The 54750-nt window shown below is 67.7% G+C and carries 58 protein-coding genes (1 of these 58 only partly in view); 25 read left to right on the top strand and 33 right to left on the bottom strand.

Translation table 11 applies throughout. The annotated features are described in order from the left end of the window. A protein-coding gene (locus tag AC5Y4S_RS27490) for an NAD(P)H-dependent flavin oxidoreductase (protein ID WP_500035720.1) crosses the window boundary here: on the top strand, window positions 1–625 show its 3' portion. 395 nt of this gene lie to the left of the window's left edge; the window shows 625 of its 1020 coding nt (coding positions 396–1020); its start codon lies beyond the left edge, outside the window; the stop codon is at window positions 623–625. 25 nt (window positions 626–650) lie between these two features. Here the strand turns inward: AC5Y4S_RS27490 and AC5Y4S_RS27485 are convergent, their stop codons facing one another. From AC5Y4S_RS27485 to AC5Y4S_RS27475, 3 genes are all read right to left on the bottom strand, one after another. Continuing rightward, window positions 651–875: a hypothetical protein gene (locus AC5Y4S_RS27485; RefSeq protein ID WP_068110900.1), complete on the bottom strand. Its 225-nt coding sequence runs from the start codon at window positions 873–875 to the stop codon at window positions 651–653. 141 nt (window positions 876–1016) lie between these two features. Then, complete coding sequence (locus AC5Y4S_RS27480) at window positions 1017–2012, bottom strand: alpha/beta fold hydrolase (RefSeq protein WP_500035719.1); 996 nt, start codon at window positions 2010–2012, stop codon at window positions 1017–1019. 154 nt (window positions 2013–2166) lie between these two features. Then, on the bottom strand, window positions 2167–3324 hold the full coding sequence (locus tag AC5Y4S_RS27475; protein WP_500035718.1) for a serine/threonine-protein kinase: 1158 nt from the start codon (window positions 3322–3324) through the stop codon (window positions 2167–2169). A gap of 245 nt (window positions 3325–3569) precedes the next feature. Here AC5Y4S_RS27475 and AC5Y4S_RS27470 point away from each other — a divergent pair, with 245 nt between their 5' ends. Further along, complete coding sequence (locus tag AC5Y4S_RS27470) at window positions 3570–3866, top strand: hypothetical protein (RefSeq protein WP_500035717.1); 297 nt, start codon at window positions 3570–3572, stop codon at window positions 3864–3866. Here the strand turns inward: AC5Y4S_RS27470 and AC5Y4S_RS27465 are convergent. The 4 genes from AC5Y4S_RS27465 to AC5Y4S_RS27450 all read right to left on the bottom strand — a co-directional run bounded on the left by AC5Y4S_RS27465 (window position 3863) and on the right by AC5Y4S_RS27450 (window position 7984). Next, window positions 3863–5131, bottom strand: a complete 1269-nt coding sequence (locus tag AC5Y4S_RS27465; protein ID WP_500035716.1) for an amidohydrolase family protein — start codon at window positions 5129–5131, stop codon at window positions 3863–3865. The two genes, AC5Y4S_RS27470 and AC5Y4S_RS27465, sit on opposite strands and share 4 nt — an antisense overlap. 124 nt (window positions 5132–5255) lie before the next feature. Next, window positions 5256–6029 (bottom strand): class II aldolase/adducin family protein, encoded by a 774-nt coding sequence (locus AC5Y4S_RS27460; protein WP_500035715.1) that lies wholly within the window; start codon window positions 6027–6029, stop codon window positions 5256–5258. Further along, window positions 6016–7629 carry a class I adenylate-forming enzyme family protein gene (locus AC5Y4S_RS27455; RefSeq protein ID WP_500035714.1) on the bottom strand — a complete coding sequence of 538 codons (1614 nt, stop codon included), beginning with the start codon at window positions 7627–7629 and terminating at the stop codon, window positions 6016–6018. Before AC5Y4S_RS27455 ends, AC5Y4S_RS27460 begins: the two co-directional genes overlap by 14 nt. A 49-nt stretch (window positions 7630–7678) precedes the next feature. Next, the gene (locus AC5Y4S_RS27450) at window positions 7679–7984 is read right to left on the bottom strand and encodes a hypothetical protein (protein ID WP_500035713.1); all 306 of its coding nucleotides are present in this window, start codon (window positions 7982–7984) and stop codon (window positions 7679–7681) included. A 63-nt stretch (window positions 7985–8047) separates the two neighbouring features. Here AC5Y4S_RS27450 and AC5Y4S_RS27445 point away from each other — a divergent pair, with 63 nt between their 5' ends. After that, window positions 8048–8545 carry a hypothetical protein gene (locus tag AC5Y4S_RS27445; protein ID WP_500035712.1) on the top strand — a complete coding sequence of 166 codons (498 nt, stop codon included), beginning with the start codon at window positions 8048–8050 and terminating at the stop codon, window positions 8543–8545. A gap of 26 nt (window positions 8546–8571) precedes the next feature. Beyond that, a complete protein-coding gene (locus AC5Y4S_RS27440) occupies window positions 8572–8919 on the top strand; it encodes an SHOCT domain-containing protein (RefSeq protein ID WP_500035711.1) in 348 nt (115 codons plus the stop codon). 15 nt (window positions 8920–8934) lie between these two features. Here AC5Y4S_RS27440 and AC5Y4S_RS27435 read toward each other — a convergent pair whose 3' ends face one another. After that, on the bottom strand, window positions 8935–9675 hold the full coding sequence (locus tag AC5Y4S_RS27435) for an SDR family oxidoreductase (protein WP_500035710.1): 741 nt from the start codon (window positions 9673–9675) through the stop codon (window positions 8935–8937). 33 nt (window positions 9676–9708) lie between these two features. On the opposite strand from AC5Y4S_RS27435, the gene AC5Y4S_RS27430 reads away from it, so the two are divergent. Next, entirely contained in the window at window positions 9709–10560 is an 852-nt protein-coding gene (locus tag AC5Y4S_RS27430) for a DMT family transporter (protein WP_500035709.1), read from the top strand. A gap of 189 nt (window positions 10561–10749) precedes the next feature. On the opposite strand, the gene AC5Y4S_RS27425 is transcribed toward AC5Y4S_RS27430, so the two are convergent. Next, window positions 10750–13023 carry an MMPL family transporter gene (locus AC5Y4S_RS27425; RefSeq protein WP_500035708.1) on the bottom strand — a complete coding sequence of 758 codons (2274 nt, stop codon included), beginning with the start codon at window positions 13021–13023 and terminating at the stop codon, window positions 10750–10752. 105 nt (window positions 13024–13128) lie between these two features. On the opposite strand from AC5Y4S_RS27425, the gene AC5Y4S_RS27420 reads away from it, so the two are divergent. From AC5Y4S_RS27420 to AC5Y4S_RS27410, 3 genes are read left to right on the top strand one after another with little or no spacing between them, the layout of a single operon-like run. Next, window positions 13129–13584, top strand: a complete 456-nt coding sequence (locus tag AC5Y4S_RS27420) for a helix-turn-helix domain-containing protein (protein ID WP_500035707.1) — start codon at window positions 13129–13131, stop codon at window positions 13582–13584. Next, complete coding sequence (locus tag AC5Y4S_RS27415) at window positions 13584–14087, top strand: hypothetical protein (protein ID WP_500035706.1); 504 nt, start codon at window positions 13584–13586, stop codon at window positions 14085–14087. Before AC5Y4S_RS27420 ends, AC5Y4S_RS27415 begins: the two co-directional genes overlap by 1 nt. Beyond that, complete coding sequence (locus AC5Y4S_RS27410; protein ID WP_500035705.1) at window positions 14084–15283, top strand: MAB_1171c family putative transporter; 1200 nt, start codon at window positions 14084–14086, stop codon at window positions 15281–15283. Before AC5Y4S_RS27415 ends, AC5Y4S_RS27410 begins: the two co-directional genes overlap by 4 nt. Window position 15284: 1 nt before the next feature. Here AC5Y4S_RS27410 and fadD1 read toward each other — a convergent pair whose 3' ends face one another. The 9 genes from fadD1 to AC5Y4S_RS27365 are packed head-to-tail and all read right to left on the bottom strand — an operon-like array spanning window position 15285 to window position 24266. Then, window positions 15285–16862: a fatty-acid--CoA ligase FadD1 gene (fadD1, locus tag AC5Y4S_RS27405; protein WP_500035704.1), complete on the bottom strand. Its 1578-nt coding sequence runs from the start codon at window positions 16860–16862 to the stop codon at window positions 15285–15287. Beyond that, window positions 16859–18457 (bottom strand): flavin-containing monooxygenase, encoded by a 1599-nt coding sequence (locus AC5Y4S_RS27400; protein ID WP_500035703.1) that lies wholly within the window; start codon window positions 18455–18457, stop codon window positions 16859–16861. Before AC5Y4S_RS27400 ends, fadD1 begins: the two co-directional genes overlap by 4 nt. After that, the gene (locus tag AC5Y4S_RS27395; protein WP_500035736.1) at window positions 18454–19413 is read right to left on the bottom strand and encodes an alpha/beta hydrolase; all 960 of its coding nucleotides are present in this window, start codon (window positions 19411–19413) and stop codon (window positions 18454–18456) included. The genes AC5Y4S_RS27400 and AC5Y4S_RS27395 overlap by 4 nt, the downstream gene beginning before the upstream one ends. Window positions 19414–19436: 23 nt before the next feature. Then, window positions 19437–19844 (bottom strand): Zn-ribbon domain-containing OB-fold protein, encoded by a 408-nt coding sequence (locus AC5Y4S_RS27390; RefSeq protein ID WP_500035702.1) that lies wholly within the window; start codon window positions 19842–19844, stop codon window positions 19437–19439. A gap of 1 nt (window position 19845) precedes the next feature. Then, window positions 19846–21048, bottom strand: coding sequence for a thiolase family protein (locus AC5Y4S_RS27385; RefSeq protein WP_500035701.1), 1203 nt, complete (start codon window positions 21046–21048; stop codon window positions 19846–19848). Further along, window positions 21045–21488: a MaoC family dehydratase gene (locus AC5Y4S_RS27380; RefSeq protein ID WP_068137228.1), complete on the bottom strand. Its 444-nt coding sequence runs from the start codon at window positions 21486–21488 to the stop codon at window positions 21045–21047. The genes AC5Y4S_RS27385 and AC5Y4S_RS27380 overlap by 4 nt, the downstream gene beginning before the upstream one ends. A 7-nt stretch (window positions 21489–21495) precedes the next feature. Continuing rightward, complete coding sequence (locus AC5Y4S_RS27375) at window positions 21496–21996, bottom strand: MaoC family dehydratase (protein ID WP_500035700.1); 501 nt, start codon at window positions 21994–21996, stop codon at window positions 21496–21498. Then, window positions 21989–23098: an acyl-CoA dehydrogenase family protein gene (locus AC5Y4S_RS27370; protein ID WP_500035699.1), complete on the bottom strand. Its 1110-nt coding sequence runs from the start codon at window positions 23096–23098 to the stop codon at window positions 21989–21991. The genes AC5Y4S_RS27375 and AC5Y4S_RS27370 overlap by 8 nt, the downstream gene beginning before the upstream one ends. Next, the gene (locus AC5Y4S_RS27365; RefSeq protein WP_500035698.1) at window positions 23088–24266 is read right to left on the bottom strand and encodes an acyl-CoA dehydrogenase family protein; all 1179 of its coding nucleotides are present in this window, start codon (window positions 24264–24266) and stop codon (window positions 23088–23090) included. Before AC5Y4S_RS27365 ends, AC5Y4S_RS27370 begins: the two co-directional genes overlap by 11 nt. Window positions 24267–24426: 160 nt before the next feature. On the opposite strand from AC5Y4S_RS27365, the gene AC5Y4S_RS27360 reads away from it, so the two are divergent. From AC5Y4S_RS27360 to AC5Y4S_RS27340, 5 genes are all read left to right on the top strand, one after another. Then, entirely contained in the window at window positions 24427–25035 is a 609-nt protein-coding gene (locus AC5Y4S_RS27360) for a TetR/AcrR family transcriptional regulator (protein ID WP_500035697.1), read from the top strand. Further along, window positions 25032–25856, top strand: coding sequence for a hypothetical protein (locus AC5Y4S_RS27355; protein ID WP_500035696.1), 825 nt, complete (start codon window positions 25032–25034; stop codon window positions 25854–25856). The genes AC5Y4S_RS27360 and AC5Y4S_RS27355 overlap by 4 nt, the downstream gene beginning before the upstream one ends. Before the next feature lie 54 nt (window positions 25857–25910). After that, window positions 25911–26480: a carboxymuconolactone decarboxylase family protein gene (locus AC5Y4S_RS27350; protein WP_500035695.1), complete on the top strand. Its 570-nt coding sequence runs from the start codon at window positions 25911–25913 to the stop codon at window positions 26478–26480. A gap of 2 nt (window positions 26481–26482) precedes the next feature. Further along, the gene (locus AC5Y4S_RS27345) at window positions 26483–27469 is read left to right on the top strand and encodes a hypothetical protein (RefSeq protein ID WP_500035694.1); all 987 of its coding nucleotides are present in this window, start codon (window positions 26483–26485) and stop codon (window positions 27467–27469) included. 99 nt (window positions 27470–27568) lie between these two features. Further along, window positions 27569–27733 carry a hypothetical protein gene (locus AC5Y4S_RS27340; RefSeq protein WP_193376463.1) on the top strand — a complete coding sequence of 55 codons (165 nt, stop codon included), beginning with the start codon at window positions 27569–27571 and terminating at the stop codon, window positions 27731–27733. A 91-nt stretch (window positions 27734–27824) separates the two neighbouring features. Here the strand turns inward: AC5Y4S_RS27340 and AC5Y4S_RS27335 are convergent, their stop codons facing one another. Together AC5Y4S_RS27335 and AC5Y4S_RS27330 are read right to left on the bottom strand one after the other, a co-directional pair. After that, window positions 27825–30545 carry an ATP-binding cassette domain-containing protein gene (locus AC5Y4S_RS27335; protein WP_500035735.1) on the bottom strand — a complete coding sequence of 907 codons (2721 nt, stop codon included), beginning with the start codon at window positions 30543–30545 and terminating at the stop codon, window positions 27825–27827. Between the two features lie 223 nt (window positions 30546–30768). Next, on the bottom strand, window positions 30769–31803 hold the full coding sequence (locus tag AC5Y4S_RS27330; protein ID WP_500035693.1) for an alpha/beta hydrolase: 1035 nt from the start codon (window positions 31801–31803) through the stop codon (window positions 30769–30771). A 156-nt stretch (window positions 31804–31959) separates the two neighbouring features. On the opposite strand from AC5Y4S_RS27330, the gene AC5Y4S_RS27325 reads away from it, so the two are divergent. Further along, the gene (locus AC5Y4S_RS27325; protein WP_500035692.1) at window positions 31960–32805 is read left to right on the top strand and encodes an SDR family NAD(P)-dependent oxidoreductase; all 846 of its coding nucleotides are present in this window, start codon (window positions 31960–31962) and stop codon (window positions 32803–32805) included. A 5-nt stretch (window positions 32806–32810) separates the two neighbouring features. Here AC5Y4S_RS27325 and AC5Y4S_RS27320 read toward each other — a convergent pair whose 3' ends face one another. The 4 genes from AC5Y4S_RS27320 to AC5Y4S_RS27305 form a co-directional block, all read right to left on the bottom strand. Continuing rightward, the gene (locus AC5Y4S_RS27320) at window positions 32811–33314 is read right to left on the bottom strand and encodes an isoprenylcysteine carboxyl methyltransferase family protein (protein WP_500035691.1); all 504 of its coding nucleotides are present in this window, start codon (window positions 33312–33314) and stop codon (window positions 32811–32813) included. Between the two features lie 10 nt (window positions 33315–33324). Beyond that, on the bottom strand, window positions 33325–34431 hold the full coding sequence (locus AC5Y4S_RS27315) for a type III polyketide synthase (RefSeq protein ID WP_500035690.1): 1107 nt from the start codon (window positions 34429–34431) through the stop codon (window positions 33325–33327). An 88-nt stretch (window positions 34432–34519) separates the two neighbouring features. Further along, the gene (locus AC5Y4S_RS27310) at window positions 34520–34846 is read right to left on the bottom strand and encodes a hypothetical protein (protein WP_500035689.1); all 327 of its coding nucleotides are present in this window, start codon (window positions 34844–34846) and stop codon (window positions 34520–34522) included. A 72-nt stretch (window positions 34847–34918) separates the two neighbouring features. Next, a complete protein-coding gene (locus AC5Y4S_RS27305; RefSeq protein ID WP_500035688.1) occupies window positions 34919–37153 on the bottom strand; it encodes a molybdopterin-dependent oxidoreductase in 2235 nt (744 codons plus the stop codon). Window positions 37154–37225: 72 nt separating this feature from the next. Between AC5Y4S_RS27305 and AC5Y4S_RS27300 the strand changes: the two genes are divergently transcribed. Beyond that, a complete protein-coding gene (locus AC5Y4S_RS27300; RefSeq protein WP_500035687.1) occupies window positions 37226–38152 on the top strand; it encodes a TIGR03564 family F420-dependent LLM class oxidoreductase in 927 nt (308 codons plus the stop codon). A gap of 126 nt (window positions 38153–38278) precedes the next feature. Here AC5Y4S_RS27300 and AC5Y4S_RS27295 read toward each other — a convergent pair whose 3' ends face one another. Further along, window positions 38279–38704: a PPOX class F420-dependent oxidoreductase gene (locus tag AC5Y4S_RS27295; protein ID WP_068183865.1), complete on the bottom strand. Its 426-nt coding sequence runs from the start codon at window positions 38702–38704 to the stop codon at window positions 38279–38281. A 119-nt stretch (window positions 38705–38823) separates the two neighbouring features. Between AC5Y4S_RS27295 and AC5Y4S_RS27290 the strand changes: the two genes are divergently transcribed. From AC5Y4S_RS27290 to AC5Y4S_RS27280, 3 genes are all read left to right on the top strand, one after another. Continuing rightward, window positions 38824–39006: a hypothetical protein gene (locus AC5Y4S_RS27290; protein ID WP_500035686.1), complete on the top strand. Its 183-nt coding sequence runs from the start codon at window positions 38824–38826 to the stop codon at window positions 39004–39006. 28 nt (window positions 39007–39034) lie between these two features. Further along, complete coding sequence (locus tag AC5Y4S_RS27285; RefSeq protein WP_500035685.1) at window positions 39035–39469, top strand: nuclear transport factor 2 family protein; 435 nt, start codon at window positions 39035–39037, stop codon at window positions 39467–39469. Window positions 39470–39673: 204 nt separating this feature from the next. Beyond that, window positions 39674–41068: a WS/DGAT/MGAT family O-acyltransferase gene (locus tag AC5Y4S_RS27280; RefSeq protein WP_500035684.1), complete on the top strand. Its 1395-nt coding sequence runs from the start codon at window positions 39674–39676 to the stop codon at window positions 41066–41068. Window positions 41069–41089: 21 nt separating this feature from the next. Here the strand turns inward: AC5Y4S_RS27280 and AC5Y4S_RS27275 are convergent, their stop codons facing one another. Then, the gene (locus AC5Y4S_RS27275) at window positions 41090–41527 is read right to left on the bottom strand and encodes a cupin domain-containing protein (protein WP_500035683.1); all 438 of its coding nucleotides are present in this window, start codon (window positions 41525–41527) and stop codon (window positions 41090–41092) included. A gap of 65 nt (window positions 41528–41592) precedes the next feature. On the opposite strand from AC5Y4S_RS27275, the gene AC5Y4S_RS27270 reads away from it, so the two are divergent. Then, the gene (locus AC5Y4S_RS27270) at window positions 41593–42468 is read left to right on the top strand and encodes an alpha/beta fold hydrolase (protein WP_500035682.1); all 876 of its coding nucleotides are present in this window, start codon (window positions 41593–41595) and stop codon (window positions 42466–42468) included. A gap of 35 nt (window positions 42469–42503) precedes the next feature. Here AC5Y4S_RS27270 and AC5Y4S_RS27265 read toward each other — a convergent pair whose 3' ends face one another. The 7 genes from AC5Y4S_RS27265 to AC5Y4S_RS27235 all read right to left on the bottom strand — a co-directional run bounded on the left by AC5Y4S_RS27265 (window position 42504) and on the right by AC5Y4S_RS27235 (window position 47912). Beyond that, entirely contained in the window at window positions 42504–43775 is a 1272-nt protein-coding gene (locus AC5Y4S_RS27265; protein WP_500035681.1) for an amidohydrolase family protein, read from the bottom strand. 174 nt (window positions 43776–43949) lie between these two features. Next, window positions 43950–44537, bottom strand: coding sequence for a PaaI family thioesterase (locus AC5Y4S_RS27260; protein WP_500035680.1), 588 nt, complete (start codon window positions 44535–44537; stop codon window positions 43950–43952). 78 nt (window positions 44538–44615) lie between these two features. After that, complete coding sequence (locus AC5Y4S_RS27255; RefSeq protein WP_500035679.1) at window positions 44616–45119, bottom strand: nuclear transport factor 2 family protein; 504 nt, start codon at window positions 45117–45119, stop codon at window positions 44616–44618. After that, complete coding sequence (locus AC5Y4S_RS27250; RefSeq protein ID WP_500035678.1) at window positions 45116–45985, bottom strand: LLM class F420-dependent oxidoreductase; 870 nt, start codon at window positions 45983–45985, stop codon at window positions 45116–45118. The genes AC5Y4S_RS27255 and AC5Y4S_RS27250 overlap by 4 nt, the downstream gene beginning before the upstream one ends. Further along, a complete protein-coding gene (locus AC5Y4S_RS27245) occupies window positions 45985–46776 on the bottom strand; it encodes an SDR family NAD(P)-dependent oxidoreductase (RefSeq protein WP_500035677.1) in 792 nt (263 codons plus the stop codon). Before AC5Y4S_RS27245 ends, AC5Y4S_RS27250 begins: the two co-directional genes overlap by 1 nt. Before the next feature lie 8 nt (window positions 46777–46784). Next, window positions 46785–47618 carry a mycofactocin-coupled SDR family oxidoreductase gene (locus AC5Y4S_RS27240; RefSeq protein ID WP_500035676.1) on the bottom strand — a complete coding sequence of 278 codons (834 nt, stop codon included), beginning with the start codon at window positions 47616–47618 and terminating at the stop codon, window positions 46785–46787. Between the two features lie 6 nt (window positions 47619–47624). Further along, a complete protein-coding gene (locus AC5Y4S_RS27235; protein WP_500035675.1) occupies window positions 47625–47912 on the bottom strand; it encodes a 2Fe-2S iron-sulfur cluster-binding protein in 288 nt (95 codons plus the stop codon). 184 nt (window positions 47913–48096) lie between these two features. On the opposite strand from AC5Y4S_RS27235, the gene AC5Y4S_RS27230 reads away from it, so the two are divergent. The 6 genes from AC5Y4S_RS27230 (at window position 48097) to AC5Y4S_RS27205 (ending at window position 54689) form a co-directional block, all read left to right on the top strand. After that, entirely contained in the window at window positions 48097–49698 is a 1602-nt protein-coding gene (locus AC5Y4S_RS27230; protein WP_500035734.1) for a flavin-containing monooxygenase, read from the top strand. Beyond that, entirely contained in the window at window positions 49698–50498 is an 801-nt protein-coding gene (locus tag AC5Y4S_RS27225) for a mycofactocin-coupled SDR family oxidoreductase (RefSeq protein WP_500035674.1), read from the top strand. Before AC5Y4S_RS27230 ends, AC5Y4S_RS27225 begins: the two co-directional genes overlap by 1 nt. A gap of 157 nt (window positions 50499–50655) precedes the next feature. Then, complete coding sequence (locus tag AC5Y4S_RS27220; protein ID WP_500035673.1) at window positions 50656–51840, top strand: acyl-CoA dehydrogenase family protein; 1185 nt, start codon at window positions 50656–50658, stop codon at window positions 51838–51840. 20 nt (window positions 51841–51860) lie between these two features. Next, complete coding sequence (gene bphC, locus AC5Y4S_RS27215) at window positions 51861–52769, top strand: biphenyl-2,3-diol 1,2-dioxygenase (protein WP_500035672.1); 909 nt, start codon at window positions 51861–51863, stop codon at window positions 52767–52769. Beyond that, window positions 52766–54232, top strand: a complete 1467-nt coding sequence (locus tag AC5Y4S_RS27210; protein ID WP_500035671.1) for an FAD-dependent oxidoreductase — start codon at window positions 52766–52768, stop codon at window positions 54230–54232. Before bphC ends, AC5Y4S_RS27210 begins: the two co-directional genes overlap by 4 nt. A gap of 13 nt (window positions 54233–54245) precedes the next feature. Next, window positions 54246–54689, top strand: coding sequence for a nuclear transport factor 2 family protein (locus AC5Y4S_RS27205; protein ID WP_500035670.1), 444 nt, complete (start codon window positions 54246–54248; stop codon window positions 54687–54689). Window positions 54690–54750 lie beyond the last annotated feature (61 nt).

Raw genomic sequence — 54750 nt, 5'->3', positions numbered from 1 at the left:
CGAGGTGATCACCGCCCTGAAGAAGGCCAACACCGTTGTGGTGCAGACCGTGACGACGCCCGACGAGGCGGCGCAGGCGCGCGACGCGGGGGTCGACATGCTCGCCGTGCAGGCGGCGACGGCCGGCGGGCATTCGGGCACGCTCTCGCCCCGCAGGCCGTTGACACCTGTCCCGATCGTCGACCTCGTCGCGCAGATCGTCGCGACGGTACCGCTGCCGGTGATGGCCGCCGGTGGCCTCGCCACTCCGGCCGCGGTGGCCGACGTGATCCGCGCCGGCGCCGTGGCGGCCGCGGTCGGGACGGTTCTGCTCCGCGCCACCGAGAGCGGCGCCTCCGCCACCCACCAGGCCGCCCTCATGGATCCGGCTTACAGCGAGACCGTGATCACCCGGGCCTTTACCGGCCGGCCGGCCCGCGGCCTGCGCAACGCGTTCATCGATGCCCACGAGGCGCAGGCGCCGCTGGGCTACCCGGCGATTCACTACCTCACCAGCCCGATGCGCAAGGCCGCCGCCGCGGCGGGCAAGCCGGACTACGTCCACCTCTGGGCGGGCACCGGGTATCGGCACGCCACCGCCGACCCCGCGGCGGACATCCTGCGGCGGTTGGCCTCCGACCTCTGACCGGCTACCGGCCGGGGCCGGGAAATCAGTTGCTCAGATACAGGTACCAGAGGCCGTCGGAATGCTGAACGCAGGAGAAATGGGTGAAGGTGCCGGGATGGTTGACCTCGACGTGGGGGCCGTCTACCTCGCACGCGGCCTGGGTCGCGTAGTTGCCTTCGACCTGAATCTCTTCGGCGTTGCTGATGCCGACGCCGGTGGTCAGCAGCCCGCAGAACGCCAAAGCACCGGCGGCAACGATCTTCCTCATGGGGCAACCTCCAGTTCGCTTCCGCCCCGGGGCGGAGAAGTCAGCCAATTGCGATGGCCCGACGTTAGCGAGCCGCGGGCGTTCCCGCACAGCAAACGAAAAGAATTTGCACGCTCATAACATTCGACATGCCGCCGGCGGTCAACTGGCCGCGCCACGGGCCGGCCGGCGCCGCATGGACATCACGCCGTCGATCGCCGCGCTGACGCACTCCGCGTCCTCTTCCAGCAGCATGTGCCCGGCGGTGGGCCGGTGCAGGTGGGTGGCGCCCGGGATGGCGGCCGCCAGCTCACGCGCGTGCTCGGCCGGCGTGGTTCGGTCCGCTCCCCCGCTGATGACGACCGTGTTCGCGGCGATCGCGGAGAGCCCGTCGTATTGGTCGTACCGCTTCAGGCTGGGCAGGAAGCCGGCCGCCGTCGTCAAGGAGATCGTGCGGATCGCGGATTGGGTCACCGCTGCGGCGCCGTTGCGCTCGACGCCGGAATATCGGATGAGGCCTTCGCAGACGGGCCGCACCAGCCCGTTGATCGCCTGATCCGTCGCCCGTCGCGGCATGTGGTGCACGAGATCGAACAGCGCGCCCGTGGCCCGGCTGGCCAGCAAGCGGCCCAGGCCGCGCTCGGTGAGCCGGCCCGCCGCCGTCGCCACCAGGACGAGGCCCTGCGGTTCCACCGGGCGATCGGCGGCCGGCCGCGCCAGGTAGGCCAGGGCCGTCATCCCGCCCATCGAGTGGCCTGCCAGGGTCAGCGGGCCGCTCACGCGCAGAACGGCGAGGACGTCGGCGAGGTCGGCGGCGAGCCGGTCGATCTGGTAGGTGTGCATGTCGGCCCCGGTCGAACGGCCGTGGCCGCGGTGGTCGTAGGTGATGATTCGCACGCTGTCGCCCCACCGGCGCACCAGGTGGCGGACCTGAAGGGCCCAGCTCGACTGGGTCAGGCACAGGCCGTGCATCAGGACGACGGTGTGATCCCGGGCGCCGGCGGCACCGTAGTCACGGACCGCGAGCCGCACGCCGTCACTGGCGATGACCGTGCGCTCGACATAGCCGTCCCGCCGCGTGGGCAGTCGCTGCGGAAGCGCAGCGGGCGTCCCGCTGTAGGCGTTTGATCCCGTAGTCAGTTCCGGCTGAGTGAACACGGCGCGCTCCTGGTCGGTGTCTCTGTCGAGGGGGTCTCGACACCTTGTTCACTCGAACCTACGGAGCGATGACGGCGCAGACGCGCTTGTGCGCGATAGCCACGCAACGAGCGATTATCAGCTTTTGCGCATTGTGCGCGTGGCTTTGAAAGCCCTAATCTCCGCCGCCGCCGTGTCCCTTGCCATGGCCCTTGCCGGGGCCGTGGCGCGGCGGAGGCGCGGGTTCTGGCGTGGGAGTGGGTGGTGGCGGCACCGGATTGCTAACGGGCTCGGGCGACGGGGAGCTCGTACTCACCGGATTGGCGGGCGCGCTCGAGGGTGCGGGATCGGACGCGATCGCGAACGGGACAACGATCATTGCCGCCAGGACGGCCGCGGCGGCGACCAGCTTCTTCGTCCGGCCGCCCGGCCGCGGATTCCGCCGCGGTAGCGGCATCTCGAGCACCTTGGTCGGCGGGCGCAGCGGCGCGGAGAGCGGCACGCCGGCAACGATCGCCGTCCCACGACCGTGCAGCGCTCCCCGCATCTCCTCGGCGCCGCCGAATCGCTGTCGGGGGTCGGGCGCCATCGCGCGTTCGATCGCGGTGATAAGGGCGGGATCGACGTCGGGTCGCAGCAGGGCCAGCGGCGGCGGCCGGTCGTGCAGGATGGCGCGGGCCAGGGCGCCCATGTTGTCCTGCGGGAAGGGGCGACGCCCCGCGAGCGCCTCATAGCCGACCACCCCGACGGCGTAGAGGTCATCGGCCACGCTCGCGGGTGCCCCCGCGAGCCGCTGGGGACTCAGGTAGGCGATGGTGCCGAAGACCTGGCCCGTCATCGTGTGGGCGACCGCCTCGTGGGTTTTGGCGATCCCGAAGTCGGCGACCTTCATGGCCTCGCCGTCGGCGCCGACCAGGATGTTTCCGGGCTTGATGTCCCGATGCAGGATCGCCGCGCGGTGCGCGGCCGTCAGCGCGGCGAGAACGTTGTCGAGGGTGGCTCGGACGTGTGGGACCGGAAGCGGACCGCGGGCGATCTGGTCGGCCAGCGAACTGCCCGGCAACCGCTCCATCACGATGAAAGGTATGCCGTCGTGCTCGCCGCAGTCGTGAACCGCCACGATGTTCGGATGATTCAGCGCCGCGGCCGCGCGCGCCTCCGCGTCGAATCGGTTCCGAATGTCGGGCTGCGCGTTGAACACCGGGTGCAAAAGCTTGATGGCGACGGGCCGGTTAAGTCGGGTGTCCCAGCCGTCGCGAACTTCGGCCATGCCTCCCAGGCCCAGCCTGCCGCGCACCTCGTAGCGGCCGGCCAGCAACGCGAGGGTGTTCATTCGCCTGCCAATCCCACTGCTTGTCTGACGGTCGGGCTTTGAACGCGAGGACCGACGTCCCCGGTCGGCTACCCAGAGCCCGGCGGTTCAAAACGCGCGCCCCAGACTGCCGCGACCAGAGCTTTTGCGCATTGTGTTCGGTCGATGCGACGTGTTCGCCATCCGGTCGGGGCCTCGCTCCGAACGACTAACGAGCAGTTGTTGTCGGGGTCGATGCCGTTGGGTCGAAGAGGGAGGCTGTCTTGATGGGAATTGCGACGCTCAAAACGGTTGCCGCCGGGGATGGTTCACCGCAGTCCCCGTCCGGATACTGCTACTACCTGGTGTTCCACGCGGTCGCGACGGCGCTGCTGCTCGTCACGTTGGTGGCCGCCATCTGGCAGTTCATGAACTGGATTGCGGAGCCGTCGTGCCCGAGGGACGTGTCGCTGGCGTCCGTGTCGTCGTCCCTGCCGGCGCCGGTGGGCGCGTCGCACCACCTTTCGGCGCGCGGCGACACTGGTTGCCCGTGTCCCCACGAGCGTCAGCACGAAAAGGCCTAGAACGCATCGGGATTGCGCTGGACCTCGACCGGCACGGGATGCCGGTACAGCCGAGACGCGTTCTCCCAACTGAACTTTCGGATCACGTCCGGTGGCAAATCGCCGATCTGTTCGTGGATCGTCTCCTGGGTGTGGGGCCAGGTGGAGTCGCAGTGCGGGTAGTCGGCCTCCAGCATGATGTTGTCAGCGCCGATCCGATCGCGCTGCACGAACGACGATTTGTCTTCCACCGCGCAGAACCAGAAGTTGCGGGTGAAAACCTCTGCGGGAGTGAGGCTTTCGCCGAGTGTCTGCCAGGTGCCATACATGGCGTGGTAGCCGAGCATGTGGTCGAGGCGGTCCAGCAAGCCCGCGACCCAGCCGATTCCGCCCTCCGACAAGCAGATCTTCAGGTTGGGGAACCTGCTGGGCAGGCCGGAGTACAGCCAGTCTACCGCCGCGGAAATGGCGTAGGCGAAGAACAGCACGCCCTGGACGTCCGGCGGCGCGTCGTCGGTGGTGGAGGGCGAGGAGCCCGACGAGCCGATATGCAGGTTCACCACGGTGTCCGTCTCGGCGCACGCCGCCATCATCGGGTCCCAGTGGCCGGAGTGGATGCTCGGCAACCCGAGCATCGCCGGGTTCTCGCTGAAAGTGACGGCGTGAAAGCCGCGTTCGGCGTTCTCATAGATCATCTTGGCGCCGAGTTCGGGGTCCAGCAGCCACGGCAGCTGACACGGGATGATGCGTTCGGGATACGAGCCCGCCCACACCTCGAGGTGCCAGTCGTTCCATGCCCGCACCGACGCCAGCGCCAGGTCGCGGTCCGTGGTGACCTGCTGCAGCCGCTGGCCTGCGAACCCCGGCAGGAATGAGGGAAAGTTGAGCGAGGCGTAGATGCCGTTGAGGTCCATGTCTTTGACGCGCGCGTGGATATCCCATGCGCCCCTGCGCATCTCGTCGAACCGGACCGGCTCGAAGCCGTACTCGGCCACCGGGCGCCCGACGACGGCGTTGAATCCGACGTTGGGCAGTTCCCGGCCGTCGTACACCCAGGTCTGCCCCCCGGTGCCGGTCTCCACGACTTTTGGGGCGCGGTCGGCGAACTTGCGGGGCAGGCGCCCGGTAAAGGTGTCGGGCGGTTCGACGATGTGGTCGTCCACCGAGATCACCGTGTAGCGCCGTGGCGCGCGGGGCGGATCGGGCAGGAAGGTAACCGAGCGGTCGCCGCCCGTCTTCGCGGTGGTGAAGCTCAGGTCGCCGGCCAGCTCATCGATCGATTTCACTCGTCAATCTCCTTGCGGGGCAGGGCGGTTGAGTGTGCGCTGACAGCTTTGACTGTGCGCCCAGGGCGGGAATCTGGGCCGAAACGCGCCCAGGGGACACACGCAACGCCCACGTTTCACACGGTTACGAGAGGACATCGGGATCGGCCTTGATGGTCATCCGGGCCGCCCCCGCCCAGTACACGTCGGCGGCGCGCTCGATCAGCGACCGCTGCATGCCGGCCATGTCCGACCAGTTCATCTTCACCGGTTCCCGGCCGGTGAGCATGACGTCGTAGGCCAGCTTGCAGACCCGTTCGATCGACGCCGCCCGGTACACGGCTTCCGGCAGGTTGCGACCCGTCGCGATGACGCCGTGGTTGGCCAGGATCGTGAGGTTGGCGCCCCCGATGCGCGCGGCGAGATCCGCGGCGCGCGCGGGGCTGTCGACTTCCCCGTCGTACGTGTCGACCAGGCACAGGTCGTCGAGGTAGAGCGAACCGGTTTGGTGGACGAGTTCGGGAAGCCTGCCCAACGCGGCGAGCACACACACGTAGTAGGGGTGGTTGTGGATGACGACCCGGGCGTCGTCGCGCACGCGGTGCAGTTCGGTGTGGATGTGGATGGCCGGGGTGACATCCCATCGACCGCGGACCACCCGCGCCTCGCTGTCCACCACGCAGATGTCCGAGGCGGTGAGCTCCTGCCACCACAGCCCCCACGGATTGACGAACATGTCCGTCTGGCCGTCGAGCTGCCAGGTGATGTGTCCGGCCATGTTTTCCGCGAAGCCGATGCCGGCGAGGTGACGGAAGGCCACGGCAAGCGCCTGCTCGTTGGACAGGTCGACGCCGATCGGGGGCACCACCGACGGCGCCCACACCTCGACGCCACCTCGACGTGCGTTAGGAGCGTTCATGATCCGCCTCCGTCCTGATTCGAATATCCTCGCGCAGCTGGCCTTTGGCAATCTTGCCGCCGGACGATCGAGGCAGCTCGTCGACCACGATGAGCCTTTCGGGCAGCAGCTCCTTGGAGACACCCAGCGCCAACAGGTGCTCGACGAGCTCCGGCAGATCGACGGACCGCGATTCGACGAGTTCGGCGTAGAGGCAGACCTTTTCACCGAACACCGGATCGGGCATCGCGACGGCCGCCGCTACCGCGATCGCGGGGTGGGTGGTGGCGGCGTCCTCGACCTGGCTCGCGCTGATGTTCTTCCCGCCGCGCACGATGAAGTCGGACGTTCGGCCGGTGACGCTCAGATAGCCGTCCGCGTCGATCTCGCAGATGTCGCCCATGCGCATCCACCCGTCGGCGGTGAACAGCTTGTCGTGGTCGGTCCCGCCCAGGTACCCGAGGCTCGTCGCCGGGCCCCGACATGCGGGCTGTCCGCGCCCCGTCGCGGTGACGTCCCGGTCGCCGTCGAAGAGCCGAACCGCCATCTCCGGGACTATCCGGCCGCCGGTGCGCAGTCGACGTTCCCGGGGGTCGTCGACCGTGGTCGCGCTCAGCATCCCGGTCTCGTTCGAGCCGTAGAACTGCAAGATCTTCGCGCCAGTGAGGTCCTCGAACTCCGCGGCGGGCCGGTAGGGCAGCGACTCACCGCCCGCGAAAACGACGCGCAGCGAACCCAGGTCGTGTTCGCGAGACGCCGGGTCCGCCATCAGCATCGTCAGTTGCGTGCTGACACAACACAGCACGGTGACCCGGTGGCGGGCGATCGCCGCACACGCCGCGGACGCGGTGAACCTCGGCAGGATCACCGCTGTGGCGCCGAGGTAAATCGGCGTCGTGTGGCTGGTCCATAGTCCGAACCCGAACGGCGTCGGTATCACCGGCAGGAAGACGTCGTCCGGTGTCAGCAACCCGTTGGCGACGGCCTTCTGGTGAAAGTAGTGCCAACGGTTTTGCGTGTGCACGACGCATTTGGGCAGGCCGGTGGTCCCGGAGGTGGAGTTGATCAGGAAGACGTCGTCGGGACCCAGTTGTGTCGCCGTGGCCACCGCCCTGGGCTCCGCGTCGACGTTCAGCCGCAGCGCGCCCGGATCGCCGTCCAGGACCAGCGCGGATTCGCCGGCTACGCCCACCGCGGCGTCGGCGCGCTGTGCGTCGCTGACCAGGATCTTCGGCCGCGCGTTGCGCAGGATCGCGGCGACCTCGCGGGTCCCGGCGCGCGCGCCGATGCCGACCACGACGGCACCGCACCGTTCGATCGCGACGAACAGCACGTGGATGGCGGCGGAGTCGCCGTGCCACACCGCGACCCGATCACCGCGCGCCACACCGACACCGGCCAGCAGCTCGGCTAATTGTGTTGCGGCACAGTCGAATTCGTGCCATGACAGCGACTTCCCGGGATGGTCGACGTAGGCGGTACGGTCCGGCGCCGATCGGGCGTTCTGGCGCACCGCGTCCGACAGGGTCAAATCGGACCACCAGCCGGCGGCGCGAAACAGGGCCGGGTCCTCGTCGGTGAATGCCGGCGAGCCCACGGTATCCAGCCCACCTGCGCTCATTCGCAAATGATAGGAAAGCCGCTCGGGTCCTGGTCAGGAAGCCCGGTCGCTACGGATTTTGCGGGGGCGGAGCGTCGTGTTGGTTGGCGCCCGCGGTCCCCGGATGCGGGTGCGGCGTGGGACAGGTGCGGTGCGGAATGCAGCCACAGTTCAGGCCGATGATGCAGGCGCCGCCGCCGACGGGCTGTACCGGTATCGCGCCGCCCCCATCGCCGGGAGCGGGCGCGACACTCGAGGACTGGGCCGTCGTGCCGCTCGGCGACTGACCAGCGCCCGCGACGCCGAGCCCGACCGCAAGCACGACAGCGGCGGAACCGCAGACCGCGGCCGCCGTACGGCGCGTGCGGTTCGTCATGGCAGTCAACTGTAGTTTCTTTTCAGAAGATGCGCATCGCGGCAAGCGGAGGGCAGCGGCAGGATGAAATACCCACGGGCTTCCCATTTGTGGCCGGGGCTGCTGAGCGGCGCCGCCGCGGGGGCCGCCGGTACCACCGCGCTCAACGTGATCACCTATCTCGACATCGCGGTGCGCGGCCGGCCGACGAGCTCCACGCCCGAACGGACCGTCGAGGCGATGGCGAAGCTGTTCGGCCTGACGGTGCCGGGATCCGGTGACGTCCTGGCCAACCGGCTGCTCGGCCTGGGCGCGCTGACCGGGTATGCGGCGGGGATCGGGATGGGCCTGATCCTCGGGCTGGCTTACGCGCTGGGCTGGCGCCCGAACCTCGTGGTCGCCACGCTGGTCGCGACGGCGATCGCCCTCATCGGCACCAACGGGCCGATGACCGTGCTCGGCGTGACCGACCCGCGAACCTGGGGCGTCGTCGGCTGGATCAGCGATTTGGTTCCGCACTTCGGCTACGGCGTCGTCACCGCCCTGGTGCTGGACTATCTTTGCCGCAGTTGGGATCGGTAGCCACAGGCCCGGTTTCCACTTGCCGCATGAAGACCAAGGCCGCTGTCCTGTTGTCCGGCGCGCTGATCGCCCTGCTGCTCGTCTCGCGCTACTTCGCTCTGAGCCGCGCGGGTGTGTCGCTGGGGTGGCTGCTCTACCTCGGGCTGCCGATCACCGCGGGCGGTGTGCTCTTCGCGCTCCGGTTCGTCAACCTCGGCTCGGGATGGGGCGTCAGCGACACGAGGCAGCCTGCGCACCCGACAGCGCATTCGTATCCGGACCCGCCGGTGCCGGTCCCCGAGCGCTTCAGGGAACTGGAGGCGCTGCGCGCCGCCGGCGCGATCTCCGAGTCCGAGTACACCGCGAAGCTGGCCCGCATCCTCTCGCAGATGTGAGGTTGCCTTGCGCCGCTAACCCTGGACGGTGGGGCGGATAGCGATCTCACCAATCTCGACGTCGTGGGGCTGCTCGATCGCGAATGCCACGGCGCGCGCCACCGCCGCGGGCGACAAACCGAAGTCGCTCATGGTGCCCCGGATCTGGTCACGCAGGTCCGCATCGTCGATCGAACCGTCGAGCTCGGTGTCGACGAATCCCGGTGATATCGAAGTGGTTCGGATGACGCCATCGGTCGACTCTTGGCGCAGGCCTTCCATGACGGTACGTACGGCATTCTTCGTAGCCGCATACACCGCCATGGTGGGAACGATCTTCAACCCGGCGGTGGATACGGTCGTCACGAAGTGGCCGCGGCCCTGTCGGCGGAAAACCGGTAGCGCCGCGGCGATGCCGTGCAGCACCCCGCGCAGATTGACGTCGATCATCGCCGACCACCCATCGACGTCGAGGTCCGATACCGGCCCGATCTTGCTGATCCCGGCGTTGCTCACCAGTACGTCGAGGGAACCGAATTCATCGGACGCCGTCGCGACCAGCTGGTCGAGGTCCTCGAGGCGCGTCACATCGGTCTGACGGATGACGACGCCTCCCCCACCCTCGCGAATCTCGCGCGCGATCTCCTCGAGGCGCTCGACGCGGCGCGCACCGAGGACAACGCTGGCGCCGCGCTCGGCGAGCAGACGCGCGGTTGCCTCCCCTATCCCGCTGCTTGCACCGGCGATCGCTACAACTTTGCCTTCGACGCCAATCATCGAAGAATCCCTTCGTCTCGTATTGTCTAGTCCGTGCTCATCGGGTTCCTGCTCGCGCTGGGTTGCTCGGTGTGTTACGGCACCGCCACGGTATTGCAGGCGGTCGCCACCCGATCGGTGGAACCCGCCAGCAAGTCGGGGGTCGACGCGGTCCTGCTGATGCGGGCCATCCGGCAGTGGCGCTATATCGCCGGCATCGGCCTTGACGTCCTCGGGTTTCTGCTTCAGGTAATGGCGCTGCGGTTGGTGCCGATCTACGTCGTCGCCGCGGCGCTGGCGGCTTCGATCGCGGTCACCGGCATCGTGTCGGCGTGGGTGCTGTCGGCGCGGCTGTCCGCGACGGAATGGACGGCCGTCGCGGTGGTCTGCGCGAGCCTCGTCGTGCTCGCGTGCGCGGCGGGGCCGGGGCACTTTCGCCACGCGCCGGCCGGACTCGGTTGGGCGCTGATCGGTGTGGTCGCCGCGATATTCCTCATCGGCGCGGCGGCGGGCCGGTTGCATGATCGCGCCCGGGGCCTCGCCCTGGGCCTTTGCGCGGGAAGCGGATTCGGCGTCGTCGAAATCGCGGTGCGCCTGATGGACGTCGTCAACCCAACCAAGCTCGGCTTCTACACCCAGCCGGCCCTCTATGCGGGCGCGGGCGGCGGGGCCGCGGGATTTCTCCTGCTCACCTCCGCCCTGCACCGCGGTTCGGTGACGACGACGGTGGCGGCCATGGTCGTCGGCGAGACAATCGCTCCCGCGATCGTGGGCGTCGTCTGGCTGGGTGACTCCGCCCGCGACGGCCTCGGCTGGCTGGTGATCGCGGGATTCGTTGTGGCCGTGTCTGGAACGCTGGTATTGGCCCGGTTCGGCGAGGCGCCCACGCCCGCCGAGGCCGGGTGAGTCGTTTCGCTCTGGCCGCGGAAGCTATTCCGCTGCAGCCGATATAGCGCCCCTGAGTGGCGACCGAGTCCAGGGCGCCGACGACGCGGGTCGGTTTTCGTGCGCGGTGTCCAGCCGGCCGGAACCCGGGCATGCGAAAACGGCTAGGGGCCAACCCGATTGCGCCACCCGGTTACAGACCGGCTCCTGCTATTCATCCTCGGCCAAGTAACCAGGCGCATGGCCAGGCGCCACGTGCCTGGCGTGGCCGGCGGATTCGCTGATGCCGATGCGGTTGTGCAGCCAGGCTAGCGGTTTGGGGGTCCACCAGTTGGCGCGGCCCAGCAGGTGCATGAAGACCGGCAGCAGCACGGTGCGTATCACGGTCGCGTCCATGAGTACGGCCAGGGTCAGTCCGAGCCCGAACATCCTCATGAACGACACCTGCGAGGCGGCCAGCGCGGCAAACGAGATTGACATGACCAGCGCGGCGGCGGTGATCACGCGCCCGGTACGGGCCACGCCCAACGCCACGCTCACGTCGTTCGCGTCGCTGCTACGGGCCGATGCCAACCAGTACTCGCGAATCCGTGACACCAGGAACACCTCATAGTCCATGGATAGGCCGAACGCGATGCAGAACATCAGTACCGCCGTGTTGGCGATCAACGTTCCGGTAGACGTCGTCCCCAGGGCGTCAAGGTGGCCCTCTTGAAATATCCAAACCAGGGCACCGAACGTCGCCGTCAGCGATAACACGTTGAGGATCAACGCCTTGAGCGGCAGCACCACGCTACCGGTAAGCAAAAACAGCAGTACGAAGGTGACGACGGCGATAACTCCGACCGCCAGCGGCAGGCGCGAGGTGATGGCTTCGACGCTGTCGCGGTCGGCTTGCGCGAGGCCGGTGAGCTGGACTGACCGGCCACCGGGGCCCGGCATCTTTTGTAACCGGTCGAGTTGGGTGTCGGAGGCCGACGAATTCAACGGCGCGGAACTGACGACGGTCAAAAATGCACTGCCGCCGGCGATCCCAGTCGCGGCCTCCGGTGGCCCAACGTCGTGCCCGTTGATGAAGGTGCCGGCCGGAGCGGCTACCGCAGACACGTCGGGCACCCGAGACAGCTCGGCAGCGTAGCCGTCCAGGTCGGCCGGAACCAGGTCACGCGCGTTGGGGATGACGACCTGTATCGGAGGCGCGGAATCGTTGGCGAAACCGTTGCGAAGCTGGTCGCCCACCTGATGGGCGGACGCAGATCGCGGTAACAGGCGGTCGTCGGAATAGCCCCACTTCACGTGCAGGAATGGGAACCCCAGCAGCAGCAGCACGGCGAGCGCGGCCAGACCGATGGGCATCGCTCGGCGCATCACCAGCTTGGTTGACCGGTACCAGAACAGCTGTTCTGGTCGTCTCGGCAGCGGATCAGGTCGATGCAGCACCCGACGTGCCAGCCGGCGAACATCCAGGGAGTCCAGCCGAGGGCCCAATGCGGCAATCGCTGCCGGGGTCACCATGATCGCCGCGAGACCCGCGAATGCGACGGTTGCAACTCCGGCATAGGCGAACGATCTCAGGAAGTACATGGGGAACAACAGCATCACGGCCATCGACAACGCGACCGTAGTGGCGGAGAAGAGCACGGTTCGCCCAGCCGTGGCCATCGTCCCGATCAGTGCGTCGTTGGGAGTGGCTCCTTCGGCCAGCTCGTCGCGGTAGCGGCTGATGATCAACAGCGTGTAGTCGATGGCCAGCGCCAGGCCGAGCGCGGTGGTCAGGTTGAGCGCCAAAATCGAGACGTCCGTGGTGAAAGTCAGCAACCGCAGTATCGACATGGAACCGACGATGGCGATCAGCCCCACGGCGACCGGCAGCCCTGCCGCGAGCAGTCCGCCGAACACCCACACCAGTGCCAGGAGGCTCAACGGGATTGCAATGGCCTCCATCAACGCCAGGTCGCGCTTGGTTTGATCGTTAACCTGCGCGTAGACCATCGCCATGCCCCCCGCGCGCACGGCGACCCCGTCGCGGTTGCTCCCGACCTGATCGGACAGCGTTTTTGCGTACTTCGGTGCATTGTTTTCCCCGCCCTTGAGGTTGGCCATGATCAGGCCGGACTTGCCGTCCTTGCTGACCAGCCCGGCGGCGGCCTGTGGTGCCGCGGTCCACAGGGAGGACACGTTGAACACGTAAGGGGATCGCAGTAGGTCGTCGACGATGTCGGTGCCGACCCGACGAGCTTGATCGCTGCGGGCACCTCCGGGCGCGGTCACCATCAGCAGCAACTGCTGATCGCTATGACCGAACTTGTCGGCCAACAGCCCGCTGGCCTGGGCCGACTCCGATCCCGGATCCCGGAGGCCGCCTACCGACAGGCTCGAAGCGACCGGGGCGCCAAAGACCGATGCCCCGATTAGGATCAGCAAGGCGACGACGATGACCCGCCGTGGCGCGGCGATAGCCAACAGCGTGATCCGGTGCAGCATGTCGTGTCCTTCCAAGGTTTGTCGCCCAGGCATTGCCCGACGTACCATCCTCAAACGAATAACATGAGTACACGCCGATGGCGCTCAGTTTAAACAGGAGTACACATGGACGCCGACGAAGGTGCGGAGAAGGGCGATCTGGCGGCCCGTCTCGACAAGCTTTTCGAGGTAATGCGTCGGCCGGACACGCCGCCACTGTCGAATGCCGCCGCCGCGGCCGCGATCACCAGCCAAACCGGTGTCTCGATCAGCCCGGCCTACCTATGGCAACTCAGGAGCGGAGTCAAGGACAACCCGACGGTCCAGCATTTGCGCGCCATCGCCGAGTTTTTCGGAGTACCGGCCAGCTATCTGGTTGATCGTGATCCGAACCCACAGATCGACGCCCAACTCAATCTATTGCAGGCGTTGCGTGACGGCGGCGTACGCGACTTGGCGATGCGTGCGAGCGGCCTCACTCCGCAGGCGCTCAACAGTGTGGCCCTGATACTTGACCGCGTTCGCGAACTTGAGCGGCTTCCGCCGATCGCGCACTCAGGCGGCGGTGAGGCGGAGGCCTAATGACACTTTCGAACGGTGACATCTTGGCGCTGGCGCGCCGCCAGCCGATCCCGGTCCCCTGGGACAGGGATGTCTTCATCCGGAATCTGGCTGAATTGCGGGGCCGCCCAATCAGATTAATTCCGACCGACACCGCCGCTCTGGCCGACAGTCCATGCGGACTGTGGCTGGCTCGCGACAACGACGACCTGATCCTGCACGAGATCGGGACCACCGATTACCACATCGACCAGATCGTGGGTCACGAGATCGGGCACATGCTCCTTGGTCACCACCGAAGTCCTGCTTTCGGCCCAGACAAGGGGCGCGAACATGACCTGTGCCGCCAGGTCTTGCCCGATATCGATCCTCAAACCGTGCACGCGGTGCTCGGACGCAGCAATGGCGGCAGCGAGCAAGAGCGCGATGCCGAAATGTTCGCTTCCCTGCTGATGATCGCAGCCGCCGAAGCCAACGAACGCTCGTCGATGATGATGCGTAGCGCCTTCTTCCATCGGCGATGACCTCCACCGTCCCAGGCTTCATCGCCTGGCCCGTGATCATCGCGATGGCGCTGCTCCTCGCCGCGCGCTTCCGCTGGTGCAGGACCAACCTCTACGAGAGGTACTACAGCAATCTGATGGTCTGGATCCTGCTGATCCAGCTCCTGCGTGAGCACGATGTAGAAGTCGTACTGTCCAAATCGGCCCTGTTGACCGTCACCACCGCCCAGCAATTATCCTCCGCGGCAATGATTTTCGCCGCCACCGAATTCATTGGCTTCACGATGTTGTGGACTCGGCTCTCACCGGTCGAAACGCGCCGGGGTCACCGCTATTACCGCCTGGCCGCGGTCATATTATGCGTGGCATACCTGGTCGCGGCCACCCGTGCCCGCGTTGCCGGTCAAACCCTTGAAGTCGCCGGCGGCTGGGACGGAGTCTTGGCCTGCAGCTTCTATACGGCCATGATTCTCCTTCTGGCGGCTCGGGCTATTCGGATGTTCGCAGCCGAGGTGCGAAAGAGCACGCAGAAACGTGACCTCTTCCTGGCCGTCGGCGGGCTACTGGTCGGTGTGCTGACCGCAGCAGCCTGCCTAGAAGCGCTGGTCTCGGCCGCAACCGATCAGCTCGGCTGGACCGACACCCTGAGGTTCCGGCTGTGGTTGCACAGCTTTGAGGCCTTTTGCATAGCGGTCATCGTGTATGGCTTCGGAGCTGTTCCGCTCGTAGCGCGAGTGCTGCGTTACCTCGGACTGGATCCCACCAGCCGCTCCTGGAAAAACCTGGCCGCCTTACGGGCAAGCTTGACGACGGTGGTCCCGGAAAGCAGTTTCAACCTCGACCACGACAATTATCGATTTCAAAAAACCACCCTGCAGCTACACCAAACCATTATCGAAATCCGCGACGCGATCCTGCACCTGCGTCCCTATTTCCGCGACATAGCGCCGCAGGAGCTGGCCCGGTTCCTCCAGGCAAACTCGGTGCCAACCGCCGAACACGACGCGGCGTCGCAAGCCTTACAACTGGCTCACGCCGCCAGAGCCAAGACCGCGGGCGCGACACCCGGATCCCCCGACGTGGCAACGATCCTGCGCGCCCGAGCGACAACCCTCGACGAGGAGGTCACCGAATTGTTGGCCCTGGCGAAATGGTGGAAGCCCGCCTTAGCGGCCACCGAACAGATCAGCCAGATTGCGCCCGCCGAGGCCGGGTGAGTCACGGCGTCACGCTGTAGGTGGTGCCGCGCGCCGCGCGGGTCCACAACACCCCATCCTGCGCGGTGATGCCGGCGGCGATCAACTCCCGTTTGAGGATCTTGTTGGTAGCGGTCGCGGGCAGGTCGTCGTTGATCCGCACGTAGCGCGGCCACGCCTTGGGCGACAGGTCGGGCTGCGAGGCGAGGAACTTCTCGAAATCTGCTGGCTCCAACGGGGTTTCGTCGCGGAGCACGAGTGCGGCCATCACCTGGTCGCCGACCCGCTCGTCGGGCACCGCATAAACCGCGACCTGGCCGACCTGCGGTAGCCGTTCCAGGATCCGCTCGATCGGCGCGGCCGCCAGGTTTTCGCCGTCCACCCGCATCCAGTCCGCGGTGCGCCCGGCCAGATAGATCCAGCCGTCGGCGTCGCGGTAGGCCAGATCGCCCGACCAGTACATGCCGTGCCGGATGCGCTCGGCCGTCGCGGCGGGATCGTTGTAGTAGCCGGTGAACGGTCCGGCGCCCTGGGTGTTGACGAGTTCGCCGACGGCCTCGTCGAAGTTTGTCAGCGCGCCGTGCTCGTCGAACTTCGCGACCGCGCACTCGGTCAGGGTTCGCGGGTTGTAGATGCCGACTCCCGGGTAGGGCTTGCCGATCGAGCCGAGCGGGGCGCCGTCCTCGCGCACCACGATCACCGCGAACTCGCTGGAGCCGAAGCTGTCGATGACGCGGCATCCGAAACGCCGTGCGAATTCGTCGATGTCGCGATCGGTCGCCTCGTTGCCGAACGCGATCCGCAGCGAGGTGTCGGCGTCGTCGGGACGTTCGGGCGTGGCAAGGATCAGCGCGAGCGGCTTGCCGACGTAGTTCAGGTAGGTCACCTGGTAGCGCCGCACGTCGTCGATGAAACGCGACGGGGAGAACTTGGCCGGCACCATGGTGGCGCCGCTGCCGATGGCGACCGCCCAGCCAGCGGCGATCCCGTTGGAGTGAAACAGCGGCATGGCCAGGTAGCAGACGTCCGCGGCGGTGACGTCGTACTGCCAGATCAGGCTGGTTCCGCACATGATCGCCATGCCGTGCGCGAATCGGACGGCCTTGGGGTCGCCGCTGGTGCCGGAGGTGAAGATCATCATCAGGGTGTCCGCGGCGGTGACCTCGCGATGCGGAACGAGGGCCGGGGCCGCGGCCACCGCGTCGGCGTAGCGCGTCGAGCTCACGTCGATGACCTGAATCCCGTTGAGCGCCAGGCCTTCCAGCAGGGGCAGGTGCTCGCCGTCGACGAGCAGGATCTGGCAGTCGGATCGGCGGATGTCGGCGAGCAGCCCCGGCCCACGCCGGGTGGTGTTGATCCCGCACAACACGTAGCCGCCCAGCGCGGCGGCGGCCATGGCGCGCAGCATCGCCGGGGAGTTGGTGAGCAGCGCGCCAACGTGCAGCGGACGGGCCGGGTCGGCGAGGCCGATCAGCGCGGCCGCCTCCGCCTCGGCTTCGGCGAGGTGTTGCCGCCAGGTCCACGTCCGGTCGCCGTGGGCGACCGCCGGCGTGTCGTCGTTGCGGCGCTGGCGTAGCAGCTGCTGCACAGTCTCGGTCATCGGGTGGTCAGCACCAGCCCGGCATAGTTCCGACTGGCCACCGCGTCGCAGTGCCGCCGGTAGTTACCGAATCCCCCGGCGTAGGGCATGAATACGCGCTTCTTGCCTTCGATGTTGGCGCCCAGGTACCACGACGACGCGGCCTTGGGGAACAGCGTCTGGTCAGCGGCCTGTGCCACGTGGCGGGTCCAGGCCTCGGCGGCGTCGCGGCGCGGTTCCACCTCGCTGAGGCCGAGTCGGCGGGCGGTCAGCATCAGCTCGATCACCCAGTCGATCTGCACCTCGGCATGCAGCACCATGTTGGCCAGCACCGATGGGCTGCCGGGCCCGCTGATGGTGAACAGGTTGGGCAGGCCGGGCACCATCAGGCCGAGAAATGTCAGCGGGCCGTCGGCCCAGACGCCGCGCAGCCGCACTCCCCCGGGCCCGCTCGGGTCGATCCGGGTCAGCGCGCCGGTCAGCGCGTCGAAGCCGGTCGCGAAGACCAGCACGTCGCACGGGTAGGTGGCTTCGCTGGTTCGCACGCCCTCACCGGTGATGGATTCGATGGGCTCGCGGCGCAGGTTCACCAGCCAGACGTTGTCGCGGTTGAACGTCGCGTAATAGCCTGCGTCGGTACAGATCCGCTTGGTCCCGATCGGGTGGTCGACCGGGATGAGATCGGCGGCGACGACGGGATCGTGCACGATTTCCCGGATGCGTTCCTCGGCGAATTCCCTGGCGATGTCGTTGGCCGCCGGGTCGCTGTTCTGGTCGGGGAACGTCTTGGCGAACAGCACGCCGCCCTCGCGCCAGCGCCGCCACAGGGCATCGACGCGCTCGGGCGGTTCGGTGTCGACCGCCTTCTTGTGGTAGGTGCCGTGCGGCGTGCCCGCCGAGGCGTAGGCCGAGAGCCGGCGGCGCTCCGGATACTCCTCCCGGATCTGTTGCTGTTCCTCGGGTGACCATGGGCGGTTGGGCATCGGGATGCTGTAGTTCGCCGAGCGCTGGAACACCACCAGCCGCTCGGCCTCGGCGGCGATGACCGGAACCGCTTGAATGCCAGACGAACCCGTGCCGATCAGCCCCACCCATTTGCCGCGCAGGTCCGGATCCTCGTCTGGCCACTCGGCCGTGAAGTACACCTCGCCGGCGAAGTCGTCGATGCCGGGAATGGCGGGGCGGTTGACCGCCGACAGGCAGCCCGTGGCGCACAACAGATAATGCGCGGCGTGCTCCTGGCCGCCGGAGGTGCGGACGTGCCAGCGCCCGTCGTCCTGGTCGAAGGCGGCGCCGACCACGTTGACGCCGAACCGGTAGTGGCGGCGCAGGTCGAATCGGTCGGCCACGTGGCGCAGGTAGGCCAGGATTTCCGGCTGCGCGGCGAAGCGTTCCGTCCAGGTCCAGCTCTGCTGCAGTTCCTCGTCGAATGAGTATGAGTAGTCGACGCTTTCGACGTCGCACCGCGCGCCCGGGTAGCGGTTCCAGTACCAGGTGCCGCCGACGTCTGGGGCCGCCTCGATGCCGATCACCGACAGCCCCGCCGCGGCCGCCCGGTGCACGGCGTACAGCCCGGCGAACCCCGCGCCGATGACGATGACGTCGCTATCGGTCATGTCGCCTCGCAACGCGTCGGCGCGAGGAGCCCGCGCAGGTCGCCGCAGATCATCTCGCGCGCCGGGGCGGCCGGCGGAAAGGATTGAATCGTCATGAAGCCGTGGAACAATCCCGGGAAATCGCGATGCACGACCGGTACCCCGGCGCTGCGCAGGCGGTGCGCATAGTGGCATCCCTCGCTGTGCAGCGGATCCAGCCCGGCGGTCGCGATCACCGCGGGGGGCAGGTCCGCGTGAGAATCCGTTCGGGCGGGCGCCACCAGGTAGGGCGGGTCGACGAGCTTGTCGGCGCCGAGGTATTGCCGCCAGTACCACTGCATCGCGGCGCGGGTGTTGAAGTATCCGGTGCCGTAGCGGTGGTAGCTGTCGGTGTCGAACGACGGGTCGATGGCCGGGTAGAGCAACAGCTGGGCGGCCGGCGGGGAGACGCTTCGTTCGCGGCACAGGATCGCGGTGACGGCCGCCAGGTTCCCGCCGGCGCTGTCGCCGGCGACCGCCGTCCGCGCGGGGTCGATGCCGAGCCCGCCCGCGTGTTCCACCACCCAGCAGAACGCGGCGAAGGCGTCGAGCGCGGCGGCGGGTGCGGGGTGTTCGGGGGCCAGGCGGTAGCCGACGGAGACGACGACGGCTTGGGCGCCGCGCGCCAGGGCGCGACAGAAGCCGTCGTGGGACTCGATGTCGCAGAACACGAATCCGCCGCCGTGGTAGAAGACGATCCCGGGGCGGCGGCCGAACAGCTCGCCGTGCGGGTGATAGATCCGTACCGGGATGGCGCCCGCGGGGCCCGGGATCGCGTGGTCGATGGTGTCGCGAACGTCCCCGAGATTGTCGACGGGCACCCGTCGCTGGGCGACCGCGGCGCGCGCTTCGGGTCCGGTCATCGCCTCGACGCGCGGGAATCCGTCGTTCAGTTCGCGCAGCATCGCCTGCACGACGCCATCGATCGGGTCGTCCATGGTGGCCTCCGCCGCTGCGCCGGTCACGCCGGCCGATACTTCAGCAAGGTGATTCCGCTCTCGGGCAGATCGTAAAACACCGGCGCAACCCGCATTCCGATTCGGATGTCGGCCGGGTCGATGTCCACCAATTCGGTGCTGACCCGTGGCCCGGCGTCCCAAGCCACCACCGCGGGGAGTTGCGGCAGGGCGTCGGCCCAGGGCGGGCCGGTGGGCCGGCGCGCGACGGTGAACGTGTACAGCGTTCCGGCGCCGTCGATTTCGCGCCATTCCAGGTCGTCGGCAAGGGAACCGGGGGCCAGGCTGCGCGGGTAGAAGACGTGGCGTTGCAGCGACGGCGAGTACTGCACCAGGATTCGGTGCTGGCGCAGGCCGTCCCAGAAAGGTTGAGAGACCGGCGTGGGCTCGGGCACGGGGTATTCGGCGGTCACGCTAGTCCCCCCGGATCAGCAGGGCGACCTGCTCGCTCATGATCCCGCCGTTGCCGGTGATGAACCCGACGTCGCAGCCGGGCACCTGTGCATCGCCGGCCCGGCCCATGACCTGACGCGCCCCGTCCACGACGTGGTGCATCCCCCCGGCCATCCCGGCCTGACCGAAGGACAGTTGACCGCCCGCGGTGTTGAGGGGGAAATCGCCGCGGTAGGTGAGATCGTGGTCGCTGACCCAGGACATGCCTTGGCCTTTGGCGCAGAAGCCGGCGTCCTCCAGGCTCATCAGCACCGTGATGGTGTAGCAGTCGTAGATCGAAGCGACGTCGACGTCGGACCGGTCCAGCCCCGCCATCGCGAACGCCTTCTCGGCGGCGCGCGCGATCGGCGTGCGCAGCAGGTCGTCGGCGTAGGTCGGGGTCTTGAAGGCGATGTGCTCACCGAAGCCCCTGACCCAGACGGGGCGGTTGCGGCTTCGGCGCGCGATGTCGGCGTTGGCGATCAGGACCCCGGCTCCCCCGTGCACCCGCATCACCGTCTCGAGCATGTGGATGGGATCGGCGATCATCGGGCTGGCGAGAACGTCGTCCACGGTGATCGGGGTTCCGTGGAACACGGCGCCCGGATGCGCGCAGGCGTTGGCGCGCTGGTCGACCGCGATCTTGGCGACGGCGGCCGCGTCATAACCGAACTCGGCCGCGTAGCGCCGGGCGATCTGCGCGTAGGGGGCGTTCTGGCCGACGTTGCCGTACGGGATCTCGAACTCGGCCTGCGGGGAGCCGTAGGCGTTCGACGACGCCCCATACCAATTCGGTGCGGGCGGCGGCCGCCGTTGGGACTGCGGCAGGGCGGCCGACCCCGGGACGACGGCCAGCGCCGCGTCGCAGATGCCGAGCTCCACGGCCGCCGCGGCGCGCCACACCATTCCCGCCGAGGTGGCTCCGCCGAGGTCCACCCGCTCGCCGAAATCCAGTGCCATGCCGAGGTATTCGCACAGCGTGGCCGGCGCGAACATCGCCGATTCGGCCACCCCGTGGGTGAGCAGGCCGTTGACGCAGCCGGGGTCGACGCCCGCGTCCTCGATGACCAGCTTCGCCAACAGCGCGTACTGGTCGAGGGTGAACCGTGGCGGCCCGGTCGGGCGCCGTTCGGCGGGCAGCTCGGCGATCCCGATGATCGCCGCTTTCCCGCGCAGCCCGGTCACGACGGCGTTCCGCGTCGGGGCAGCTCGACGGTCGCGGTTCCGGGCATCAGCACGGTGTCGTCGCGGCGGCCGGCGATCTCGAGATCCAGGAGGCCCGCGCCGCTCTCGGCGAGGCGCTTACCCGTCACCTCGCCGCCGAAGCTGAGTGGCTGGCCGGGATAGGCGACGGCGCGGTTCTGTACAGAGAAGGACACCAGGCGGCCGCGTCCGCCGATCCAGTCGCCGATCGCGCGGGCTAGCAGTGCCGCCTGCAGTGGCCCGTGCACGAGCACGTCGTCGTAGCCCTCGACGGTGCGGGCCCACTCCTTGTCGTAGTGGATGCGGTGGCCGTTGTAGGTGGCGGCGCTGAAGAAGAACAGCTGCGTTTCGTCGACGGTGACCGTCAGCGTGGGCATCCGGTCGCCGACGGCGACGTCCTCGTAGAACACCTGGTCGGTCATGGCGCTCCTAGGGCCGCGCGATCATCGACGTCGACGCTTCGGCGACGAGATCGCCGTGCTGGTTGCGGTAGACGGTGTGCCAGCTGACCAGGACGAATCTTCCTGAGCGGCCCTGCTTTTCGACGATGGATTCGATGGTGCGGACCATCTCGATCTCGTCGCGGTGGTAGGCGGGCAGGTGGAAGGTGAAGCTCTCGCCGCCGGCCATCCGCTTGGGGGCGCGCGGAAAGGCGAGGCTGCCCGAGGCGGCACCGGAGGATCCGTCGGGGCGCAGCCCGTCCAGCCGCGTGACACCCAGGACGGCGTATTGCAGGAACAGCGGGGGGCAGATGATGTCGCGAAAGCCGTTGTCCCGGGCGTACTCCGGATCGAACCATAACGGGTTGCGGTCACCGACCGCCGCGGCCCAGCGCTGCCAATCGCGCCGGTTCACCTCGCCCGTGGCGGACGCGGCGACGGTGCCGACGCGCGATGCCGATTCGGCGTCGATCAAGCTGTCCTCACTCATTCATGCTCTCCTCCAGCCATGCCGCCGCGACGTCGGCGCCGCCGCCGAGCGTCGACCCCAGCCGCGCCCGTTCGCTCCACAGGTGCAGGTCGGTTTCCGTGACATAGCCCATCCCGCCGTGCAATTGGTGGGCGTCCCGGGTGATCAGCCGGGCCGCGGCGGCGGCGTGCATGCGCGCGATCGCCGTTTGCCGGGTGGCCAGCTGACCGCGCGCCAGCCAGAAGACCGCGGAGTGCGCGGCCAATCGTGCCGCGGCCAAGGCGATGTGCATGTTGGCGACCAGGTGCTGGGCCGCCTGGAACGACGCGATCGGTCGGCCGAATTGGTGGCGCAGCTTGGTGTATTCGACGGTGCGATCCAGCACGGCCTGCCCGACCCCAACCAGGTCGAGGGATCCCAGCGCCATCGCGGTGTTGGCTACGCGCCGCAGGGCCGTCCGGTCGACGTCGCCGAGCACCGCGTCGGCGCCGACGACCGCGGCGTCGAAGCGCACCGTGCAGGCCCGGTGGCCGCCGGCCATGGCGAGCGGCTCGACGGTCACGCCGCTCGCATGCGCGTCCGCGACGAAGACCAGCGTGCGCGCGCCGGCGGCGGCCGACACCACGACGACGTCGGCGACGTCGGCGTCGCTGACGTAGTCCGCCGTGCCGGTGAGCCGCCAGCCACCGGTCGAGTCGGGTTCGGCGCCAAGCACCGGGGTGATGACGGCGGCGTCGCGGGCGTTCCACAGCGCGGTCGCGCCGCGAACGCTGCCGCTCGTCAGCCGCGGCAGCCACTCGGCCTTGGCGGGTTGGCGGCCAAGCTGATCGATCGCCAACGCGGCCTGGATCGTGCTTTGCGCCGTCGTCGGGCACAGGGCGCGCCCCGCCTCCGTGTAGAAGACGGCGAGATCTTCGGCCGACCCCCCGGAACCGCCGTGCTGCTGCGCGATCGCCAGCCCGAAGACACCGGCGTCGGCCAACGCCTTCCACAGCGCGGGGGTGCGTGGGTCCGCGCCGGGATCGGTCAGGCCGCGAACCAGGCTGATCGGGCTCTCCGCGGCCAGCAGCGCGCGCAACGTTGCGGCGAACTCGCGCCGCTCGACGGTCGGCCTAACGTCCATACGACGGCATCCCGTGGCCGCGCTGGGCGATGATGTCGCGCAGGACTTCGTTGGTGCCCCCACCGAACCGCATCAGCGGGGCGGCCCGGTAGAGCCGTTCGAACTTGCCAGCCAGCGGCGAGTCCGGGCCGCGATGCGCCAGCAGGCCGTCCGGCCCGAGCAGATCGAGCGCCAATTCGGCGATGCGCTGGCGCAACTCGCTGGTGAAGACCTTCTCGACGCTGACCTCGACGGTCGGGATAACGCCGCCGTCCAGGATCGAGGCGGCCTCGTAGCCCATCAGCGTGGCCGCCTCCACGTCGGCCTCGACTCGCGCCAGGCGGCGGCGCAGCGCCCCATCCCGCACGGGTACCGAGCCGTCGCGGCGCGGGCTTCGCGCAAGGGCGTGCAAGTCGTCGACGGCGCGGCGCAGATCGCCGGCGTTGGTCAGCGCACCGCGCTCCAGGTCGAGGGCGCCGGTGATGTAGGTCCAGCCCCGGTTGACCTCGCCGATCAGGTTGGTGACGGGGACGCGCACGTCGCGGAAGTGCACCTCGTTGGTGCGATAGCCCGACCACGCGTACAGCGGGCGGATTTCGACGCCCGGGCTGTCGATCGGCACGATGATGACCGAAATCCCCCGGTGGCGCGCGGCATTCGGGTCGGTGCGCACGCACAGCCACTCGTGGGTGGCGCGCTGGGCGCCGCTGTTCCAGGTCTTGGTGCCGTTGATCACCCAGTCCCGCCCGTCGCGCGTCGCGCGGGTGCGCAGGCTGGCGAGGTCGGTGCCCGCGTCGGGCTCGGAATAGCCGACCGCACAAATCATTTCGCCCCTGGCGATCGGTGGCAGCCATTCGGTTTTGTTCCGTTCGGTGCCGTGCCGCATGATCATCGGCGCCACCGACGTGACGGTCAGGTCGGGCCCGGGCACGCCCCAGTATTCGAACTCGCTCATCAACAGGTGCTGGTGCACGGCGCCGAGGCCCAGCCCGCCGTACTCGCGCGGCCAGTTGAGCCCGAACCAGCCCTTTTCGCCGATCTTGCGACGAAACCGGGCCACTTCGCCGTCGGGGAACTCCAGGTCATGCTCGGCGAGTTCGGCCCGCAGTTCCGCTGTGACGTTCTCCTGGAGGAATTCGCGAACCTCGGCCAGCCACGCGCGTTGCCCGGCGTCCAGTTCGAAATCCATCGCGGCCCCTTTGCCCCACATCATGTGACGTGCCCTCCCAGTGTGCTCAGGCACGCCGGCCGGCGCCAGATACCCGTTCCATTGGCCGGGCTTCGATTCGCGCGCCGTTCGCTGACGGTCGTCATTGACGCTCGTCAATGAACCGGGTATGTTCGTTCGCATGCCGTCGGCGACGCAGGTGGTGAGCGCGCGGGAGGCGCAGCGGCTGCAGACGCGCGCCCGCCTGTTCGACGCCGCCGTCGCCGAGATCGGGAGGTCGGGATTGGCGGGCACCGACGTCGCCGCGATCGCTTCGGCGGTCGGCGTGGCGCGGGGCACGTTCTATTTCCATTTCCCGACCAAGGAACACGTGCTGGCCGAGCTGGAACGCGACGAAGAGTCCAAGATCGTGGCGATGCTGGCCACCGAGACCAGTGCGCCCGGCGACCTCAGGTCGATGCTGACGTCGCTGGTGCGCCAGGTGCTCGCGGCCGAGGAGCGGCTGGGTCCGGTCGTCTTCAGGGACATGCTCGGGCTGCACTTCTCCGCGACGCGTCCCATCGAGGACGAGCTCGGCGAGCACCCGCTGGCCGAGTTCGTCATCGCCGCGATCGCCGACGCGCAGGCCGCCGGGCGGGTGTCGCCGGACGCGGACGCCGGCGAACTCGGCGCCATCTTCCTGACCGGGCTGTTCGCATTGCTGGTCACCACGGCAACAGCGCCCCGGTCCCGGGTGGCGCTCCTGGACCGATACGTCAAGACCATCGTCGACGGAATGGAGGCATCATGACCAGCACGGCCATCGAGGGCTATCGGGACTTTCTCGCGCGTCGGGACGGCGACGCGGATCTGCTGCATCGCCGGCTGTCCAGCCGGGAGGAATTCTTCGCGTCGCTGGCGGCCGACCCGGTTCGCTCCAGCCGACCCATCGATCAGCGCGTGTTCCTGCGAAACCTGCGCCGCCGCCGACCCGAGGCGGGGCTCTCCCGCGAGATGTTGTTCCTGTTGGCCACCGCGAAACTGAACCAGGCGGAGCGATTCGGCGTCGACTTGGGCGATACGTACGGGCGGATCGGCGGCGCGGACCAGCCGCCCGAGCGGGTGTATCTGGCGCTCGAGGAGCACTACCACACCCGGCTCTTGAGCTACGTGCTGGACATGTTCGGCCTGCCGTTCCAGGTCGTGGTGCCGCCGTTCGTGATGCGGCAATTCGTCAAGATGGAAGTTTTCCTGCCCGAGCGAATCGGGTTCCCGTTCGTGGGCGCCGGGGAGATGGCGGGCTGCATCATGTTCGACGAGTTGCGCCGGGTGGGCGTCGAGTTGTTCGCCGACGAGCCGGACGTGGCCGCCCGGATCGACCGGCTTTACACCGAGATCCTCACCGACGAGCTGGGCCACGTCGGCTACTGCGCGGCGCGGTGCACCCGCTCGGAGCGGGCGTTAATGCGTTGGCTGTACCCGCTTTTCGGTCGCCTGTTCGCGCGCCAGACCGCTGAGATCAGCCTGCTCACCGACCCCGCGAAGCTGCACGCGCGGCTGCGTGAACCCTTCGACGTCGACGGGCTGGCCGCCGGCGTGCCCAACGAGACCTTCGTCGCGGTGCGCCCCTGAGCCGCAGCACGGCGATCCTGTTTCGACAGCCCGGCACCGCGGTACTTCTGCTCGGTGGATGAGAGATCAGATTTCGGCACATTTGGCCGGTTCGTCGAGACGCCGGTCGGCGAGATGTCGCCGCAGATGAAAGAGGCTTACAACTTCACCCGCGAACTGCGGGGGCTGGTTCCCGGTCCGCACAAGATTTGGCTCGCCAATCCCACGCTGTCGAGGACGATTGTCCCGACCGGCGCCTACTTCCAGCGCGAGTCGACGCTGACGAAGGCCGAGATCGAGATCGCGACCACCCTCGTCAACGCCCGGTGGCGCAGCCCATACGCCAACTACGAACACGAGATCATCGCCGAGCGGGATGGTCGCCTGGACCCGCGGCAGGTCGAAGCGATGATCGCCGGGCTGCCAACGTCTTTCGACGACCCGCGCCAGCAGGTGATCTACGAGCTGGCATCGGCGTTGGTCGCCGCACGCGTCGTGCCGCTCGGCCTCTACCGGCGCGCCAGGGAGTTGCTCGGTGACGCGGGCATCGTGGACGTCACCGTGCTGCTGGGCTGGTTCACCATGGTGTGTATGACGCTGAGCGCCTTCGACGTCCCGGCCAATGCCCAGGGATTGGCGCAATAAGCATGGCCCTGCCCCCACTGCCCGCCGTCACGATGACGCCCGTCGCCTTCTTCCCGCAGCGGTACTTCCTGGAAAACCTCGCCGTGCGCGCCGACGGGTCGATTCTCGTCACCGATGTCGTGCACAAAGAACTCTGGTGGGTTCCGCCCACGGAGCCCGGAGCGGTCGCCGAACCGGTTCTGGTGCACACCTTCGATCACCCGAGCACCGGCATCGCGGAGGTGGCGCCCGACGTGTTCGTCGTCTGCCTCACCGAGGGCTACACCACCCATGAATCGCATTTGGCCCGAATCGATTTCAATGGTTGGGCGCCCGGAGCGTCGGTATCGCCGGAGCTCATGTTCACGTTCGACGACCGCGTCCGCGCCCTGAATGGCAGTTGCTTGCTCGGGCCGAACGTGCTGGCGATCGCGGACTGCTATGCCGGACTGATCTGGCGCGTGGACCTCGCCGATGACGCCCGCAGCGCGACGGCCCGGGTATGGCTCGCCGACGACACGATGGGAGATGATCCCGACAGCGGCGTGCCCCCGCCGCCGCAGCCGGGGGTCAACGGGGTGCGTTACGGCGCGCAGACCGGCTACCTGTACTACACCTCAACCGCGCAGAAGGTGTTCATGCGCGTCCCCGTGGATTCGTCCACGCTCGATCCGGCCGGGGCGCCGCAGTTCGTCGCCGCGATCGATAATGCCGACGACTTCTGCCTCGACGAGGACGCCGGATTCGCTTACGTCACAAAGCATCGCGCCAACACCATCGATCGGGTGCCGCTCGCGCCACGGCACGGCAGCGAGGTCCGCCACATCGCCGGCGACCCGTTCGACGAGACGCTGGTCGGACCGTCAAGCGCCGCGTGGGGGCGTGGTCCCGGCGAGCACGGACGCGTCGCCTTCGTCACGACAGACGGCGGCACCACCGCTCCCCCGCAAGGCATCACGCGCCGGGCCGCGCTGCTGCGCGTCGAGTTGGATCCCGTTCATCAGATGTAAAAACCCTGTCAATCTCCCGTAAAAACGCTTCACCGGGATCGCGGAACGGTGGCCGGGCTGCGAAGATTTTCTCAGCCGCCACGCGTAGAGGAAGAAGCCATGCCCACCCTTGAGACCCGCCTCCGCCAGGAGTTGCGCGATTGCGCCCTTGAGTTACGGCAGCTTGCCTACACGGTGCCGCACGGGGTCGGTGAGCATGCCCTGCTTCAGCTGTCGGACCGGATGCGCGCCGCCGCCGAGCAGGCGGTCCGCAAGGGCGCCTAGGGCTTTGAGCGTGAACCCTGGGCTCTCAGTGTGAAGCCGGCCCCGGACGCACACCGAAAAACGCTAGTGCACCCTCAACCGCCGCTGAGGCTCAGCCGCCCTTGAGCCGAATCTTCCAGCGCACGAAGCCCAGGTACACGGCGCAGAGCAATATCAGCATGCCCATGTCGAACCACCACGCGCCGGCCGTGTGACGCCAATGCGAGTCGTGCGGCGTCTGCGGAACCTTGTCCTGCAGGCTGAGCAGGTCGACGGTGGAGGCCGACGCGGCGAAGCCCCATCTCGCCGGTGTGGCCCAAGACATTTGGTCCAGCCCGAGGCGATCGGTGACCGGAATCATGCCGCCGGAGAACACCAGCTGCGACATCACCGCCACGACCAGCAGCGGCATGATCTGCTCGTTCGACCTGGCAATCGATGACAACACCAGCCCGAGCATCGCCGAGGCGACGGTCGTCATCGCGACGTCGACGAACAGCTCCAGGTTGGGAATGCCCAACGCCACCGCACCCTGCGTCGGGCCGCCCTTCCCGAGGATCGCGATGACGCTTACGATCGCGGACTGAATGACCGCGAACACGGTGTAGACGAACACCTTCGCGAGTAGGTAGGCGGACGTCGACAAGCCGACCGCCTGCTCGCGCAGGAAGATCGCCCGCTCGCCGATCAGATCCCGAATCGTCAGCGCCGTTCCCATGAAGACCGCCCCGACGTTGAGCAGCACCAGAATTTGCGCCGGCTCGGTGGGCGCGGCGCCCATGGGGTTGGGTCTACCGAAGCCCACATCGCCGGGCACCGACATCGACAGCGAGCCCATGATGAACGGCAGCAGCGCCAAAAACACGAAATAGCCGCGGTCGGACACGATCAGGCGCACCTGCCGCCGCGCGATCGTGGAGAACTGCCGGAACAGGCTGGTGTGCGACGGGTCGCCGATCTCGGCGGGTTTCTCCGCCGGCGGTGGCGGCGGGGGCGGTCCCGTGCGCGCCAGGTAGCGGGCCTTCGCGCCGTCGGGGTCGCCCGCGACCGTGCTGAAGATGTCGGCCCAGTTCGTCGTGCCCATCGCCGGGCCGATCTGGCTCGGCGGCCCGCAGAACGCCGTCTTGCCGCCCGGCGCGAGCAGCAGGACCTGGTCGCAGACGTCCAGGTACGTCAGCGAGTGCGTGACCACGAGCACCACGCGACCGGCGTCGGCCAACTGCCGCAGCATGGTCATCACCTGGCGATCCAGGGCCGGGTCCAGGCCGGACGTCGGCTCGTCCAGGATCAGCAGCGACGGCCCCGTCAGCAGCTCCAGTGCCACCGAGGCGCGCTTGCGCTGTCCGCCGGACAGCTTGTCCACCCGGGTGTGCAGGTGCTGGGTCATCTCGAGTTCCTCGAGCACCCGCGCGACTACTTGCGCGCGGTCGTCCTTGGTGGTGTCGGGGGGCAGCCGAAGCTCGGCCGCATACATCAACGCCTGCTGCACGGTCAGCTGCCCGTGCACCACGTCGTCCTGCGGGACCATCCCGATCCTGCTGCGCAGCGAGGCGTATTCGGCGTGAACGTTGTGGCCCTCAAAGGACACCGTGCCCTTGGTGGGGTGCGTGTAGCCGGCCACCAATCGGGCGAACGTCGACTTTCCCGCCCCCGACGGGCCGATCACGGCGGTCAGCGTTCCGGGCTGCGCGCCCAGCGAGATGTCGTCGAGCAGCACCTTGTTGTTCTCGATCGTCCACGTCACCCCGCGCACGTCGAGGCCACCGGTGCGGGTCGCGGTCGCGGACTCGTCGCGCCGGGCCAGCGTGCCGCCGGCGAAAACGAGGTCGATGTTGCCGATCGTGACGACGTCGCCCTCGTGCAGCACGGCCGAATCGACCCGGGTGCCGTTGACGAAAGTCCCGTTGATGCTGCGGTTGTCGTGGATCTCGGTGCCCTGCGGCGTGGGGATCAGGGTCGCGTGGTGGCGCGATGCCAGCACCTCGGGGATGACGATGTCGTTGTCGTTGGCGCGGCCGATCTTGACTGCGCCGGGCATCGACACCAACCCGGTTCGACCCGGCCGCAGGATCTTCATCATCGACGTCGCGATGTTCGCGGCATCGCCGACGCGGCCGGTCTCCCCGCTCGCCGGCTCCGGGACGTGGCCGGTCTCGGACTCCGCGGGCGGCACCTGCATGGGTTGTGCCCGGTAGATCTTCGGCGCCTGCTGCGGTTCGCTGGGCGCCCCCGTCGGGTGTGCAGCGGCCGGCTGCCACGGCTGCGGCCCGCTGGGCGGATAGATCGGCTGCGGCCCGCTGGGGGGATGGATCGGCTGGGGGGCACTGGGCGGATGGACCGGCCTGGGCGCGCTCGGCGGATGGGTCGGCTGGCGGACCGGGGCCGACGGCGACTGCTGCGGCTGGCCGGGCCACGGCGGGCCGACCTGCTGCGGCTGGCTCTGGGGCGCGGGGGCGCTCGGTGTGCCCGCGGTGTAGATCGGTATCGACGTGGTGAGGGGCGGCCGCCCGGCCGAACCCTGGTGCCGGCCGACTTCGAAGGTCAGCGCCGGTCCGTCCGGGTTGCCGATGTTGACCCGCAGACCGTCCTGGATGTCGACGACCGGCACGCGACGGTTGTGGACGTAGAGCCCGTTGAGGCTGCCGTTGTCGATGGCGATCCATCGTCCCTGGTCGAATCGCACGATGAGGTGCGTCCGGGAGATCAGCGGGTGTGCGACGCGGACGTCCGCGCGAAGATCACGCCCGATTACGACGTCGGTGCCTGCGGCGAAGGTGCGCTCCGATCCCTCGTACCGCACGGTCAGCACTGGCGGGGCTGGTGGGCTCACGATGACCAACTGTATCGGCAGCCGGCCCGATTGCAGGCGAACTAGTCAACGCCTGGCACGACCTAGGGTTAGGCGGGACGGCGACGGGGCTGCCGCTGAGAGCGACGGCTTCCACGCGGCAGCAACAGCGGGAGCCGTCCTCCCCGGCCCCGATCTCGAGGAACCCGAACGACGCAAATGACGGCCCGATCCGGGGCCGCCAAAGGCTTCTATCCCTGAATAGCGACTATCCCGCCGCGGCGACACCGTACGGCACGGAGTTCACTTCCCCGGTGACCTCTTTGATGAAATCGCCGAGATAGCGAATGGCCCGTCGGCCTTCCGGCAATACGTCGGCCGCCAACGGGAAGTCGTGAATTTGGCCGTCCCACAGGTGAAGGTCGCAGCGAACTCCGCTGAATTGCAACCGCTCGGCCATCAGCTCGGCGTCGGGAAGCAGTAGTTCGTCGGAGCTCACATGGATGGCGACCGGCGGCAAGGCGGAGAGGTCCGCGTCGACCGGCGACTCGACACGGCGCGCGGACGTGCCGTTGCCCTGCGGAACGCGCACCTCGCCGAGGTACCGGGCGAACATCGAGAGCGCGCCGCGGGTGAACATCGAGCACCGGCGCGCGTTGCGGTGCCGCAGCTTTCGGGCCGGGTCCGCGTCGGTGAACGGCGAGATCGCCGCGACGCCGGCCGGCCTGAGCAGGCCGGTTCGGATGGCGGCGAGCGTGATCATGAAGGCGAGGTATCCTCCAGCCGAGTCGCCCGCCACCACTATTTGGTCCCCGTCGTAGCCGCGGTCCTGCAGCCAGCGGAGTCCGCACATTCCGTCCTCGATCGCGTCGGCGATCTGGTGGGACGGCAGCTTGCGGTATCCGACGGTCAGCACCGCGGCGTCCGCCGCTTTCGACAGACGGGTCACCAGTGATCGGTGGGTGTTGAGGCCGCAGGTCAGGAACGCGCCGCCGTGCAGATAGAGAATCGCCCGGTCGGACGAGACGCCGGGCGCGCGAACCCATTCGGCGGCGCAGCCGTCAAGCCGCACCGTTTCGATGCTCGCCGCGGACGGGAAATGCTGCAGCAAACCGGCCATCTCGTCGACGTACCCCAGCGGCCAATGCAAATTCGGCTGAATGGCCCACGCGCGCACTATGTTCTTGACGATAAGCCGACTGGCCAACGACACCGCAAATGATTGCGGACTGTGTCGATGGTGCACCCGCCTGTTCATTGCCTGGCTTGGCAATATGCGGCGCCGGTCTGGCTTGGTCAGCATTTGTATTCAACTTTCGTAGAGGTAGATCGAATACCCGCCCCAAATCGGCAAAAACGCCCGATGAACCCCGGGCAAATGTTGGCTTCCTCACTGTTTGGTGCCCGCGGAAGTTGGGTAATGCCGTCCGCCGCGACCCGAGTGCCTCAAGATATGACCATGACAGAGCCGATGCAGGCCGGCGCGCTGCTGGCCAACCGGGTCGCGGTGGTGACCGGCGGTGGCGGTGGTATCGGCGCGGCAACCGCACGCCTGTTCGCCCAGCACGGCGCCCGGGTGGTCATCGCCGACATCGACGCCGGCCTCGCCGAGCGAGTCGTCGACGAGATCGCGGCCTCGGGCGGCTCGGGCCTGGCGGCCGTGACCGACGTCCGGGACGAGGGCCAGGTCAGCGCGCTGGCGCGGACCGTGCTGGATCGCTACGGCCGGGTGGACGTGCTGGTCAACAACGTGGGCCACTGGTTGCGGCATCCGGGCGGCTTCGTCGACACCGACCCACACCTGTGGGACGAGCTGTACCGCATCAACCTGCACCACGTTTTCCTCGTCACGCACGCGTTTCTGCCCGCGATGATCGAGCAGCGTGCCGGCTCGATCGTCAACGTTTCATCGGTCGAGGGGTTGCGCGGCTATCCCGAGGATCCGGTTTACGCCGCCTTCAAGGCCGCCGTCATCCATTTCACGCGCAGCCTGGCCGTGCAGGTGGGCCGAGACGGGGTGCGGGTCAACGCGATCGGCCCTGACGTCACCGAATCGCTGCAGGTCCCGTACTCGCAGTGGCTGTCGCCGGACGAGCAAACGCAGTGGCCGCAGTGGGTGCCGGTCGGGCGGATGGGATTACCGGAGGACCAGGCCCGCGTGATCCTCTTCCTCGCGTCGGAGCTGTCGGCGTTCGTCACCGGCCACACCATCCCGACGGACGGCGGCACCGGCGCGGCGGGCGGCTGGTTCCGCTCGTCGCGCCGGGCCGGCCGGGAGTGGACGAACCGTCCCGTCGCCCCCTGACATCGCTAGGCGTAGCCCAAGGCGGCGTTCTCGGCGCGGATCCGCACGGAGAGCACCAGGGCGTTCGCCAGGCTGAACACGATCGCGGTAAGCCACGCCGAATGAACCAGTGGCAGCGCGGCAACCTCCGCCACGACCGCCGTGTAGTTGGGATGACGGACCCATCGGTACAGCCCGTCCCGCACCAGTGGCGCGCCCGGGAGCACGATGAGGCGCGGGTTCCAGCGTTTGCCGAGCACCGCCACACACCGCCAGCGGACGACGGTGCTCAGCACCACGACGGCGAGCATCGGCCATCCCAACCAGGGGACGAACGGGCGGCCCATCGTCCACACCTCGACGATGCACGAAACCAGAAGCAGCGCATGCATGCTCACCATCGCCGGGTAGTGGTCGCGTCCGAATTCCTTGCCCCCGCGCGCGAATGACCACTTGGCGTTGCGCTGGGCGACCGCGAGCTCGACCAACCGCTCGGCGCCGATCGCAACGATGAACAGGTAGTAGTACATGGTCACTCCCTCACCACTGCAGCAGCAGCAACTCGAAGCTGAAGCCCGGACCCATCGCAAGCATCACCCCGAGCGATCCCGCCGGCGGCGGCTGCGCCACCGTGCGGCGCAGGACGTCGAGCACGGACGCCGACGAGATATTTCCGTTCTCCCGCATGGAGTCTCGGCTGTGGGCCACCGCTTCCGGCGGGAGACCCAGTGCGCTCTCGATCGAATCGAGCACCTTCGGACCACCGGGATGGCACACCCAGGTCGAGACATCCGCGATGGACAAATCATGGTCGGCCAGGAAGCCGTCGACCTCTGCGCGCAGATAGTCGTCGGCCATCTTCGGGACGTCGCGCGACATCACCAGCTGAAAGCCGCTGGAACTGACGTTCCAGCCCATGACATCGACGGTCTCGGGAACGACGCGACTGCGCGTCGCCAGGACGTGCGGGCCCCGATCGGCGTTGCGGCCCGGCCGGATTCGGTCGGCGCCGACGGCGACCACCGCGGCCGCGCCGTCGCCGAACAGCGACACACCGATGAGGGCCGGGATCGAGGTGTCGTCACGTTGCAGCGTGAGCGAGCACAGCTCCACCGACAACAGCACGGCCACATCCCCCGCGTAGCCGCGCAGGTAATCGTGGACCCGTGCCATGCCGGCGGCGCCGGCCACGCAGCCGAGCCCGAACAGCGGGACTCGTTTGATGTTGGGCCGCAGCCCGATTCGCGACATCAACCGCGCGTCGATGGTCGGCACCGCTATCCCGGTGCTCGAGACCATCACGATGGTGTCCACCTCGTGTGGTTCGATGCCCGCGGCGGCCAGCGCCGAACGCACCGCACGCTCACCGAGATCGACGGCAACCTCGAGGTAAGTGTCGTTCGCCTCGGTGAATCCGCTCAGCTTCGGGTACCTCGACAGTGGCAGGGCAAGGCTGCGATGGTCGACGCCGGTGGTCTGCGCGAAGCGCATGAAACCCGGCTCCGTGAACTCGGTGAGCTCGCGCGCCACCGCTTCCTGGTCGTAGCGATGCGGCGTGAAGGCCACCGCGGTTCCCGCGATGCGCGGGGCACCGCGCGCGTGGGCGGCGGCGTGGTTCGCGGATGTGGAATACGTTGTTGCTGTCATATCCACCCGACGACAGCCGGCGCGTCAAAGGTTCACCCGAAGCGGGCTGGGGTGAGCCGAAACACATTTCGACCGATCGCGAAAATGTTCAGCTTCCGGGGACGGACAGGGTGGCCTGCTGCTCGACCTGTTGGCCCTGCTGCTCGGCCTGCTGGGCCTCCTGAAGGTCGAGTTGCTCTTGCTGTTCGGCCTGTTGCTCGGACTGTTGAATCTCCTGTTGAATTTGCAGTTGCTGCTGCAGTTGGGCTTCGTCGTCGTCGCCGTCCGTGGCGAAGCTCCGGTCCACCAAATTCATGGGTGCCCCAATGGTTTTGGTGTCATCGGGATGCACAGTGTGAAACAGCGCCAGCGTAGCGAACGTCGCGACGCCGGCGAAAAACGTTTGAACTAATACGATCTGCCTATTTGCCGCCATCCCGCAATGCTGCGGGCTCGTGTTAGCAGCACGCTGAATCGTTGTTAGCGATCGGCTGTGAATCGCGCGGGTTCAGACGGTCTGCGCGGACCGGAACCGGGCTTGATCGTCGATGATGGTCACCGGGATGCCGTTGAGGGCGCCGTTGCCCGACGGTTCGTCGAGGAACGTCGGGGGGGACAGCACGTTGGTGTTGGCCCCCGGTGAACCGTTGGCCACCGACATGCGGGTGCCGGGTTTGCCGTGCCCCCAGCCGTGCGGCATCGACACGACGCCGGGTTTGATCGCCTCGGTGACCTCGACGGGCACCTTGATCTCGCCGGCCGCCGATTTCACCGTCACGATGTCGCCGTCGGCGACTCCGCAGCGGGCCGCGTCGTCGGGGTGGATCAGCAAGGTGCAGCGGTCCCTGCCCTTCATCAGCGCGGGCACGTTGTGCATCCAGGTGTTGTTCGATCGCACATGCCGGCGACTGACCAGGACGAGCGGCTCGGCCGGGCGCTCCATACGCGCCGCCAACCGCGGCAGGTCGTCGAGCAGGTACTGCGGCGCGAGGCGGATTTTCTTGTCGGGGGTGCCCAGGATGTCGGGCAGCTGCGGCACCATCGGCCCGAAGTCGATTCCGTTCGGGTTCGCCTTGAGCAGGTCCAGCGTCAGCCCGCCCGGGTTCTTGCCGTACTGGTCCCCGAACGGCCCGGTTCGCAGCGTGAGGTCGAGCATCCGCTCGGGCCCGCCGTGCTCGTAGAGCTTGCGGATCTCCGCGCCGTCGACTCCCTGGGTGAAGGCTAGGTAGTCGAAGAACCCGTCGTCGATGGCGGCGACGTCGACGTCCTCGGCCGGTGTCCCGGTGCACAGGCCGGTCAGCCGGATCAGGATCTCCCATTCGTGCGGGCGGTCACCCGGGTCGAACACCGGCGCCGAGTAGTTGGCGATGCTGTGGATCGCGAAGAGGAGGATCAGGTCGTCATGGTGCGGCTGCTCGAGCGGGGACAGCCCGGGCAGGATCACATCCGCGTGCCGCGTCGTCTCGTTGAGCCAAAGGTCAACGGAGATCATCGCTTCCAGCATCGGCAGCACCTCGTCGAGCTTGTCGCCGCCGGGCGTCGACAGCACCGGGTTGCCGGCGACCGTGATCAGCGCCTTCAGCTGCCCCTCCCCGGGTGTGGCGATTTCTTCTGCCATGCAAGACACCGGGGCCTGCCCGAGAACCTCCTTCGCGCCGCGCACCCGGGTGCGCCAGCGTCCGAATTCCGGGAGGCCGCCCTCCAGGCCGGGCAGTGGCTGCGTGGTGATCGACCAGGCCGCCGGCTTGGGGAACATCGCGCCGCCGGGCGCGTCGAAATGGCCGGTCAGAATGTTGATCACGTCGACCAGCCAGCTGGCCAGGCTGCCAAACTCCTGATTGCACAGGCCGATTCGCCCGTACACCACCGATCGCTCGGTGCCGGCGAGTTCGCGGGCCAGCCGGCGGATGCGGTCTTCGTCGATGCCGGTGACCGCGCTCACCCGCTCCGGCGGCCACTCGGCGGCGACCCGGCGCATCGTGTCGAGACCGTCGACGTGCGGTCCGGCGTTGACCAGATCCTCGTCGAAGAGGGTGTGCGCGACGGCCAGCAACAGCGCCGCGTCGGTGCCGGGCACGATCGGCAGCCACTCGTCGGCCTGGGCGGCGGTCTGGGTGCGCACCGGGTCGATGACGATCACCCTGCCGCGTTTGCGAATACCGTTGATCAGGCCCATCACGTCGGGCGCGGCCAGCAGCGAACCCTGCGAGGCGGCGGGGTTGGCGCCCATGATCACCATCAGGTCGGTGCGCTCGATGTCGGGCACGGGGAAGTTCCACCACAGGCCGTACATCAGATGCGACGACAGGTTCTTGGGCCACTGGTCGACGGTCCCGGGCGAGTAGGTGACCGGCATCCCGGACATGCCCATCAGCACGCCCGCATACCGGGCCAGCGAAAACGAGTGCGCCAGTGGGTTACCGGTATAGGCGGTGACCGCACCGATCCCGTACTTTTCGATCACCGGTGTGAGCAGTTCGGTGCAGCGACGAAACGCCGCGTCCCAGCTGACCTCCTGCCACTGCCCGTCGACCTTGATCATCGGGCGCCGGATGCGGTCCGGGTCGTCGTGCACCGCGGCCAGCGACACGCCCTTGGGGCACAGGTGCCCGCGGCTCCAGACGTCGTCGCGGTTGCCGCGGATGCTGGTGACTTTGCCGCCCTCGACCTGAATTTCCAAGCCGCACATCGCTTCACACAGTGGGCAGGTGCGCAGGTGCCTGCCGTCCTCGCCGGTCGCCACCCACCCACTGTATTCCGCTACTGCCGGTAGCGGAAGTAGCATCTTTCAGAGGGCGAAAGAGAGGAACATAAGGTGCAGATCAGCGTGAATTGCTTCCTCAGCGACGACCCCTCGCGGTCGCTGGTCGACGACTTCGTAGCGGAGCTCGCGGCGCTGCGCGACGAGGGATTCCGCAGAGTCTGGGTGGCCCAAATGCCTTGGCAGGCAGACGTGTTGACCGTCCTTGCGGTCGCGTTCCGCGAGGTGGACACGATCGAGGTGGCGACGGGTGTGCTGCCGATCCAGAACCAGCAGCCGATGCTGATGGCGCAGCGCGCGCTCGCCCTCAGCCTGATCTCCGGCGGCCGATTCACCCTCGGGCTGGGCATGACCCATCGCATGGTCACCGAGGGAATGTGGGGGATTCCGTGGGACAAGCCGGTGCGCCGACTCGGCGAGTACCTCGACGGCCTGCTGCCCCTGCTGGAAGGCAAGGACGCCAACGCCACGGGTGAGACGGTGACCACCCGCGGATCGGTGCGCGTTCCCGGCGCCCCGGCGCCTCCGGTGTATATCGCGGCCCTCGGCCCGCAGCTGCTGCGGCTGACGGGTCGGCGCTGCGCGGGGACGGAGACGTGGATGACCGGACCCAAGACCCTCGCCGAACACGTCGGGCCCACTCTTCGCAACGCGGCCGCCGAGGCCGGCCGCCCAGAGGGCGCGGTGCGGGTGGCGGCCTCGCTGCCGATCGCGGTCACCGATGACGTCGACGGGCTGCGTGCACAAGCGGCCGAACAGTTCGTGCTCTACGGGCAACTGCCGTCATACCGGGCCATGCTCGATCGCGAGGGATACCGCGACCCGCAGGATGCGGCCCTCATCGGCGACGAGGCGACCGTCACGGAACGCCTCGATGAACTGCGCGCGGCCGGTGTCGACGAGTTCGTCGGCTACGCATTCGACACCTCCGACGAGGGCCGAGCCCGCACCCGGAGCCTGCTGCGGCGGTACGCCGGCTAATCGGCCTTCGGCGTTGGGTGTGAATCGTGGGTCTTGCGTGTGAATCCTGGGTGGGAAGATCGCCCGAATCCCGCCACCTGTACACGCTGAAAGCCCTCGATTCACACGCCGCCAGGCCCCCGATTCTCAGGCCGTCCAGGGGCCGATGCCGCCGACCTTCTCGATGCGGATGCGGGTGAGGAATCCCGGCGGCGCGCCGTCCGGCGGGAACTTCATGTTCGGGTCGCCCAGGACCGGGTTGAGCTCGGTCAGGAGCTCGGGCGCCCCGCCCTCGACGATGCGCGCGGTACCGGTGACGGACAGGTAGGGCCGCATCCCCTGGCCCGCTTTGTCCAGCGCCAGGATCGTGACGGCGACGCGGGGGTCGTTGCGGACGTTGCGCACCTTCTTGTGTTCGGCGAGGTGCGCGGTGACGAGTTCATCCCCGTCGGGCGTCGACTGCAACGCGACCCAGACAACGCTGACCTGGGGGCTGCCGTCGGGATTCAGGGTGACCAGGGTGGCGTCGGCACCCTTACCAATAAGATCGCGCGCGGCGTCGTTGAGTTTCATGCGTGCTTATACCGTCGCGCGCGGCGATTCATTCCCGCTTCATATTCGCAGGAATGACATTTGAATCTGACCAGTTGGCTGTACAAGCAGCGGACGCCGCTTTTAGCGTCGTTCACGACATGAGCGATCATCAAGAGCCCACCGGCATCGAGCACCTACGCAGCGAGCTGCTCGATCGCATGGATGCGCAGCATTTCGAGGACTGGTCCCCCGCCCTCTTGCGTGCCCTCATCGCGGTCTTCGACTTGAACGGGGTCACGCCGACGGCCCAACGCAGCTTCCGGCCTTATCTCGTCAGGTAACGCACGCTCGCGCATTAGGCTCGCGACGGTGGAGATGTGGGAATTGCTCGCCCGTGAGCAGATCCGGGACACGCTCGCGCGCTACAACTGGTCGGGTGACGCGGGCCGGCTCGAGGGCCTGGCGGAGACGTTCTGCGCGGACGGAGTCCTCGAGATCCGCGGGCGGCAGCCATTGCGCGGGCGAACCGAGATCGTGTCGTTCCTCGGCGGCGTCAAGGGCAACGTCGCCCGCAACGTCGACGTCAAGCCCGTCGTGCGGCACAACGTCGCCAATGTGCTCTTCACCGGCCTCACCCCCGACCGGGCGGAGGTCTCGTCCTACTTCACCGTGGTCACCCACATCGGGCTCGACCATTTCGGCCGCTACCGCGACGTGCTCGTGCCGGACGGCGGCAGGTGGCTGATCAAGCATCGCAAGGTGTCGACGGACTGGGCGGCCCCGGATTCGACCATGGCCCGCTGACCCGCGCGGCGGTCAGATGAATCTTGGTGGCGATTTCGTTAAATGTACCGCCGAGATGTTTGCCAACGCCCGCCAACCGGCTACAGATTAGGGATCACATCAAGAGATTGCGGTCTGCTCTGATGCTGTGCGCGATCGGGGGCCGGGGTTGACCGCCGGTCATGTGACCAGGGGTCACGACCGTGCGAACGAGATGGGCGGGGCATGCAACGACTCAGCGGGCTGGACGCGTTCTTTTTGTACCTGGAGTCACCGACGCAGCCATTGAATGTTTGCTGTGTCGTGGAGCTGGACCCGGAAACGAAACCGGGCGGCTACACGTTCGAGGGGTTCCGGGAGGCGCTGGCGGCGCGGGTGGACGCCGTGCCCGAATTTCGCCTCAAGCTGGCCGACAGCCAACTCAACTTCGACCATCCGGTCTGGGTCGACGACGAAAGCTTCGACCTCTCTCGACACCTGCACCACGTCGCGCTCCCCTCGCCCGGCGGGCCGAAGGAGTTAGCGGAGATCTGCGGGCACGTCGCGGGCCTGGCCCTCGATCGGGATCGCCCGCTGTGGGAGATGTGGGTCATCGAGGGCCTGCACGGCACCGAGGCCCTGTCCGTCGTCCTCAAGGCCCACCACGCGGTGGTCGACGGGGTCGGGGGCGCCAACCTGCTGGCCCAGCTGTGCAGCAGCGCGGCCGACGCGCCGCCGCCCGCCCCCGTGGAACGCACCGGTGGGGCGAACCTACTGCAGATCGCCGCGTCGGGGTTGATCGGCGCCGCGTTGCGGCCGTGGCGGTTGGCCAAAGTGGTGCCGGCGACCGTGCTGACCCTCGGGCAGACCGTGTTGCGCGCCCGGGGCGGCGGGCCCACGATGGCCGCCCCGTTCGCCGCGCCGCCGACGGCGTTCAACGGCCCGTTCACCCGCCGGCGCAACGTCGCCCTGACCACCGTGGACCTCGACGACGTCAAGACGGTCAAGAACCGGTTCGGCGTGACGATCAACGACGTGGTGACGGCGCTGTGCGCGGGGGCGCTGCGCCAGTTCCTGTCCGACCGGGGCGAACTACCGGACAGCCCCATGGTGGCCAGCGTGCCGGTATCGGTGCGCGGCAGGTCCGATCGACCGGGCCGAAACCAGACCACGTGGATGCTGTGCCGGCTCGAAACCCACATCGACGAGCCGGCCCAGCGACTGATCAGCATCGCCGAAGCCAACGCCTGCGCCAAAGACCATGCCGCCGCGATGGGCCCCACCCTCCTGCAGGACTGGACGCAAGTGGCCGGGCAAACCATGTTCGGCGCTGCCATGAAGCTGTTGCCGCGAATCCCGTTGCCCGAGAAGCCGCCACACAACCTGGTGTTGTCGAACGTGCCCGGCCCGCAGGAACAGCTCTACTTCCTCGGGTGCCGGATCGACGCCATGTATCCGCTCGGGCCGATCATCGCGGGCGCCGGGCTCAACGTGACGGTCATGTCGCTCAACGGCCGGCTCGGCATCGGCATCATTTCGTGCCCCGACCTCGTTCCGGACCTGTGGGAGCTCGCCGACGCGTTTCCCGCGGCGCTGAAGGAATTGATGGATTGCTCCCCGCCGCCGGCGACCGTCCCGTGATTGACTGCGCCGCTTGGTGTTTCAGGCCGGTGGCTCTGCGCCGATCGTCAGGACGGCGAGGCGGCACCCCTCCGGGCCCGCGCGCCAGGCGTGGTCGACGCCCGTGACCACCGCGCTGTCACCGGCGGCGAGCGGGTGCGCGCCGTCGTCGAGGATCAGGTCCACCGAGCCGGAAAGCACGACGTCGAAATCGACGGTGTCCGTGTGGTGCATGGCGAACTCGGCGCCGGGTGCGTACTCGATCATCGTCCAGCGCAGCGCGCCGGGCGGGACGACCAGGTCGAGCAGGTCCGCGACCCGCCCGCCGGCGGCAACGGACGGCAGGGACGGCGCCGCGTACAGCACCGAATAGCGCAGCCCGCCGCGTCCGGCATCCCCTTGCAGCGTGACGGACTCGTCGCGCGCCGCGCACGACCGCCCGGACGCGTCGACGCCGGTGACCAGCAAGCTACCCGACATGGCCAGAGACTTTAGATGACCGATCGCTGGAACACCGCTCCCGCTCGCCGCGGCGGCATGGCAGGGTGACATCCGTGGCCAACACTTCTGAACTCGTCGAACAAGACCTGCGCGAAATCGGAACTCCGAAGGGCGCATTGCGCTACTACGACTGCGGCCCCGATTCGGCGCCGACGCTGCTCTTCCTGCACGGCTCGGGTCCCGGGGTCACCGGCTGGCGCAACTTTCGCGGGATATTGCCGACATTCGCCGAGCAGTACCGCTGCCTGGTCCTGGAATTCCCCGGTTTCGGCGTCAGCGACGACTTCGGCGGCCACCCGATGGTCATGGCGTTCGGCACCGTCGGGCCGTTCCTGGACGCGCTGGGTGTCGGCAAGACGCACATCGTCGGCAACTCGATGGGCGGCGGCGTCGGCATCAACTTCGCCATCGGAAATCCCGACCGCGTCGACCGGCTGGTGACCATCGGCGGCATCGGCACCAACATCTTCAGCCCCAGCCCCAGTGAGGGCATCCGGCTGCTGCAGGAGTTCGTCGAGGACCCGACGCGCCAACGGCTGGTCGACTGGCTCAAGTCGATGGTGTATGACCAGTCGCTGGTCACCGACGAGCTGATCGAGGAACGCTGGGCGCTAGCGACGGATCCCGTCGCCCTGGACGCGGCCCGCCGAATGTACGGCAAGGCGGCCTTCGCCGCGATGAACGCCGGCATGGCCGCCTCCGACCGGCCGATGCCGTGGGCGGTCATGCACAAGCTGGCGGCGCCGACCCTGCTGACGTGGGGCCGCGACGACCGGGTGAGCCCGCCCGACATGGCGCTCCTGCCGATGCGCACCATCCCCAACGCCGAGCTGCACATCTTTCCGAACTCCGGGCACTGGGCCATGATCGAGGCCCGGCAGGCGTTCGAAAGCGTGGTGCTAGCTTTCCTCTCCCGCTAGGTGCGCTCGCGAGCGCGGCGAAGACGACCGCGCGTCTACTGGCGTTGGGGAGCGAGGCGCTTCAGCGCGAGCCCTCCCTCGAAGGGGCGGTAGCCGAACGCGGCCGGGGCGTGATATCCGGTCTTTTCAAGAGGCGTGCGCACTTCAGCTACCGTCGGGCCGATTTCGGCCGCGATCGGCGCCAGCGCGTCGAGGTCGAACCGGTATAGCCGAGCCGCATTGTCGGAGAGAATTTTCCGGCATTCGTCTTCGGATCTGTCGTGCAGCGCCCACCGGATGGCCAGCTTCGAATGCGGGGCGAAGCCCTCTTCGTGGGGGTAATCGCTTCCCCAGAGTATGTGGTCAGCGCCCATGAAGTCGATCATGCCTGATTCGAAGGGGGTCAATTCGCTGGCCAGGTAGCAGTTCCGCTGAACGTACTCGCTTGGTGTCAGGGTTAGCTGGTCGACCGAGGAACCGCCGAACATTCCGTAGGTGCGGTTACCGGCTTCCGTCTTCAGCGTCGGCACCATCGCGTCCAGGGTCATCAGCTGCTGTTGCACCCAAAGGGTGCCCTGCTCAGTCGGCACGAACCGCAGGTCGGGATGGCGTTCGAACACCCCGGCCAATATCAGGTGCCCAAGGGTGCGCTGGGCCCACAGTGCCATTTCCGTGATGAGCACGGCATTCGATGCCGGCTGATCCATGGGCATCGCCGGACTTCCGGGACCCCCGTGCTGCACGATCGTGAGATCGAGTTCGCTGCACAATGCCCAAATTGGCTCATAGCGGGTGTGGAACAGCGGAGCGACGTTGGGATCGCCTGGCGATACCGCGGGCAACAACACGCCACCAAAGCAATCCTGCTCGTTCCCCCACCGTATTTCGTCTAATGCGGCGTCCACATCGTTCGGGAAAACTTGGATCAATCCTCGCCGCCGCACCGGCGCCAGGGAACAGAAGTCAACCTGCCACCGGTTGTGCGCTTGCACACCCGCCCATCGATGTTCGAGCTCTTCTCGAGTCTGAGGCAACGAGATGGTGATGTTGGGAGATGTCGGGAAGAAGGGAGGAACGGTGTTCGGGAGCAATAGCTCCGCCGCCACCCCGTCGTCGTTCATCTCGGCAATGCGCAACTCGTTGTCCCAATTGCGCTTCGCCGTAGCAATGATCAAATCGTCAAACGGACTCGCGTAAGTCTTGGCCCACGCATCGAAGTCGTCGTGAAACGCGTGGGGCAGGTAAGGCTTGTAGTCGTAGAGGTCGGCTCCGGCGTGCGTATCCGCGGAAATGACGGTGTAGCGGGAAAGAGTCTCAGGCGCGGCCATGAATTCATCTCCTCGACGGGAATGCGATAAGCGTAATAGTCCCCCCGGCCGATAGCTATCGAGCGCCAGACGTTTCGCTCAGCGGGAGCCGACCTCTCATGTCGCGCCGACGGCCGCCGCCTGTTGATCGAGGTGACTCCCGATCTGCAGGTGTGCCACAGCGTCATCGCGCAGTCATCGTGGGGTGATGAACACGCCTTCGGCGGTGACGGTCGTTCCCCCACCGTCGGCAATCTCGCCCACCGCGAAGGTCTTCGCGCCGTCGATGCGATCGACGTGAGCGCTTGCGCGTACGACACCCAAGGGCGTTCCCCGCACATAACGCAGGCTGAGCGTGCCCGTGTAGGCCGGGCGTCCCGGGCGATGTGCGGTTGCACCGAGGACGTGGTCCAGGATTAACGCGCACACGCCGCCGTGAACATGACCGGGCGGACCCTCGTAAGCGGCACCGAGCGTGACCTCAGTCCACACAACACCTTCCGCGTCGTGGTGTATCACGAGAGGCGGTGCGACGGGATTGCGGACCCCGATCGCGACGTTTCCGGATGCCCTGGATTGGCCGTCGGCGACTTCGCGCAGCCCGAATGAGCCGGGCATCAGGTCTGCGCTCAACAGCCCTACCGCGCGATCGATGTGCGCTTTTGCCGCCGCAACGACGGCACCGTCCACTTCGGTGCGGATGGTGACATCGATGAGCCGACGGACGGAGCCGGCGAGCGACTCATATCCCGCCGGCCTACCGGCTTCGTTGTCATCAGCCACGACTGGCCGCCCATTGAATCAGCCGGGTCCGTCGCGATCGCGCGTCACGTGCCGGCTTTGGCCGAAAGCCGCTCACCCTCACGTTGGCCCCGCACCCAGTGCCGGTGCCGCCGCACCGGCGAGCCCAGCAGTCAGCAAAGCGCGCGCTCCGGGGTCGCCGTTGAGCACACGACTGGTGCGTTTGGTGATCCGCCAGCGCCCCTCGATGCGCCGCAGCTCGAAATGGTTTGCCGTCGAGCGCCATACGCGATAGCTCTCACCATCTCGGACCAGCACCAGCGATTCGGCGACCGCCACCGCCGAATCTTCGGTCACCGTCACGACGCTCGGTCCGATGAAGTGACAACAGCCATTGGCCACCAGATTCTGGTGGGACACAGAATCCACCATCGCATGAACGTCGTTCTGGCTGTTCATTTGCCAGCCTTCGACGTCGTAGGTGCCGTTGGTCGCCCAGAGTTGCGCGGCGGCGTCGGCGTCCCCGGCATCTACGGCCGGGCCGTACGACGCGATGAGCCGGGAGATTTCGCGTTCGTCTTCGAGATGGCGAAGCCGTGCCGCAAGATCGTCGATCTCATTCATGACCCGATTCCTTCCTCATCCTTCACCAGGTCCCGTAGGGCTGATAACTGATCGACGTAATGTGCCGCCGAGTGGGCGCGCACCGAGCATGTCACCGCGGTCGCTCCGACGTCACGCAGCGCGCGCAGGTGTTCTCGGACACGCGCGGGCTCGTGAGCGGGATCCAGGGCCCCGCAAGTGCCAAGCACGATATCGAAGTCTTCGGGAAGCTCGACGGCCGTCAGCATCAGACCAATATCGTCGAGGCCCAGTCCGAACGGCATCCATCCGTCCGCCAGTTCCACCGCGCGGCGCAGCGAACGTCGCGTCCTGCCGCCCACCCAGATCGGCATTGGGGATTGAAGCGCGAAAGGCCGCAACGCGATTCCCGAATACGAAAAGTACTTGCCAGCGTAGACCGGCTCCGGTCGCGACAGCGATGCCCGGAGGGCGCGCAGCGCGTCGTCGGCCCGTTCGCCGCGATCGGTGAACGGCGCACCGAGCAAGTCGAATTCGGCCGCCAGCGAGCCCACGCCGACGCCCAGTATCACGCGGCCGCCGCTGAGCCGATCCAAGGTGCCGTACTGCTTGGCGATCGCCAACGGATGATGATAGCCGAGCACTACCACCGATGTCGTCAACCGTATCCGGGTGGTCCGCGCGGCCATAAATCCCAACGTGGCCAGCGGATCCCAGTAGATGTCTCCGCGGGTAGCGCAATCGGCGAGCGGCACCGCGACATGTTCTGAACAAGTGAGGAAGTCGAACCCAAGCCTGTCGGCGGCCTCGGCGATACTGGCCAGCGCGTCGGCCGAGGCGGTCGCCTCCCACTCGCTTGCGACACCAGGCAGCCCGGCCACCACCGGGGTGGCCAATCCGAGCCGCATCATTTCTGGCCCAGGAGTTCCTGCACGGTGCGATGCGCGCCCAACACGATCGCGGCGCGGTCCGGCCCACTGCCCTGGTGTACCGCCTCGGCATTGCCGCCGGCGATGAACACGGGACCGTCGCTCAGGTGGTCGAGTCCCTCGCGGGCCACATCGACCGGTTCCGAGATCCGTAGACCCGGCACGTCGAAGTTCAGTCCCAGCCGTGCCATGGCCGGCGTGCGGGTCACCCCCAGCACGAGTTCGAGCACGTCCACACCAAACTCGCGCAATTCGAGCCACAAGCTCTCGGCGAACAGCCGACTGAAGGCCTTGGCACCGGTGTAGACCGACTGCCGCATCGAGCCGTGTGTGGCGGCCATCGAGCCGACCAACAGGATGCCGCCGCGCCCGCGCTCGCGCATCGGCCGGGCGTAGTGCTGCACGAGTTGCAGCATCCGGGTGACGTTGAGGTCGATCACCCGGGAGAAGTCAGCGAGGTCGGCATCCAGAAAAGGCTCGCTGCAGGTGTTCGCGCCCGCGTTGTAGATCAGCAGGCCGACCTCGAGATCGGCCGTCGCGGCCATGATCGCTGAAATTGCCTCGGAGTCAAGGAGATCGACCGCCAGCTCGCGCACCTTGACCCCTATCTCGCGGCATTGCCGCGCTGTGTCCTGCAGGGGTTCCGGCTTGCGGGCAAGCAGGACAAGGTTGAATCCGTCGGCCGCCAATTGCTTGGCGAACTCGGCGCCGACCCCCTCCGAACCGCCGGCAATCACCGCCCACGGGCCGTATTTACTGATGTCCGTCACGATTACCCCTATCGCTGGGTGGCGCCGGCATCGACCGGCAGGCTGACCGAAGTGATGTAGCGCGCCTCGTCGGATGCCAGGAACAAAGCCGCGTTGGCCACGTCGACCGCATCGATCCACGGGACCGGAAGCATGTTCATGTTCCGTGCCGCCTCGGCGAATTCGGCACGGGTCGGCGGCCGGTCCAAATCGGGGCGGAATGCTGCGCGCACCGCATCGTTCTGGATCAGCGGGGTGTCGACGTTGGTGGGGTGCACGCAGTTAACCCGAATATTGTGCGGTGCAAGCTCTTTGGCCAGGCTCTGCATCAGGCCGACCACGCCGTGCTTGGCTGCCGTGTAATGCGCTACACCGACCAGACCGCGCAATCCGGCGATTGAATTCGTGAGGATCATCGCCCCGGCGCCGCGCGCCATGAGGTGTGGCGCACCGGCCCGGCATGTGTGCCACACACCGGTGAGGTTGACGTCCAGCATGGTGCGCCAGGCTTTTTCGTCCAGCTCGAGCGCCATACCGCGCGACGTGATTCCGGCGGTCGCGCATACCACGTCCAATCCACCGAACCGCCGCACGCCGCGGTCGGTGGCGACCTGGACAGCGGCGAGGTCCCGCACGTCGACCGTTTCCGTGTGCACCCGCCCCCCCGCCTCGGAGACCAACGAGGCCGTCTCGTCGAGGTCGGCGACCGTGCTGTGCGGGACCACCACGGTGTCGATGGGTCCGCACACGTCGAGCGCCACGATGTCGGCGCCCTCCTGCGCGAACCGCACCGCCTGTGCGCGGCCGATCCCCCGCGCTGCGCCGGTGATCAGCGCGACCTTGCCGGCAAGACGCCCTGTCATGCGACGTTAAAACTCGACGTGGACATGGTCACTGAGCGGGCGCGCCTGGCAGCACAGGATCAAGCCCTCGGCACGGTCTTGGGGTCCGAGAACATCGCCACCGACCAAGTCCACCTCCCCGGACAACAACGTCGCCACGCACGAGCCGCAATGGCCCTCGCGACACGAATGTGGCACGTCAATTCGCGCGTCGAGCATCGTGTCCACGAGGGATTTGTCGCGCGGCCACCGCAGCCGATAGAGCTCGCCGTCCAACTCGACCTCGACGGTGGCAGCCCGCGCGTCGGTGGGCACGGCAGTATCACGCCTTCCGACTTCTGGCATACCGCGATTCTTACGAGGCGGCCGGTAGCGGCGGCGGCGTCATTCCGGTGGCCGGGAGGCCGTCATCCCGGCGTCCGGTCACCGGGACACTGCGGCCGTCTGCGCCCTCCGCGACCTACCGTAGGCGCCTGTGAAGACTGCAAGCGATCCGCGGATGGCCCCGGAAGTCGATGCCGTTGTCGTCGGTGCGGGCTTCGCGGGCCTCTACGCCCTGCACAAGCTACGGTCGGCAGGGTTGAGAGCCCGGGTGTTCGAGAGCGGGCCCGACATTGGCGGAACCTGGTACTTCAACCGATATCCCGGCGCCCGCTGCGACGTCGAAAGCGTGGACTATTGCTACTCGTTTTCGGATGAATTGCAGCAGGAGTGGGATTGGTCGGAGAAGTACGCCACCCAGGCCGAGATCCTCGCTTACATCAACTGGGTCGCCGACCGACTGGATCTGCGCCGCGACGTGACGCTGAACGCCCGCGTCACGTCGGCGGTACTCGACGAACGGAGCCTGCGCTGGACGGTGACCACCGATAGCGGCGAGCAGGTGACCGCGCGGTTCTGCCTGATGGCAACCGGCCCCTTGTCGGCGGCGCTGACCCCTTCCTTCCCCGGGTTGGAAACCTTCGCCGGGGATGTCCACCACACCGCATCGTGGCCCCACGAGCCGGTGGACTTCGCCGGCAAGCGGGTGGCGGTCATCGGCACCGGATCGTCTGGCATCCAGTCGATCCCGATCATCGCCGAAGCCGCGTCCCAGCTCTATGTCTTCCAGCGCACCCCGAATTACAGCGTGCCCGCGGGCAATCGGCCTCTCACTGATGCCGACCGCGCCGAGGTCAAGGCCAACTACGCGAAGCGGCGGCGGGCGTCATGGCGCAGCTCCGGCGGTTCGCCGCACGTGGCGTATCCCAAGCTGACGATGGAGGCCACGCCCGAGGAACGCCGCGCGGCATTCGAGAAGCGCTGGGATCTCGGCGGCGTGCTGTTCTCCAAGACCTTCACGGACCAGATGGTCGACCCGGCCGCCAACGACGAGGCCCGCAAGTTCTACGAAGAGAAGGTCCGTGCGATCATCGATGACCCGTCGCTGGCCGAACTGCTGATCCCTAACGACCACCCGATCGGGACTAAGCGAATCTGCACCGATACCAACTACTTTCAAACTTTCAATCGCCCCAATGTGAAGTTGGTCAGCGTGCGCCACACACCGATCGAGTCCATCGACCCGACCGGGATCAACACCACCGACGCCCACTACGACGTCGACATGATCGTGCTCGCGACCGGCTTCGACGCGATGACCGGTGCGCTGGCCAAGATCGACATCGTCGGCCGGGCCGGCAGGCGGCTCCGCGATTACTGGCGCGACGGACCCCGCACCTACCTCGGTTTGGGCGTCGACGGGTTCCCCAATCTCTTCGTGGTATGCGGCCCGGGGGCTCCCGCGGTGCTGGCGAACATGGTGTTGCACGCCGAGGCCAACGTGAACTGGATCGCCGACTGCATCACCTACCTCGACGCCCACGGCTACACCGCGATCGAGGCGACCCCGGACGCGGTCGATGACTGGGTCGCCGAGTGCGCCCGCCGGGCCGACGCCACCCTGTTTACCAAGGCCAACTCGTGGTACCTCGGAGCCAACATCCCCGGGAAGCCGCGCGTGTTCATGCTTTTCATCGGCGGCTTCGGGGTCTACCTCGACATCTGCACCGAGATCGCCGACGCCGGCTACAAGGGATTCTCACTGATCAAGGGATCCTGATGTCTGGTCTGCGTGGCCGCGTTGCGTTGGTGACCGGGGCCGCCCGGGGCAGCGGACGCTGCCACTGTGAGCGGTTCGCCGAGGAGGGCGCCGACGTCATCGCGCTGGACATGCCCGAGTCGGCCGCCGACCTCGAACAGACCGCGACCGCCGTCGCACGGCATGGGGTGCGCGTCGCGACGGGTCTGGCCGACGTCGGCGACTTCAGCGCGATGACGGCCGCGGTGGATGTCGCCGTCGCCGAACTCGGTCGCATCGACGTGGTTGTCGCCAATGCGGGAATCCATCCGGCGGGCGCCCCTACTTGGGAGATCACCGCCGAAAGCTGGCAGCAGGTCCTGGATATCAACCTCACCGGTGTCTGGCACACCGTCAGGGCGGGTGTACTGCACATTGGCGAGCGAGGCGGATCCGTCGTCATTATCAGCTCCACCAACGGTATTCGGGGCACGGCCAACACAGCCGCCTACACCGCCAGCAAGCATGCCGTGGTAGGACTGGCACGCACGCTCGCCAACGAGCTCGGCCCTCGAGGCATCCGCGTCAACACCGTTCACCCCGGGGCGGTCGGAACCGCGATGGTGCTCAACGAGGCGACGTTTCGGCGCCTACGGCCGGACTTGGAGAACCCGACAGCGGAGGACGCCGCCGAGGTGCTCACCGCTCGCCACCTGCTGCCGGTGCCCTGGGTCGAACCCGTCGACATCAGCAACGCCGTGGTGTTCCTCGCCTCCGACGAGGCGCGCTACATCACCGGCACCCAGATCGTGATCGACGCCGGCCTACTCGCGAAAGTGTAGGAGGCGGCGCTGCCGTTAATCGGCGGGACCGCGTCGTTGACAACGGCACCTATGCCGGGTTATGACGCAATTTCGTCCGCTGATCGGGATCAGCGGCGAGTCGGTGCCTGGACTGCGGTAAACCATTCAATAAGCCCACCCACGTTAGGACGATGAAATGAGCGAGCGGGTACTTGACCGAGTCGTAGAAATGGCCGACCAATTGCGCGAGCAGGCACCCATGGCCGAGCAGATCGGCCGGCTTACGGATGAGACGGTCAAGAACATGAAGGCGGCCGGTTTGATCCGGTTGCTGCAAACCAAGAAGTACCAGGGTTTCGAGGCCCACCCCCGCGAGTTCGCCGAGACGGTGATGGCCACGGCGGCACTGGATCCGGCCGCCGGCTGGATCGTCGGTGTGGTGGGCGTGCACCCCTACCAGCTGGCTTATGCCGATCCGAAGGTCGCTGCCGAGGTCTGGGCCGACGACGTCGACACCTGGATGGCTTCGCCGTACGCGCCACAGGGCGTGGCCAAGCCCGTGGACGGCGGCTACATCTTCAACGGCCGCTGGCAGTTCAGCTCGGGTACGGACCATTGCGACTGGATCATCCTGGGCGCGATGCTCGGCAACGAGCAGGGCATACCTTTGATGCCGCCGCAGATGCTGCACATGATCCTGCCCCGCAAGGACTACGAGATCGTCGAGGACTCCTGGAATGTGGTCGGGCTGCGTGGAACCGGTTCCAAGGACGTCATCGTCAAGGACGCGTTCGTCCCGACCTACCGCACCATGGACGCGACCAAGGTGATGGACGGCACCGCCCAGCGTGAGGCCGGCATGACCGATCCGCTGTACCTGATGCCGTGGTCGACGATGTTCCCGCTAGGCATCTCCGCGGCGACCATCGGCATCGCCGAGGGTGCGCTGGCCGCGCACCTCGACTATCAGCGGGAGCGAGTCGGCGCCACCGGAACCGCGATCAAGGACGACCCGTACGTCATGTACGCCGTCGGCGAGGCCGCAGCCGACATCAACGCCGCCCGCCAGGAACTGCTCGCCAACGCCGACCGCATCTATGACATGGTCGCCGCCGGCAAGGACGTGTCGTTTGCCGACCGCGCCGCGGGTCGCCGCACTCAAGTCCGTGCGGTCTGGCGCGCGGTGTCGGCGGTCGACGAAATCTTCGCCCGTTCGGGCGGCAATGCGTCACGGATGGACAAGCCACTGCAACGCTACTGGCGAGACGTGCATGTCGGCCAAATGCACGCCATCCATGTCCCCGGCACCACCTATCACGCGTCCGCGCTCAGTTCGCTGGGCATCGACCCGCCGGAAGGCCCGCTGCGGGCGTTGATTTAACGGCAACCTAGGAGCACGCGATGAGCGACCTGAAAAGCCTTGGCTACATCAGTATTTCGACCAACGACGTCGATCGCTGGCGGCATTTCGCCTTCGACGTCCTGGGTTTCGCCGAAGGTAAGGGATCCGACCCTTCGGCGCTGTACCTGCGGATGGACGAGCGGGCCGCCCGGATCGCCGTCGTGCCCGGCGAAACGGAGCGGGTGCTCACCATCGGCTGGGAGGTGCGCGATCGTGCGGCGCTGCAACGGGTCAAGTCCACCCTTGACGGTGCCGGCGTCGCGTTCAAGCAGCTCTCCGTCGACGAGGCCGAGGAGCGCAGGGTCGAAGAGGCGATCGCGTTCGAGGATCCCGCGGGCCACCCGCTCGAGGTTTTCCACGGTCCGGTGCTCGACCATAGCCCCGTGATCACGCCCTTCGGCGCGAAATTCGTCACCGGGGATCAGGGCCTCGGTCATGTCGTGCTGCCCGCGATGGACCCCAACGGGCTGTTCGACTTCTACACCGAGGTACTGGGTTTCCGTTCCCGCGGCGCTTTCCGGGTGCCGTTGCCGAAAGAGTTCGGCCCAGTGCGGGTGCGCTTCCTCGGCATCAACGAGCGCCATCACAGCCTGGCGATCGTGCCCGCCGCGCATCTGCGCGACCCGCGCGTCGTCCACATCATGGTGGAGGTCGACACCCTCGACGCGGTGGGCCAGGCGCTGGACCGGGTCAACGCCGAGGGGTTCCAGTTGTCCTCCACGCTGGGGCGCCACACCAACGACAAGATGATCTCCTTCTACGTCCGGGCGCCCGGCGATTGGGACATCGAGTTCGGCACCGAAGGCATGCGCGTCGACGAAACCTATTACACCGCAGAGGAAATCACCGCCGACAGCTACTGGGGTCACCAGTGGATCGGCGAGATGCCGGCGGCGATGCGGTTATGACGCCCGACGCGGACGTCACACCCGTCCCGGCATCAGCGATCGCTTCCTGGGATCAGGAGGCCGACGTCGTCATCGCGGGCTACGGGGTCGCGGGCGCCGCCGCGGCGGTCGAGGCCGCCCGGTCCGGGGCCGACGTGCTGGTTCTGGAACGCACCGGGTCGTGGGGCGGTGCCGCGGCGATGGCCGGCGGATTCATCTACCTCGGCGGCGGCACCGCGCTGCAAAAAGCTTGTGGCTTCAGCGATTCCGTCGACAACATGGCCGCCTTCCTCAACGTGGCGATGGGCCCCGGCGCCGACGAGAACCGGATCGCCGATTACTGCGCGGGCAGCGTCGCGCATTTCGACTGGCTCGTCGGTTGCGGGGTGCCGTTCAAGGCGGAGTTTTTCTCCGAGCCGGGCTGGGAGCCGATGGGCGACCAGGGCCTGATGTACAGCGGCGGCGAGAACGCATATCCGTTCAACACCATTGCCTCCCCCGCCCCGCGTGGGCACGTCCCGCAGATGCAGAACAAGAAGCAGGGCGAAGCCAGCGCCGGCTACATGCTGATGAAGCCCCTCGTCGAGACGGCCGCGGCGGCCGGCGCGCGGGCGCTCTACGACGTCCGCGTGCAAAGCCTGATCGTCGAGTCCGACGGCAGAGCCGTCGGACTCCGCGCCCGCCAATACGGCGCGGAGATGACGGTTCGGGCCCGCCGCGGGGTGGTGCTGGCGACGGGCAGCTTCGCCTACAACGACGCGATGGTGGCGCGGTACGCGCCGCGGATCGCAGGGCGGCCGGCCGCCTCGATCGAGCAGCACGACGGGCAGGCGATCCGGATGGCGCAGGCGCTGGGCGCCGATCTGGCCCACATGGACGCCACCGAGGTCGCGATCTTCATCGATCCCCAGCAACTGGTGCGCGGCATCCTGGTCAACGGCCGCGGCCAGCGCTACGTCCCCGAGGACACCTATCCGGGCCGGGTCGGGCAGCTGACGCTGTACCAGCAGGACAACGTCGCGTACCTGATCATTGACGACGACGCACAGCAGGAGGCGATGGCGTCGTGGTCGCCCAAGTTCATGCTGCGCCAGCCGACCTGGGTGGCCGACACCGTGGCCGACCTGGAACGCGACATGTGCCTGGCCCCCGGGTCGCTGCAGGCGACGGTGGCCGCCTACAACGAGGGCGCGGCGCGCGGCGAGGATCCGCTCCTGCACAAGAAGCCCGAGTGGCTCAGGCCGATCGGTTCCCCGGTCGGGGCAATCGACCTGCGGGAGAACACCGGAGGGTTCACGCTGGGTGGGCTGGCGACCACGTTGGAGGCCGAGGTCCTGCACGTCAGCGGCGAGCCCATCCCGGGGCTCTTCGCCGCCGGCCGGTCGACCGCGGGACTGGCCGCGTGGGGTTACGCCAGCGGCATCTCGCTCGGCGACGGCAGCTTCTACGGCCGCCGCGCGGGCCGGTCCGCGGCCAAGGGCTGAGCCTCCTCGACCCATGGACGGCGATCGACTGCGAATCCTGCTCGACGAGCGTGACATCGAACGAGCGTTGAAGCAGTTCGCCCGCGCGATGGACGATCGCGACTGGGCCGCGATGGCCGAGATCTTGGCCGATGACGCCGAGGGCGACTTCGGGACCGGCCGCCTGCGCGGAAGGGCGGCGATGATCGAGCTGATCCGCGGCTTCCTCGACAATTGCGGTCCGACCCAACATCTTCTCGCCAACGTGGTCATCGATGTCGACGGCGACACCGCGATCAGTCGTGCCTACGTCCACGATGTTCACCTGAGCTCGGACGCAAACCCCGCGACAAGGTTTTACACGCTCGGCGACTACAGGGACACGTGGCAACGGCGCTCCGATGGAACGTGGGAATTGCAGGAGCGGTTGAAGACAAATCGCGCCCACGTCGGCTCGCTCGACGTCTTTCGCGGTTAACGGCGCCAACGGCGTCCGGTCGAACACCTGGCGCCTCGCCGCGGTCCGCCCGAAAATCGTG

The sequence above is a fragment of the Mycobacterium sp. NGS64 genome (assembly GCF_059812245.1).
The sequence above is the reverse complement of the archived record's forward strand: the minus strand, read 5'-3'. Positions and strand labels throughout refer to the sequence as shown.

Bases quoted from the DNA above. Each gene is read 5' to 3' on its own strand.
- AC5Y4S_RS27290 (WP_500035686.1), top strand. From the start codon at position 38,824: ATGAGCGATCATCAAGAGCCCACCGGCATCGAGCACCTACGCAGCGAG.
- AC5Y4S_RS27420 (WP_500035707.1), top strand. From the start codon at position 13,129: ATGGACGCCGACGAAGGTGCGGAGAAGGGCGATCTGGCGGCCCGTCTC.
- AC5Y4S_RS27375 (WP_500035700.1), bottom strand. From the start codon at position 21,996: ATGAGTGAGGACAGCTTGATCGACGCCGAATCGGCATCGCGCGTCGGC.
- AC5Y4S_RS27265 (WP_500035681.1), bottom strand. From the start codon at position 43,775: ATGGCCGCGCCTGAGACTCTTTCCCGCTACACCGTCATTTCCGCGGAT.
- AC5Y4S_RS27400 (WP_500035703.1), bottom strand. From the start codon at position 18,457: ATGACCGATAGCGACGTCATCGTCATCGGCGCGGGGTTCGCCGGGCTG.
- AC5Y4S_RS27380 (WP_068137228.1), bottom strand. From the start codon at position 21,488: ATGACCGACCAGGTGTTCTACGAGGACGTCGCCGTCGGCGACCGGATG.
- AC5Y4S_RS27280 (WP_500035684.1), top strand. From the start codon at position 39,674: ATGCAACGACTCAGCGGGCTGGACGCGTTCTTTTTGTACCTGGAGTCA.
- fadD1 (WP_500035704.1), bottom strand. From the start codon at position 16,862: ATGACCGAGACTGTGCAGCAGCTGCTACGCCAGCGCCGCAACGACGAC.
- AC5Y4S_RS27255 (WP_500035679.1), bottom strand. From the start codon at position 45,119: ATGAATGAGATCGACGATCTTGCGGCACGGCTTCGCCATCTCGAAGAC.
- AC5Y4S_RS27225 (WP_500035674.1), top strand. From the start codon at position 49,698: ATGTCTGGTCTGCGTGGCCGCGTTGCGTTGGTGACCGGGGCCGCCCGG.
- AC5Y4S_RS27295 (WP_068183865.1), bottom strand. From the start codon at position 38,704: ATGAAACTCAACGACGCCGCGCGCGATCTTATTGGTAAGGGTGCCGAC.
- AC5Y4S_RS27410 (WP_500035705.1), top strand. From the start codon at position 14,084: ATGACCTCCACCGTCCCAGGCTTCATCGCCTGGCCCGTGATCATCGCG.
- AC5Y4S_RS27345 (WP_500035694.1), top strand. From the start codon at position 26,483: ATGGCCCTGCCCCCACTGCCCGCCGTCACGATGACGCCCGTCGCCTTC.
- AC5Y4S_RS27485 (WP_068110900.1), bottom strand. From the start codon at position 875: ATGAGGAAGATCGTTGCCGCCGGTGCTTTGGCGTTCTGCGGGCTGCTG.
- AC5Y4S_RS27360 (WP_500035697.1), top strand. From the start codon at position 24,427: ATGCCGTCGGCGACGCAGGTGGTGAGCGCGCGGGAGGCGCAGCGGCTG.
- AC5Y4S_RS27340 (WP_193376463.1), top strand. From the start codon at position 27,569: ATGCCCACCCTTGAGACCCGCCTCCGCCAGGAGTTGCGCGATTGCGCC.
- AC5Y4S_RS27330 (WP_500035693.1), bottom strand. From the start codon at position 31,803: ATGCTGACCAAGCCAGACCGGCGCCGCATATTGCCAAGCCAGGCAATG.
- AC5Y4S_RS27205 (WP_500035670.1), top strand. From the start codon at position 54,246: ATGGACGGCGATCGACTGCGAATCCTGCTCGACGAGCGTGACATCGAA.
- AC5Y4S_RS27250 (WP_500035678.1), bottom strand. From the start codon at position 45,985: ATGCGGCTCGGATTGGCCACCCCGGTGGTGGCCGGGCTGCCTGGTGTC.
- AC5Y4S_RS27325 (WP_500035692.1), top strand. From the start codon at position 31,960: ATGACAGAGCCGATGCAGGCCGGCGCGCTGCTGGCCAACCGGGTCGCG.
- AC5Y4S_RS27475 (WP_500035718.1), bottom strand. From the start codon at position 3,324: ATGAACACCCTCGCGTTGCTGGCCGGCCGCTACGAGGTGCGCGGCAGG.
- AC5Y4S_RS27415 (WP_500035706.1), top strand. From the start codon at position 13,584: ATGACACTTTCGAACGGTGACATCTTGGCGCTGGCGCGCCGCCAGCCG.
- AC5Y4S_RS27355 (WP_500035696.1), top strand. From the start codon at position 25,032: ATGACCAGCACGGCCATCGAGGGCTATCGGGACTTTCTCGCGCGTCGG.
- AC5Y4S_RS27365 (WP_500035698.1), bottom strand. From the start codon at position 24,266: ATGGATTTCGAACTGGACGCCGGGCAACGCGCGTGGCTGGCCGAGGTT.
- AC5Y4S_RS27440 (WP_500035711.1), top strand. From the start codon at position 8,572: ATGAAGACCAAGGCCGCTGTCCTGTTGTCCGGCGCGCTGATCGCCCTG.
- AC5Y4S_RS27275 (WP_500035683.1), bottom strand. From the start codon at position 41,527: ATGTCGGGTAGCTTGCTGGTCACCGGCGTCGACGCGTCCGGGCGGTCG.
- bphC (WP_500035672.1), top strand. From the start codon at position 51,861: ATGAGCGACCTGAAAAGCCTTGGCTACATCAGTATTTCGACCAACGAC.
- AC5Y4S_RS27230 (WP_500035734.1), top strand. From the start codon at position 48,097: ATGGCCCCGGAAGTCGATGCCGTTGTCGTCGGTGCGGGCTTCGCGGGC.
- AC5Y4S_RS27395 (WP_500035736.1), bottom strand. From the start codon at position 19,413: ATGGACGACCCGATCGATGGCGTCGTGCAGGCGATGCTGCGCGAACTG.
- AC5Y4S_RS27315 (WP_500035690.1), bottom strand. From the start codon at position 34,431: ATGACAGCAACAACGTATTCCACATCCGCGAACCACGCCGCCGCCCAC.
- AC5Y4S_RS27435 (WP_500035710.1), bottom strand. From the start codon at position 9,675: ATGATTGGCGTCGAAGGCAAAGTTGTAGCGATCGCCGGTGCAAGCAGC.
- AC5Y4S_RS27220 (WP_500035673.1), top strand. From the start codon at position 50,656: ATGAGCGAGCGGGTACTTGACCGAGTCGTAGAAATGGCCGACCAATTG.
- AC5Y4S_RS27370 (WP_500035699.1), bottom strand. From the start codon at position 23,098: ATGGACGTTAGGCCGACCGTCGAGCGGCGCGAGTTCGCCGCAACGTTG.
- AC5Y4S_RS27320 (WP_500035691.1), bottom strand. From the start codon at position 33,314: ATGTACTACTACCTGTTCATCGTTGCGATCGGCGCCGAGCGGTTGGTC.
- AC5Y4S_RS27310 (WP_500035689.1), bottom strand. From the start codon at position 34,846: ATGGCGGCAAATAGGCAGATCGTATTAGTTCAAACGTTTTTCGCCGGC.
- AC5Y4S_RS27470 (WP_500035717.1), top strand. From the start codon at position 3,570: ATGGGAATTGCGACGCTCAAAACGGTTGCCGCCGGGGATGGTTCACCG.
- AC5Y4S_RS27455 (WP_500035714.1), bottom strand. From the start codon at position 7,629: ATGAGCGCAGGTGGGCTGGATACCGTGGGCTCGCCGGCATTCACCGAC.
- AC5Y4S_RS27425 (WP_500035708.1), bottom strand. From the start codon at position 13,023: ATGCTGCACCGGATCACGCTGTTGGCTATCGCCGCGCCACGGCGGGTC.
- AC5Y4S_RS27445 (WP_500035712.1), top strand. From the start codon at position 8,048: ATGAAATACCCACGGGCTTCCCATTTGTGGCCGGGGCTGCTGAGCGGC.
- AC5Y4S_RS27210 (WP_500035671.1), top strand. From the start codon at position 52,766: ATGACGCCCGACGCGGACGTCACACCCGTCCCGGCATCAGCGATCGCT.
- AC5Y4S_RS27460 (WP_500035715.1), bottom strand. From the start codon at position 6,029: ATGAACGCTCCTAACGCACGTCGAGGTGGCGTCGAGGTGTGGGCGCCG.
- AC5Y4S_RS27450 (WP_500035713.1), bottom strand. From the start codon at position 7,984: ATGACGAACCGCACGCGCCGTACGGCGGCCGCGGTCTGCGGTTCCGCC.
- AC5Y4S_RS27240 (WP_500035676.1), bottom strand. From the start codon at position 47,618: ATGACAGGGCGTCTTGCCGGCAAGGTCGCGCTGATCACCGGCGCAGCG.